The following is a 41,069-nucleotide window of genomic DNA, read 5'->3' on the forward strand; positions in this document are numbered from 1 at the left end:
GCTGCGGCAATTGCAAAGTTCTTAGCAACAGGTAAAAAATAATTTTCAGAACGCCTCCGAAAGGGGCGTTTTGGTTTGATAAGAGAGTTTAAAGCAGTGTGCATCTTTTTTATTGCACCATGCTGTAAACTGTGGTATAATTATAAAAATATCCGGCAAATGAGAGGTGCATCAAAACGGGAATTCTGCTTAATCCGGATAATATAGATTTTCAGGAAGCATTGAACTCTGAAATTTACGTTGACAAAACAGAACTTTTTCAATTTAAGGAGGACAAATGAAGAAATTCGTATTGATATTTATGACAGTATCCCTTTTGTTTACGGGATGTTCTGATGACGGAGAAAAGAAAACAGAAAGTATAAAAGAGACTGTGTCTTCGGCTGCGGAATTATCCACGAATGAAAGTATAACGTCCGAAACAGTGCAGACAACTTCCAAAATAACGACGCCTGACTTTGTTTCTGATTCTTCACAAAAGAATGATACAGATGCAGAGGAAAATCAGGTAAATACGCCCGTATCGGATGGGGGACTGCCAGTTATAGGCGGGGATGAAAATTCAGGTGATAAACCATCAGTAACAGATAATCCTTCGTTCTCTGAAAATTACCAGACAACTACAACTGTTATCACAAATGCTCCTTCATCCGGAGAGAAACAGCAGACAACTACGACGACTCAAAATACCGAAGGCGTTATCGAACTGCCGATAATTCCGGTGAAGTGATTTAAGGCAAAAAGTTGTGATATTATCATGTCCACTATAATATTCGGTATAAAGTATTTCTTTCAATTAATATATTTCCTCTATTCACTCAGCTTTTTTGCTGGATGCTTTTGTCAGTGTGGAAATGGCAAGAGAACGATCCATTTTTCTTCCATAATTGTAACCGATGATTTTTCTCGTACAAACATCCAGAACGCTCCCAAGATAAGTCCATCCATGCTTCACGGTGTGAATATATGTAATATCTGAAAGCAATATCTGATTTGGTTTGAGCATAAAAATAGAATAGAATATATAGTATGCACTGATAGAATAATTATACCAGTATATATAAATGTTTATTAAAAAGAAAGAAGGATAAATATGATTATCAAATATATAGCCGGTCCGGTAATCGGTTCAGTAATAGGGTACTTTACCAATTTTATTGCAGTTAAAATGTTGTTTCACCCCAGAAGGGAAGTAAGAGTATTTGGTTATAAACTACCGTTTACTCCCGGAGCAATACCCAAAGGAAAATCAAGACTGGCAAAATCTGTCGGGGATGCAGTGGGAAACAATCTTATAACACAGTCGGATATTGAAAACAAATTGCTGAGTGATGAACTTGCCGATAAAATTGCTGACATGATACTGGATAAGCTGTCAATATCCGTAAATGACCTTTTCGGCGGACTGCCGGATATTACGGAGGAAGATGCCGACAGCAGGAAAAAAGTATTTTCACACAGTATTGCAAAATACATAGCGGAGGCAGTTTCACAGGCAGATATATCCGGCGTTCTCGTTGAAAAAGCTCCGGGAATTATAAAATCAAAACTTAATAACCCAATGATAGCAATGTTCCTGACTGATGAACTGCTTCAGTCTGTACTTGCTCCGGTGGGTGCTGAGATACAGTCATATATTGCGGAACACGGGGAAGAGTTTATTGCGCCATACGTTGAACAAAAGCTGACGGATTCCGGTGAAAAACCTCTTGCCGATATCATAGAGGAATTTGGAATTGACAGGGAACAGCTTAAGAAGACTATTGCTGCATTGTACAAAAAGGCTGTATCGGGCTGTGCAGAAAACCTTATGAACTGGCTTGATCTGAGCAGTATTGTTGAAGATAAAATAAATGAAATGGATGCAGATGAGCTTGAGACCCTTGTTATGAGCGTTATGAAAAAAGAGTTTAAAACAATAGTAAATCTCGGTGCATTAATTGGCTTTGTACTTGGACTTTTGAATATATTTTTCTGAGATGAGGTGTTTTTATAAGGGGAATGTGTCAGAAAAATTCATCCGGATGATAATGACAGGTGCAGATATTACAGTATACGCAATTCAGTCAAAGTAACGGTAAATAGTTACTTTGACTGGATTATTTTTGTATACCTACTTATATAGTTTTCCTTAAACTATAAATTTATTTGTATTGAAGTGAAATAAACACATTGCATTTTTTTTGAAAAATTATGTTAAACTTATCTAAAAATAAGAAACCTTTAAGGTTAATATGATATAATTAAAATATAAAAAGAAAGAGCAGACGATTATAACATTTTTATCCGGATATGTATTTGATGAAAATTATTTTAAGGATTTATTTGCTTTTACTTTAATACGTTTGTCTTTCGGAAGGGAGGAGAAATTTCTTTACAAAAATTATTAAACACATGTATTTTTGCAGTAAACTTGCTCTTGCTGCAAAAATACATACATTAAAAAGAATAAGAAACTATATAAAAAAATCTGATCAAAGGAGGAAGCTTCCCAGAAATGCATTTTTAATAATGCATTGGGGCAGCAAAAATATTATGATAAAGAAAAAAATTACAAGTTTTATTTCAGCTGCCGCTATTGTTATCGCATCTGTTCCGGCTATCACATCAGATGTTGATACCACTGTTTCAACAACTGTTTACGCGTCAGAAGAATACTCCGTACCAAACCTGAATATTGCAGGCAAAAAGATTCCCGATACTGAAAGTTTTCATTTTGTAAATGATATGGGTGCAGGTTTTAACCTTGGAAACACATTTGAGGCTATCGACAATGCCGGTGCGGTTGAGGGAGATGCAAATATGTACCTTGAAACAAGCTGGCTCAGTGATGGCGAAGCTGGTGTGACTACTACCGAAACTATTGATGCAATTAAAAATGCTGGTTTCAAGACTGTACGTATTCCTGTTTCATGGCACAATCACCTTGACTCCGATTTTAATATTAACGAGGATTGGCTTGGAAAAGTAAGCAGTATTGTAAACTACGCTCTTTCACAGGATATGTATGTTATTCTTAATATACATCATGACTGTGAAAAATCTTCTGGATTTACAAGTCCTGACTATGACCCGGAATGGGCAACTGGAAACAAGGATTGCTATATTTATCCGGATAATGAACATCTTGAATCTTCCGTAAAATATGTTACCAGAATATGGGAACAACTTAGCGAAAAATTTAAAGATTGTGATAATCATCTTATTTTTGAAACCATGAATGAACCACGTCAGGTGGGAAACATTCATGAATGGTGGTATGCTGATGATGACTGCTGCCATGAAGCATTAGAATGCATAACACAAATTAATCAGGCTGCTGTTGATGCTATCAGAAAATCCGGCGGAAACAACAGCGATCGTTATATAATGGTTCCGGCAACATCAGCCAAAGCTGAGGCAGCGATGCAGAGTAAGTATTTCCAGATGCCGGAAGATTCTGCCAAAGACAGACTTATTCTTTCAGTCCATGCCTATGAACCTTTTGATTTTTCTATGGACAAAACAAGTGAAGGTGCACCAACTGAATTTACTGATGCAATGAAAAAATCTCTTGATGATATGTTCGATACACTATATGTGGCGTTTATCCAGCAGAATATACCTGTTGTAATCGGTGAATTCGGTGCAACAAACAGAGATAATACACAGGCGAGAACAAATCATGCAGCATACTATTATGCTGCTGCGAGAGCAAGAGGAATAACCTGCTGCATGTGGGATAATTCTAATGCTGAGGGTGATAATGAGGCTTATCGCTTTCTTGACAGAACCAATAAAGAATTTATTTATGATTCAATTGCAGAGGCAGCTGAAAAATATGGTGCACCAAGAAAAACTTTCTCAGGCGGCGGTGTAGATGGTGTTGTAGTTAACAGTAATTGCACACTTTATCCTGACGGAAAAGTTATGTTTCCATCAGCAGTCGGCGAAAAGGCAGAGATATATTTTGACATTGATACAACAAAATCGCTATGTGGCGGCGGTGCACTTTGTTTCAATCTGAATGTGGATGGAAAGGGATACTGGATAGGTTATCCTTTCAGAGCTGGTGTCGAGTGGGATTCTAGCCAGAATAAAAATATGCCTGTTCCTTATACAGTTGATCTGACTGCACTTTCAGAAATGAATGCTGTATGCTGGTCTGAAAACAGACAGGTTACCGATTATACCGAGCTTGAAAAGCTTTCAAAAATTTGTCAGGAAAGTACAAGTGCAGAAATCCAGATTTGGTGGTCTCTTGATTTAAACTGGGGTGACAGACCTGATTCATCGGTTACAGCTGGCAAATCAGAGTCTGAAGTGTCAGAGCTTAAAGCGGCAGCAGCTAAAGAATGTATTGCAGTAATAAATGTCAGACCAATGAATCTACCACTTGATACAAACATGGGATGCGGTTCATGGAACAGCGCATCATCAGAAGAATATACTGTTGATGATATTTCCAATTTCCAGTCCTTCCTTGTAAAGAAAAATACATTAGATTTAAACGAAAAAAATTATGATCTTAATAATGATGGAGCATTGAATGTAATTGATTTATGTATTATGAAACGTCAGTATGAAAACAAACAGAATGAAGGAAGACCTGTTATTGAAGGTGAAAAAGGCGTGGTTTCGATTAAAGATAATAAAATCACATTTCAACATGGAATAGGCAGCGAAATGATTCTTGAAGTAGAGCATAATGATTGTGTAGGCGGCGGAGGATGTATTTCATTCATTGAAACGGTTGATGATAATGAATACTGGGTTGCTTATGAATGGCAGACAAATGAAACGGGAGTAGTCAAGATTGATATGACAACTCCGGATCAGGTTACTTTAAATGATGTAAAGGTTGAAGAAAGCCAAAATTCGGAAATTTATAAAAAGCTGGGTGAATTGTGCATGCAGGAAAAGGAAGCTAATTTGTTTTACTGGTGGGCAGCTCAGAGCTGGGGTAACAATTATCCTGATGGTACAGATCTTACAAAATATCTGACTGTAAGGTCAGCACATATCACATCTCCTTTAACCTGATAAAAATTACTTTCTTCTTGATTTCATTTTAAAATCGGGATCCTCTCTATATATATATTTGTAAAATGCACACCTTATTTAAGGTGTGCGTTTTATTAGAACAAGTTACTATATCATGTATATAGTTGAATAACAATAAAAAATATGATATAATTATTTTTATAGGAGCTGATGTGTATGCGTATACTTATCGTGGAAGATGAAAAAGATCTGGCTATGATTTTATGTGAAGCAGTTAAAATGGAAGGATATTATGCAGATGTTGCATATAATGGTACAGATGGTCTGTATAATGCTCTGTCAGGGATATATGACCTGATAATTCTTGATATTATGCTGCCTGAAATGGATGGTATAAAGGTGTTGTCGGAAATACGTAAAAATAACATAGATACGCCTGTAATAATGCTTACAGCTAAATCTACAATACAAGACAGAGTTAAAGGTCTTGATACAGGTGCTGATGATTATCTTACCAAGCCGTTTGATATAACCGAGCTTATGGCAAGAATACGTGCTCTTTCAAGACGCAGAGAAAAAGTAATCGTTGATGAACGAATGAAATATGGAAACATTTTTCTTGACAGGGAAACGTATGAGCTTTGCAGAGAAGAACAGCGCATAAAGCTTACCAAAAAGGAATATGACATCATGGAGATTCTAATGCTTAATAAAGGAAAAGCTGTTCCAAAAGAAAATTTAATTACTAAAATATGGGGTTATGATGCAGATGTAGAATTTAATTCTGTGGAAGTGTATGTTTCATTTCTGAGAAAAAAACTGAATCTTCTGGAATCATCTGTATATATTGATACTATTCGTAATAAGGGATATACAATAAAGGAGAAACAGAATGCATAATGAGATAAAGCATCTGCGAAGAAAATTTTGTATTTTGTCGGCATCTATTTCCTTTGTAGTTATATTTTTAATGCTTTTCATTTTAAATCTTCTGATGAATATTGCATTTGGAAGCGAGCTTAAAGCTGCATCTGACATTCTGAGTCAGACTGCCATAGCAAGTATTCCGGATGTTGAGTCGGAAACTATTGTGTTAAGTGAAATGATTACTGATGAAAACGGGAATTATATTATAGACCGTAATCCTAAAACTATTCAAAGTATTACTGTAAATGGCGAAATAAAATGCAGTAATGATAAAGCAGAGTGGTACTGTGCAGGCGGTGGTATATATTTTGAATATATTCCTGATGAAGGAGCTGACCGAAAACTAATACATAAAGAGTACAAATTCAATCAGGGCAATACAAAGATAGAAGTGGATTTTACTGATAATACATCATTTATATATGAGGAAAAACCATTTAGTGCGAACATAATGAATGTATCTGAGGAACGATTTTATATTTCTCCGGTATGGTGGTCAATGGCAAGTACTTCCTATGATAATCACAATGATGATGTTATTCTTGATATCAGCAGCATAGATATACAGTATCGTGAAAATGCTTCTGCAGTACAGAATAAAAATTATAAGCCAAAAAAAAGCACTATAGAAACTATTTATCCTTCAGGTATTCCATATACTCTCAATAGTTTTATATTTTTCTACATTATAGAAGACAAGCAGGGGAATATTGTTGAATTAAACAGCGGTAATACAGAATTTACTGATAAAAGACATGATATAGAGGATATAGTGGAAGACAAATCTTATCATGATATAAAAATAGATAATATTAAATATAAATATTTTTCTGCTACAACAGATGAATTTAACATACACATCTTTATACACAGTACACTTGCTAATCAAAGTGGAAGTATTCTGGTTATAATTTCTGTATTGTCCGGAGGCTTTGTTCTGCTTGTGGTTTTTATTTTGATTTATTTTGTGTCAGGAAGAGCAGTAAAACCTATAAAGGATGGCTATGAAAAGCAGAATCAATTTATTTCAAATGCAAGTCATGAGCTTAAAACACCAATAACAGTAATTTCAGCTACTACACAGCTGATGAAAAAGAAATTTGGTGCAGATACTCTTTTGGGATGCATACAGGCACAGTCTGAAAAGATGGGAAGACTTGTTAATGAGATGTTGACACTTACAAGAATTACGGACTCCGGAAGACAATTAAATGAATTTAAACAGTTTGATCTAAGTAAAACTGTTAAAAAAAATGCACTTTATTTTGAAGGCAGGGCTTTTGAGGAAGGTAAAAAAATTAAGACTGACATTCAAGAAGATGTCAGTTTTAATGGAATTGAGAATAAAATAGATGAACTTGTGGGAATACTACTTGACAATGCATTAAAATATTCTGATGACGGATCAGTGATAGAATTGGAGCTTCACTCGGAGAAGGAAAAAATTATGTTATGCTGTAAAAATAAGTGTCAGGGATTTGATGAAAAAAATATACCTTATATGTTTGAACGATTTCATAGATGTGACAAAGCTCACTCTGAAAAACGAGAGGGCTTTGGACTTGGTCTCGCTATAGCAGAAGAAATAGTAAATATACATAAAGGAACAATAAATGCAAAATATCTGGATAATTGCGTGATTTTTATAATTAAATTGTAGGATATTGTTTTGGAGATTTTTCTGCGTACTGATTAAAACAAAACATCTCTTTTTTTATGTACTTTATCTGAAAAGTCATGTGTTATTTTCTGAAGAAAAATGATAATATAAATATAGAAATATAGATTAAAAGTACAAGGGTGTACCAGTAAAAAGGTACACCCTATATTTATTGTACCCATAAACAGGGAGGTTGAACTTATGCATCTTACACCACGGGAACAGGAGCGGCTTATGACGCATTATGCCGGTGAGCTTGCAAAACAGAGAAAAAACAGAGGTCTGAAACTAAATTATCCGGAAGCAGTTGCACTTATAACATCTGAAATTCTTGAAATGGCGAGAGATGGTCTTTCGGTTACCGAGCTTATGTGTGCAGGAAGAAAAATTCTTTCTTCTGACGACGTAATGGACGGTGTAGCTGAAATGATCCGTGAAATTCAGATGGAGGCAACTTTTCCGGATGGTACAAAGCTTGTTACCATTCATGAACCAATAATACCGAGTGGTAAAGCAATACCGGGAGAATATCTGATTGACAACGGCGAAATAGTGATAAATGAAGGAAAAGAAACAATTGAGCTTGTTGTTGCCAATACAGCTGACAGACCTGTTCAGGTGGGTTCACACTTTCACTTTTTTGAGGTCAACAAAATGCTTTCCTTTGACAGAAAAGCAGCGTATGGCTATCGTCTGGATATTCCCTCAGGAACTGCGGTCAGATTTGAGCCGGGGGAAAGTAAAAATGTAACGCTTGTGAAAATCGGCGGCAGCAGAACAGGCTTTGGACTGAATGATCTGGTGTGCGGAAAAATGGATGATGAAACAGTAAAAGCAAAGGCTTTTGAAAAGGCAAAGTCTCTTGGATTCAAGGGGGTTGAATGAGATGTTTAAAATGGATAAAAAACAGTATGCTGCAATGTTTGGTCCGACAACAGGTGACAGAGTGCGGCTTGCAGATACCTCTCTTATTGTTGAAGTGGAAAAGGACTATACAGTCTATGGTGACGAGGCAAAGTTCGGTGGGGGAAAATCTCTCCGTGATGGTATGGGACAGTCCTGCAGTGTACCGGACAGCGAATGCCCTGATACAGTTATTACCAATGCACTTATCATTGATTATACCGGCATATATAAAGCGGATATTGGTATAAAGGACGGAAAGATATGCGGTATCGGCAAATCCGGAAATCCTGATATCATGGACGGTGTTACCCCTTCGCTTGTTTTTGGTGCGTCAACTGAGGCAATTGCCGGAGAAGGACTGATTGTTACTGCCGGTGGAATTGATACGCATATTCACTTTATAAGTCCGACACAGATAGAAACGGCTCTTTATTCCGGTATTACCACTATGATTGGCGGAGGAACCGGTCCGGCTGACGGAACAAATGCAACAACATGTACGCCGGGAAGATTCAATATAGAGAAAATGCTGGAGGCAGCCGAGGACTATCCTGTGAATCTCGGTTTTCTTGGAAAAGGAAACAGTGCAGACTATAATACACTTGCAGAGCAAATTGAAGCAGGTGCCTGCGGTCTGAAAATTCATGAGGACTGGGGCGCAACTCCCGGCGTTATAACTCAGGCACTCAATGCGGCTGATAAATATGATGTTCAGGTATCCATCCATACTGATACGCTTAATGAGGGGGGATTTGTAGAAGATACTTTGAATGCAATCGGCGGACGGACAATTCACACTTATCATACAGAGGGTGCAGGAGGCGGTCATGCCCCTGATATTATCAAAGCCGCAGCATTCCCGAATATTCTCCCTTCTTCAACAAATCCCACTATGCCATTTACGGAAAATACCATTGATGAACATCTTGATATGCTGATGGTTTGTCATCATCTTGACAGTAACATTCCGGAAGATGTTGCATTCGCCGATTCCCGTATTCGTCCGGAAACAATTGCGGCAGAAGATGTGCTGCATGATATGGGGATTTTCAGCATGATGAGTTCGGATTCACAGGCTATGGGACGAGTAGGTGAAGTTATTACAAGAACATGGCAGACCGCCTCAAAAATGAAAGATCAGAGAGGCAGTCTTCCGGAGGACAGTGACAGAAACGATAATTTCAGAGTGAAACGATATGTTTCAAAGTACACTATAAATCCTGCAGTCACTCATGGCATTTCTGAATATGTAGGGTCAGTTGAAACCGGAAAAATGGCAGATCTGGTTTTGTGGAAACCTGAAATGTTCGGTGTGAAACCGGAAATGATCATCAAGGGCGGATTTATATGTGCGTCAAAAATGGGTGACGCTAATGCCTCTATTCCGACACCGCAGCCTGTTGTTTATACTAAAATGTTCGGTGCACATGGTCTTGCCGTAAAACGCTGCTGCGCTGATTTCATTTCAAAAACTGCAGCAGAAAACAAAATTGCGGAATTACTGGGACTTCAGAGAATGATACTTCCGGTGGAGAACTGCAGAAATATCGGCAAGAAAGACATGAAATACAATGATACAACAGGAAATATCACAGTAGACCCTGAAACATATATCGTTAAGGTTGACGGCGAAAAAATCACCTGTGAACCAGCGTCACATCTGCCTCTTACGCAGAAGTATTATATGTTCTGACATTAATTTCGGGAGGAATCAGAATGATTGCAGAAAAAATATACGGTAAGCTTGGAGAAACTGAAAAAGCAGTCGATTATGTTACAATTGACTGGTTTGAGCGTGAAAAAAAAATCCTCAGAAAAACCACATCTTCCGGTGAAGATATAGGGATAAAAACTGAATCGGCTTTAAACGAGGGCGATGTAATTTATGAAGATGAAAACAGGGTCATTGCAGTTGAAATAGCACCATGCAGTCTGATTTGTGTTCATGTTAATTCCATGCAGGAAATGGGCAGGCTTTGCTTTGAACTTGGCAATCGCCATTTGTCACTTTCAATCGGTGAAAATACGGTGAAATGTCCTTTTGATGAACCTACATTCTCATATCTCAATAAGCTTGGATTTACAGCAGAAAAAGTATTTGAAAAGTTTAACGGATATATCGAATGTAAGGCTCATGCACATACGCACAGCCATGGGCATCACCATGAGTAGCGGTTATTTAAGTCTTTTACAGGCGCTGGATCCGCTTTTTCCTGTCGGTACATTTACACTGTCAAACGGACTTGAAACCTATGTACAGAAAAATCTTGTCTGCAATGCTCAGACGCTGACAGAATATTTGAATGCGTATATTTATACACTGCCAACAAATGATCTTGGTTTTGCGGCAAAGGCGGCAATGGGTGAACCGTGCGAAATGCTTGATGAGATTTGCACTGCCTCAAAGTCTCCTGCGGAACTGAGAAACGGGAGTCTGAAACAGTGTATCCGGTTTATAAAGGCTGAAACAGTACTGGGAGAATACACCGGACTGAATAATTATTCACAAATGATAGATTCCGGAATATGCAGAGGCTGTTATCCTGTTGCTCTGGGACTTTTTATGAGAGATACCGGCACTGACATTGTGCAGGGACTGGAAATGTACTGTTACACTCTTTTGTCATCGGCGGTCAATCATGCGGTAAAGCTTGTACCTCTTCGTCAGCTTGACGGACAGAAATGTCTTTCAGAGACAATGAAAGGAATACCTGAAGCTGTGCACAAAGCAATTGATACTGAAACAGATGACCTCGGAATAAGCGGTGCAGGATTTGACCTGCGCTCCATGCAGCATGAAAAGCTTTATTCCAGATTATATATATCATAGCGGAGGAATGAGATATGTCATATGTAAAAATCGGCGTGGGCGGACCAGTCGGCTCAGGCAAAACTGCGCTTATTGAAAGGCTTACAAGAATTATGTCGGAGGAATACAGCATCTGTGTTGTGACTAATGATATTTATACAAGGGAAGATGCAGAGTTTCTCATTAAAAACTCAAAATTGCCGCCGGAGCGTATTGTCGGCGTGGAAACAGGAGGCTGCCCCCATACAGCAATTCGGGAGGATTGTTCTATGAATCTTGAGGCAGTGGAAGAAATGGCAGAGAAGTTTCCAGATGTGCAGATAATCTTTATCGAAAGCGGAGGGGATAATCTTTCTGCAACCTTTTCGCCGGATCTGGCAGATGCATCTGTATATGTTATTGATGTGGCACAGGGAGAGAAGATACCGAGAAAGGGTGGGCCTGGTGTTACCCGTTCAGACCTGCTGGTAATCAACAAAACCGACCTTGCGCCAATGGTAGGGGCAAGCCTTGAAGTCATGGCAAAGGATTCGGAGAGAATGAGGGGAGGCAGACCGTTTTTGTTTACCAATCTGATGACATTGGAAGGTGTTGACAGCGTGATAGAGTGGATAAAAAAATCTGTCTTGCTTGAGGATCTGAAATGAGCAGACTTTTTCTGAAAGCGGAAAGCAGAAACGGAAAAACCGTCATTTCTGACAGCTTTTTTACTGCACCTATCAAGATTGCCAAGCCATTTTACTGTGGTAATTATACAGAGATTATGATGATGACCGCAAGTGCCGGTATATTAGACGGCGATTTTTATGATATTGAAATTCAGGTTATGGAAGGAGCGTCGTTCAGACTGACCGGACAGTCTTATACAAAAATTTTTAAAGCTGCTGAAAAAGGTGCAGTACAGAAAGTAAAAATCAATGTGGAAAAGGACGCTTTTTTTATTTATTTTCCGATGCCTGTTATCCCATACGGCGGAAGTATTTTCAGCAATATTACAGAAGTTCATCTTTGTAAAAATTGCCGGTTTGTAATGTGTGATATACTTTCCTGTGGCAGAAAGGCTATGAATGAGGAATTTCTGTTTCAGTCATATCGTTCAAGAACAGCAGTATATGTGGACGGCAAAATGCAGTTTCTTGATAATCAGAGGTTCAATCCAAATGAAATAAATCTGAAAGGCATGGGCTTTTTTGAAGGGTATTCCCATGCCGGAATGATGTACATTTACGGCTGTGAAAATGTGGTGATACCTGAAAGCCAGACAAGTGAGTCAGCTGTTACCAAAGCAGCAGACGGAACTTGTATCAGAATATTCAGTAATAGTGCAGATGAAATTGTAAATCAATTCAGAAGGGTTATTTCGCAGCTTTCTTGACAACTGACACTACATATGATAAAATACTGATATAGCAAAGATGCTCTGCGGTTTTTATACTGTGTAGGGTATTTTTGCTTTTTTATTTTATATCAGAAGGTGTGGGATATGGCAAAAGGAAATTTCTATCAGAAATTAAGAATTTTTGACAGTAAACTTATTTCTGCAGTATCTATTTTGCTGTTTATTGTTGTGACTGTGACTATTTTTGTCAGCAATCGCTATATGAATATCTGTCTGCAGAAAGAGGCTGCTGCACAGCAAAACAGAATAGAACTGCATAATTTAGGAGAAGAACTGGCAGATGCCTCCGACCACCTTACAGATGAGGCGAGAAAGTTTGCTGTGACCGGAGAAATCGTTCATTTTTACAATTACTGGCATGAAGTATATGAAACAAAAACCAGGGATAATGTGATTTCTGAGCTTTCGTCATATGACCCGCCGGAAAATGAACAGGCACTGCTTACAGAAGCCAAAGCATATTCCGATGCACTGATAGAAACTGAAACCATATCTATGAAACTTACGCTGCTTGCCCGAAATCATGAACTTGTTGATTTTGAAACAGACCCTAAACTGTATGCGTATTTACAGTATGTGTATGATTATGAGCTGCCTGAAAAGTATTCATCACTTTCAGATGAACAGATGGAGAAAAAGGCAGTTGAAATATTATATGATTCGTTTTATTATGAATCGAAAAATCTTATTATGTCACCAATTGAAGAATTCCAGTCCGTTATGGACGAACGTCTTAACCACTCCGTTGAAAACTCCATACAGGGACAGGATACAGCGTCTGTAGTACAGATATGCTGTTCAATTGTGGTACTGGCACTTATCGGGCTGCTGATACTTGGACTTAATGTTTTATATGTTCGTCCATTAAACAAGTATGCAGCTGCTTTATCCGCAGATAGTATACAGAATCAGCTGGAGCAGCAGGATTTTTCAAAAGTGCGTGTAACTCCTCAGGGAGCACGGGAGCTATACTGTTTCGGAGAAATATTTAATCATCTGTCGCTGATTTTGTATAAAGAACTGAAAAAGCGTGTGGCTGCGGAAAAAGAAATGCGGTCTGCAAGGGATGAGGCGGACAGGGCAAACCGTGCTAAAAGTGACTTCTTTGCTCAGATGAGTCATGAACTGAGGACACCGTTAAATGCGATTATCGGTTATATGTATTTGCTTAACGAAACGCCGTTAAATGAGGAACAGCGGGAGTATTGCAGGATAATTGATTTTTCATCAGAAAATCTGCTGGGACTTATCAACAATATTCTGGATTTTTCAAAAATGGAATCCGGTAATATGGTTTTTGAAACAACGGATTTTGATTTGCCGCAGCTGATACGTGATGTATATAATATGATGAAAAGCAATGCCATGCAAAAGAATCTGACACTGCAACTGCATTTGTCTGAACAGCTTCCGCAGTTTGTAAAGGGTGATCCCCTTAAACTGCGGCAGGTACTTGTTAATTTGCTGAGCAATGCTCTGAAATTTACTCCAGGGGGAACCATTTCCATGATGGCAGATGTGCAGTGTGAAGAAAACGGGAAATGGGTGATAGCGTTCGGTGTGAGAGATAGCGGCATAGGGATCGCAGAAGAAGATATTGACAAGATATTTCAGCCATTTGTACAAAGTGATGCCGGTGTTACAAGAAGATATGGCGGTACGGGACTTGGACTGCCTATTTCTCAGAGTATAGTGAGTAATGCCAGTAATGGAAAATATGAAATAAAGGTTGACTCTGTTTTAGATCAGGGTTCATATTTTCATTTTCAGATGGAATTTCTGCCGGGAAAACAGGCGGATATCAGTTCTGATAAATCTGAGAAATTTGCAGGCTTTGAAAAGAATATAACGGTTCTGCTGGTGGAAGACAACGATATCAATCTGGAAATGGAACGTCTGATTTTAGAAGAATATGGTCTGACCGTTTTCACGGCAAAGAGTGGAATGGAAGCACTTTCATTTGCGGAAGAAAATTCATTTGATATGATTTTCCTTGACCTGCATATGCCGGAAATGGACGGTTATGAAACAGCCAGACGGCTGCGTCTGCTGAAAAACTGCAGGTATACGCCTGTAATTGCACTGACTGCGGATGTTGTGTCCGGAGTAAAAGAAAAGGTAGAGCAATCAGATATGAATGCTTATTTGTCCAAACCGTTTCAGCCGGAGCAGCTGCGCAGGCTTATTGCTGAATACCTGCATATTTCAAAGAATGAGCCGGAACGTATTCTGACAAAAAGCAGTACTGCTTTTGATTGTGATGCTTGTCTGAGGAAATTGAACGGAAATGAAAATGCACTTCAGAAACTGGTACAGCGTTTCCTTGATACACATGGACACGACTGCGAATATATCGAAAATCATATATATAATGGCTACTGGACAAATGCCGGAAAAATTCTGCATGATATTATGGGGATTTCCGGAAATCTTTGCTGTCAGAAGTTATACCGCATTTCCTGTGTGCTGAACCAGGAAATAAAAGAGGAACGTGCAGATACACTTACAGAATTTCAGCAGATATGGAAAGAAACCATAGAGGCACTGAAAACTTATTCTGAAATGCATATACAGGATGACCATTCTGTAACAGGTGAAATATCGTTTCCAGAAGTGTGGAGAAAGTTTATCTCTCTGTGCAGTGCATATGATATTTCTGCGGCAGATTATTTTGATGAAAACCGCAGCACATTCAAAACAGAGTTTGGAAAAGTGGATTTTATACAGCTGGAACAGGCAGTGCGAAGATATGATTTTCCGTGGATAACAGAAAATATTACATATCAGGAAGAAGAGTGATTGAGCTATGTACAAGGTTTTATTGGTGGAAGACGATTCTGCAATGAGGTATATATATTCTAAAATGAAAGTGTGGACAGACTGCGGTTTTAAGATAGCGGCGGAGACCTCAAACGGAAAAAATGCACTTGAAATTCTGGGGCAGGAATCTTTTGACCTGATTTTTACTGATATACGTATGCCCTTTGTAGATGGAATTGAACTTCTTCGTAAAGTAAAAGAACTTGGTATTGATACCAGTGTTGTTTTCGCAAGCTCTTATGATGAATTTGAATATGCCAGACAGGGACTGATACTGGGTGCGTTTGATTATATTCTCAAACCCGTAAAGGAGGAACAGCTGCGGGACGTGCTGGACCGTGTCAAGGGACATTTGCAGGAAACAGTCAGACAGAATATGCTGGAGCCGGCAGTTTGTGATGTGTTCAGAGAAATCGGAGTAGAACCTGATAGTGGAAATTTTGTGAATAAAGCGGCTGTATATTTTTCTGAACATTACGGAACTCTCTTTACTATGGAGGATATGGCATCTTATTTTGAGCTGAATAAAGACTACTTCGGCAAGCAGTTCAAACAGAAAATGGGAGTGACGTTCAGTTACTTTTCTTCCGTCCTGAAAATCTCTTATGCAAAGGAATTATTGCATACCGGTAACTACAAGACCTATGAAATAAGCGATATGCTAGGGTATTCATCAACCGATTATTTTACCAAAATATTCAAGGAAATTACCGGAGAAACACCGTCAGGCTTCAGAGCAGGACACAAAAGATAAGATACTGTTTTTTAGTGGATTTTCTCTGCTTTTTCCGGTTTGAAGTTTCTTCACTGTCTGGTATACTGTAAGTACAGTAACGGAGGTGATGAAAATGGAAAATTACGTGATTACCATTGCACGAGGCTTTGGCAGCGGAGGAAAGCAGATTGGTCTGAATCTCTCGAAACAGTTAGGAATCCCTTGCTATGAAAGCCAGATTCTTGCAATGGCATCCAACTACAGCGGAATCAATAAGGATCTGTTTTTTCAGGTGGATGAAAAGCTGAGAGGCTATCATCTTATCAAACGCCTTATGCGTGCAAACAACATTGATGACATTGTAGAACCTACCGAACGCAGTTTCATTTCAGATGTGAATCTGTATAATATTCAGGCTAAAATTATCCGTGAGCTTGGAAAAAATCAGTCCTGCATTATCATCGGAAAGTGCGCAAATCATCTGCTGAAGGATTATGACAATGTTGTCAGCGTCTATATCGAGGCACCGAGAGCTTACTGTGTTAAAAATGTCACGGAAAGACTTGGCGTAACAGAAGATGAGGCACATAAGATGATATATCAGACGGACAAATATCGTGCAGACTACTACAAATACTACACAGGCGGTGAAGTATGGACAAATCCGGTTCTGTATGACATGACTCTTAATGCTGAGCGAATCGGCGAAAGCAAGTGTGCGGAACTGATTATCCAGTACCTGAAAATTAAACTGGGTGACGATATCCTTGCCAAAAAGGGTACAGAGGAAAATGCAAAAGCACTCAGACAGCTTGGCATTGAGTATTGATGAAAATTTATATCGACAATGGTGTCGGCAGTGTTCATAAAGAACATGCCGATTTTTTGTTTTTAACGGAGGAAATGTGATGAGAAAGAAAATGTTTTCAAAAGTTCTGGCAGTTTTGTCAGCAATGACTCTTGGTGCAGTACTTACAGGCTGCGGAAATGAATCGGGAACAAGCGGAGATACTGTTAAAGTCGGTCTGCTCCACTCCCTGACAGGTTCTATGGCAATCAGTGAAAAATCAGTCCGTGACGCAGAGGTGCTTGCAATTGAGGAAATCAATGCAGCCGGAGGAGTACTTGGCAAGAAAATTGAATATGTGGAAGAGGACGGTGCGTCCGAGCCGTCAACCTTTGCGACAAAGGCTGAAAAGCTGATTGACAGTGAAAAGGTCGCAACAATTTTTGGCTGCTGGACTTCTTCTTCCAGAAAGGCAGTAAAGCCGATTGTGGAGGATTATGATGCCCTGCTCTGGTATCCGGTACAGTATGAGGGAATGGAATCCTCAAAGAATATTGTCTATACCGGTGCTGCCCCTAACCAGCAGATCGTTCCGGCAATTGAATATCTTATAGAACAGGGATATACGAAATTCTTCCTGTTAGGTTCTGACTACGTATTCCCGAGAACTGCCAATATGATTATCAATGCACAGCTTGAAAATGCGGGACTTGAAGTAGTCGGTGAAGAATATGCCGATATGGATCAGACTGATTTTGCGGCTATCATTGCAAAAATTGAATCTGCAAAGCCGGATGTAATCATCAATACTCTCAATGGCACAGGCAACGTTTCATTCTTCAAGCAGATGTCCGAGAAAAACTATACAAGTGATGATTATATGACCATGTCATTCTCAATTGCAGAAGAAGAGGTTTCAACAATTGGTTCTGATATTTTACAGGGACATCTTGTTTCATGGAACTATTACCAGACAACAGAAACAGAAAAGAATACAGCCTTTGTAGAGGCATATAAGAAAAAATACGGTGAAGACCGTGTAACATCAGACCCTGCAGAAGCAGCCTATGATGCAGTTTATCTCTGGAAAGCAGCCTGTGAAAAGGCAGACAGCTTTGAGGTTGATGACGTTATAAAGGCAATCGAAGAGGGCGGAATTTCATTTGACGCACCGGAAGGTACAGTCGCTATCAATGGTGAAAATCACCATCTTGCAAAACCTGTACGTATCGGAGAGGTAGGAACAGATGGTCTTATCCATGAAGTATATGCAACAGAGGCAGTGGATCCAGATCCATATCTGACAACTTATGACTGGGCAGTTGCAGCCGGAATCCAGCCTCTTGAATAAGCATAATAGTTTCTTTTATAGTTCATCCATAATGTAAGTGATCGCCCGGATATTGCGTAGCAAAAAGCGGCAGTATCCGGCATCATTTTACACACGGCATATCAAAGGAGTGTTTGTATGGAACAATTCGTAAATACACTGTTTAACGGCATAAGCCTCAGTTCTATCATTCTGCTCACTTCTATCGGATTGGCGATTACATTTGGTCTGATGCGTGTCATTAACATGGCACATGGTGAATTTATCATGATAGGTGCCTATATGACCTATGTTGTGCAGGAAATTTTTAATAAATACCTGCCATCGGGACTGAGGGATATTTATTATTTTATTGCGATCCCTATAGCATTTTTGGCAACATTTCTCATAGGCAGTCTGCTGGAGAGGTTTGTTATTTCAAGGCTTTACGGCAGAGAAATTGACAGTTTGCTTGCAACGTGGGGTATCAGCCTTATCTTGCAGCAGGCGGCAAGAAGTATATTCGGTACACAGGGTGTAAACGTAAATGCACCGTCTTTCCTCAAAGGCGGAATTACAATCGGCGGCTGTACATTCTCTTATAACCGTCTGTTTATTATCCTTATGGTTGCACTTTGCCTGCTGGGTGTATGGTTTATCATGTATAAATCAAATTTCGGCAGACAGATGCGTGCTGTTATGCAGAACCGCACAATGGCTCAGTGTATGGGAATAAATTCTCGTAAGGTAGACAATATAACCTTTGCGATCGGCTCAGGTCTTGCCGGAATTGCCGGCTGTTCAGTTGCACTGCTGGGTTCTATCGACTCAACTGTCGGACAGAACTATATTGTAAACTCTTTTATGGCAGTTGTTCTGGGAGGCGTAGGCAAGCTTACGGGAACTGTAATAGGTTCGGCTATTATTGGTTCAGCCAGCATTTTTACAGAAAATTATACGTCCTCCACAATTGCGAAAGCAATCGTTCTGCTGATTGTTATAATCTTCCTGCAAAAGCGTCCGCAGGGATTGTTTGTCATCAGAAGCAGAAACCTTGATGAGTAAGAAAGGGAGGATATGATGAAACAATTTATAAAAAAACAAGGCAGCAACATCTGCTTTGCTGTTATAGTTATTTTGCTGGGGATTATGCCGGTTCTTATGAGTACCGGAGCAATGAGTACATCTATGGTTCTGTTTCTTGGAAAGTGTATTGCTTTTGCCGTTGTGGCAATTGGTCTGGATCTGATATGGGGTTATACGGGTATTCTTAGTCTGGGTCACGGACTGTATTTCGCACTGGGCGGCTACTGCATGGCTATGTACCTTAAATTACAGGAAACAGGCGGTAAAATCACCGATTTTATGCAGATAGGCGGACTGACTGAACTTCCGCTGATATGGCGTCCGTTTCAGTATCTTCCGGTTACATTGCTGCTGATAGTTGCAGTTCCGGGAGTTGTTGCCTTTGTGATAGGTTACTTTATCTTCAAGACCCGTGTTAAGGGCGTTTACTTCTCAATTATTTCACAGGCGCTTACATGGGCGGCGTATTCAATTTTCATTGCCCTCTCGCCCTATACGAATGGTAACGTCGGCATTACAGAGATAAAAACCATTTTCGGTAAGATAAAGGGACAGGCAAATCAGGGAAATCTGATGCTGCTTTTCTATGTGGCACTTGTGATTATGGTTTTTATCTACGCCCTGTCAAAATTCCTTGTGGGAAGAAAATTCGGAAAGATCCTTATCGCTATCCGTGACGGAGAAAACCGTACATATTTTTCCGGTTATAAGGTAAGCCGCTATAAGACATTTATCTATGTACTGTCTGCTGTATTTGCCGGAATTGCCGGTGCAGTATTTGTAAACTTCAACGGCAGCATCACCCCCTCTCAGATGACAATCTCCTATTCTATCACCATGATTATATGGGTTGCAGTCGGCGGCAGAGGAACTATTATCGGTGCAGTAATCGGTGCATTTCTGATAAACCTTTGCGAGTATAATTTAAGCTCCGGCAGTATGGTTGAGATATGGCAGTATATCATTGGTGCGGTATTCTGTATTACAATTCTGTTCTTTAAGGGCGGTATTATCGGACTGGTAAAAGAACAGATTCCGGCAGCGGTACGCCGACTGAAAGGCAAATCATCAGCCGAAACAAAAACGGAGGTGAAACAGTCATGAGCAAAGTCAATGAAGATACGGTACTGGCAATCAACAATATCTCTGTCTGCTTTGACGGATTTTACGCTCTGACAGAGGTAAAAACTTCTGTTAAGAGAAACACTGTACACTTTTTTATCGGACCAAATGGTGCCGGCAAAACGACACTTCTGGATATTATCTGTGCCAAAACTAAGCCAACTTCTGGAACAGTCATATTCTATCCAAAAAACAGAGAGCCTGTTCGTCTGACGGGAATGAAGGAATATAAGATAGTTACAGAGGGTATCGGCAGAAAGTTTCAGGTGCCGTCTGTGTTCGTGAACCTGACTGTTGAGGAAAATATGATACTCTCCCTGAAAGGTCACAAGGGAATACTGGATTCCATTTTCCATAAACCCTCCAAAGAGGATATGGCGGATATCCATTCCACATTAAAGCGTGTGGGACTGGACGACCGTGCAGATGTCCGTGCCGGAAGCCTTGCCCATGGTGAAAAGCAGTGGCTGGAAATTGCAATGCAGCTTGTGCAGAAACCGGAAATAATCATGCTTGACGAACCGGCAGCCGGTATGGGAAAACCGGAGACATTCAAAACCGGTGAAATTTTAAAAGAGATAAAAAAGGAATGTACTGTCATTGTCATTGAACACGATATGGATTTTGTAAAACAGGCGGCTGATATCGTGACTGTACTGCACGAGGGAAAAATGCTTATGGAGGGCGATATCACAGATGTGCTGGCAGATAAGACGGTACAGGCGGTATACCTGGGAAGAGGCGGTGAATAACCATGCTGAAAATCAAAGATATGGACTCCTGTTACGGTGAAAGCCGTGTCATTGAAAATCTTTCCTTTGATGTGCCGAAAGGAAGAATTGTTGGACTTATCGGCAGAAACGGAGTAGGAAAGAGTACAACACTTAAAAGTATTATGGGAATTGTGAAAACACCAAAGGGTGAAATTCAGTTTGACGGTGAAAATATTACAAAAAAGCCGGTATATGAACGGGTGAAAAAGGGTATAGGCTATGTACCTCAGGGACGTGATATTTTTCCGCAGATGACTGTTCAGGAAAATCTTGAACTGGGTCTGCAGCCGCTGGGCGGAAAGGGTAAAATTCCCGATTATCTGTATGACCTGTTTCCGATACTGCCTAAATTTGCAAAGCGAAAAGGCGGTGATCTTTCCGGCGGTCAGCAGCAGCAGCTTGCAATTGCCCGTGCACTTTGTGCAGAACCGAAGATACTGATTTTAGATGAACCGACCGAAGGTATTCAGCCTTCAATTATTCAGGATATCGGTGCGGCGATAAAGAAGATAAACGACTGGAAAGGTATTACTATCCTGCTGGTTGAGCAATATCTTGACTTTGTACTGAAAAATACAGATATGCTTTATGTCATGGAAAAGGGAAGTATTATCTACAGCAATGAAACGGCTGAATGTGACCCACAGGAAGTACAGAAACTTATGACGGAGTAAAGAGGGTGTTCCGAGTGCAGGAATATGCAGAGATACTGATAGTTGATGATATACCGGAGCACATTGCATTTGCAGGCAGTCTGCTCCGTGATGAAGGTTATCGTGTCTATGCGGTAACAAGCGGCAGTGCGGCACTGGGTTTTCTCGAAAAAAAGCATCCTGATCTTATCATGCTTGACATTAAAATGGAAGATATGGACGGACTGACTGTGTGCCGGCACATCAAGGAAAATCCTGATACCAGTGATATCCCTGTTATTTTTCTGACAGCAGAGACCGGAACCAAAGCGATAAAACAGGGATTTGAACTTGGCGGCTGTGATTATGTTGTAAAACCGTTTTTGCGTGAGGAGTTTCTTGCGAGAGTGAGAACACATCTTAATATTTCACGTCAGAGCCGTGCACTCGCAGCAGCAAATCAGGAACTGAAACAGTTTTGCTCTGCTGTTTCCCATGACCTGAAATCTCCTCTCAATGTTATAAATATGCTGATTTCAGCACTTGTAAATGAACTGGGAGAAAATCAGAGTGAAGAAATTTTAAAGATAATGGATATGATATGTAAAAAATCCAGCAAACTTACTGTTATGATAGACAGACTGCTGGAATTTTCCAAAATGTGTAATATCACACCGGAAATGGAAATCCTTGACCTTGCTGCCATGATCAAAGAAATTTACAGTGAGTTGATATCCCTTGAACCGCAGAGAAATATTACGCTAAACTGTGAAGTACTGCCGTCTGTGACAGGTGACGAGGTGCTTGTGAATATGCTGCTTAAAAATATACTTTCCAACGCAGTGAAATTTACCAGACACAGAAAAAAAGCCGAGATAACGGTCAGGGCTTTGCCGGATGAAGTGTATCATGTTATTTCAATAAAGGATAACGGTGCAGGATTCGACATGGCTTATGCAGACAAGCTTTTTCAGGTGTTTCAGCGTTTGCATGAAGATGAAGAGTTTGAAGGGAGCGGCGTAGGACTGGCTCTTGCTGCACGTATTATGAAACGGCATGGCGGAAAGATAGAAGCACTGGGAGAAGTTGATAAAGGCGCTGAGATAAAATTATATTTTCCTAAGCAAAAGTGAATGAATAAACAATTTTTAAAATATTTGGAGGTTGCTATGGCTTGTTTTATTGTTCCAGTGAGTGAAGCAATTGTTACTGTAATTGCTGAAAAAATTGTAAAAAAGCGTGAAGACAGAACAGAAATTAAAGAGTGTGACGGAAAAATCCCGTTTTCAAAAAAACTGAAAGTATTAAACAAAATGCTATGGGGCGGTTCGGGACTGCTTGCCTTTGAACATGTATGGCATGGTGAGGTAACACCATGGTTTCCGTTTCTGACAAATGCAGCTAATCCTGCGGACTTGGCAGAAATGCTTCATGAAATGGCAACTGTCGGGACAACGATGGCTTTGCTGGTTACAGCAGTATGGGGAGTGTTAATGTTTGCAATTGAAAAAATCAGGATCAGGGAAACAGACGGAAAAAGGGAGGAGGAAACTGTGGCATGACACTTTTGATTACAAGTTTTGCAGCAGTAATTTCAACTGTAATATGGTATGTGAGTGACAAGGCAAGAAAGCTGAATACAGGTGTACTTTGCTGTTCATACTGGGGTGCATCTCTTATGTGGTTTGTTGACTCTGTTTTTGAGTATGCAGAGCTTAAATCCGAATTTTTTGTTTTCAACGGTCAGGAAATGCTGAATGATTCATTTCTCGGACTTTCGGTTGTCGCACTTGCGCTTATAGTATGGGTGGTTATTATGCTGATAAAAGATCCGGATAGAGTATTGAAATCAGTATTTAAATGATATTGCCGCTATACTAATGGAAATAATTACATATTTGTAATGTCAGAGCCGGGATATTTAACAGGAAGAAATAGGGAGCTTGCTGTATTTCCAGAAATCTGTACAATGGGTATTTAATAAAGATATTTTCAATTAATCATTTTCCATATATTAGAAAGGAGCTGTTTATGTAGTAGCAGCTCCTTTGTATTTAAATGAAGTATGAATTTCAAACTGTTATTATTACATTTCAGACAGGAATTGTAATTCCTACAAAAAACAGATTACCTTTCGGCAGCAAATCCAGTGAACCATGATGTGCCTTTACAATGTGAGATACAGAAGAAAGTCCTATTCCATGATATTGAGTATCAGTTTTTCTGGTTTCAGGAAGAAAATCCCTCTGTATGTTTAAAATTCCGTCATAAGTATTTTCTACAGTGATGCACCACATACATTCTGTAACAGATGTTTTGAGTGTGATTTTTTTGACTGATTCATCTTCCAGACGTTCGCATGCTTCAATTGCATTTTCCAGTAAATTTCCAATGAGCGTACAAATTTCTACATCTGTCATCGGAAACTGATTTGGAAGAATCCATTGAAGCTGCAAGTCGATTTTTTTGATTTCGGCTATGCTTTGATAATAATAGAATAATGCATCAACAGTAGGTTTTCCGCTTTCTATCTGCACTGTAAAGTCTTTCGGAACAGTCATATATTCTGAAAGGGAGTTCAGATACGCTGGAATTTCCTGATTGCCGCATTGTTCAGCCATGGTCTGTATAACACGCATGTGATGACGGAAATCGTGAACAGTTCTCCGGCGCTCCTCTATCTGTATATTTAGCTGGTGATTGTAATTGGTCTGCATAATTAATTGCTTCTCCATAATATGATGCTGTTGTTTCATAAGAAGATTCTGCACATAGCTTTGAGTTAACAGTTTCCAGAGCATGCCAGCTACTACAAATACCAGAAATAAACATACCCATTCCAGAAACCATCCTCCGAAAATCGGGTCATAATCCGGAAAAATACGATCCCATACACAGGCACAGGCAAAAAATACTGAAACATACAGCAGCTGCTTTGCCTGATAATGTTTTTTTGCTGTAATACAGGAAGTTACGATCATATATCCTGCCAGTAAAAATTTATATCCTATTATCAGACAGGAAAGAAAATTTGCAGCACTGTCCGGTAAAAATCCGGCACATAAAGAATACACCGAAACTCCCAGGCAAAACAGCAAAGCAATACTGTTGCTTATCCATGACGCTTTCTGATGTACATTGCAAATATAATTATGCATCATAACCATCATGAACAGCGACAGATAACAAAATAGTATTTCCAGAAAATAAGCAGGAAAAACCGGAAGAATCAGCATAGTATGCAAAATAGGATAAGACATCCAGCCAGTCATAAGAATACAAAGCAGAAAAAAGTAAAGTGCATTTTGGTTATGTATCTTTTTCCACAGGTACAGAGAAACAGTAATTGAAATGGAAAGCAGCAAAAGCATGCAAAGACACAATGCCAGTCTTATTCCTCTGATATAATTTAGTCCCTTCATTGTACCAAATGCCGGCGGATAAGTCATACCGCCATAAATATGAGAATAATTACTGACAGCAATAATAATTGTTGCCATACCGTTTTCATCCGGAGAAAAAACCACCATACGGTTTCCAGTTGCGTCCTGATACTGATCCGGCTGTGGATTTCCTATTGACATCACAAGTTTTTCATTTACATACATATTATATGATGAAAATACTTCTGGCATATCCATGGCATAGCTTGAAACGCTGTCCGGCAGTTTACAGTGCATAACATATGTACCGCAGCCATAATTGCCATTGGAACTGTTCCGGCTGATTTTAAGACGGTTGGATGCAGAAATATCCACATATGCCATATAGCGATCAGGATATCCCTGTAAAAAATCGTCAGGAGTCAGCAGCACACCAGGATAATACATCCAGTCATTCCATAGAAAACGACATGGATGTTCTTCCAATTCCTCATCAGACAGTATAAGAAGACCGTTGATTGCCTGTGTTGAATTTTGTGTATACTTATTATTGTATCGGTATAGAAAGCAAAAAAACAGTGATGCTAATACAGCCGTCATAAGCATTCCGAAATATAGTCGGTATTGTACTTTTTTCATTACTTTGCCTTTCTGCGGAAAAACCAGATACCGAAAACAATTCCGCCAGTTAACACAATACCTGTGCCGATTTGTTGTTTTTTCAGCAGGGGTTATAGGTGCAGGCTGTGTAACGATGGGCGTATTGCATATGCTGGCATCTCCGCCGTCTCTGTCACCTCCAATACCTATGACAGATGAATATTTGCCGTTTTCATATACTTCAATGATCTGCGAACGCATATCGCCGTATTGCAGATAAAAATAGGCATAATTTGATACTTCTAAAGCACTTCGGGATATTGAAAAACCCCCTGATTTCATATAGGCTGTGTCTGTACTGCAAAGTGTCCAGTCACAGTTTTCCAGTTCTTCAAATGTACATTCCCAGTCACTGAAAAAAATATATATTTCTGTTTCTTCAGACGGTATGTCCGGAAGAAAATAAATGACATGACTTGTTTGGGTAGTCCTTGCCGGAAACAGCTCAAAATCCTCCGGATTGCTGACGCAGACGGGGATTATAACATTCTGAATGGAAGGGTCGAGTACACAGTAAGGAGCGTCTTCTTCACAGATTGTCAAAGAAAAATCCAGATTATAAATTCCTTCCGTGTAAATATCAACACAGTCCCAGTCCGGATCAGATACAGTCAGGATTGCCTCTGCATTGTCATTATAAGCAACAAGATATGACATGCTGTCACATATGCAGGACTGCGTTTCTTCCCAGCCTTCTTCGTTACCGATTGCAAGCATATATCCGCTGAAATACACATCAGAAGAGGCAATATGGTCAAGAACCTCCTTTTCTTCTTCAGCTGACACTGAAACTGATTCAGAGAAAACCAGTCCCGATAAAACACCGAATATCAGGAATAATTTTATTATATTGTAAAATCTGTTTTTCATAAACTGTTATCCCCATATGTGCATAGTAATAGCTGCGCCAGATTTCTCCTATCTGCTTTTTCTTACGAATGTTGACAGGAATACTTATTCCATGATCAAGTCGGAAAAGATTGTCCTCCATGCCAAGGATATGCTGCATATTCACAATCACACCCCTAAGACAGCAAAGAAAGCGTTCGTCCTGTTCAAGAGGTTCCGTCAGCTGTCGGAATGGAACAGAAAGTGAAATGGTTTCTTCGGTTGTGTGTATCTGAGTAGTGTGATCCTGCACATCTATGTATAATATTTTTTCTGTCGGGACAGAACGTTCCACATTATTCTGTCTGAATTTCAGAAGTGGAACATCATATGAATTATGTATTTCAAGGAACTGCATTGCAAGTTCAAATTCTTCAGGTACAATTGGTTTTACTAAATAATATACCGCATGAACGGCATAGCTCTGTCGGAAAAATTCTGTACTGCTGGAAAGAAAAATGATTTTCGGACTCTTCCCCGATGAAAAAAGCTCCTGTGCGGCTTCCATTCCAGACTTTTCTTTCATGTATATGTTAAGAAAAACAACTTGAAACGACTCTCTTTTACAGGCAAAAAGAAATGATTCAGCACTTTCAAATTCTGAAAGCTCTGCCATAATATTATGCTCTGACAAATATGAAAGGATATATGATTTTAATTCAGAACGATCCTCAGAAGAATCATCTACGATTGCAAATCTCATAAATAGCCTCCATTTTTTATGTTTAAGGCTGAAAAGCCATGATGATATAATTATACATTTTAATTTTAGCAAATTTATTAAAAAAAGCTAGTCTTATTTTTGCTTTTCACGAAAAAAAACTGCGGTTTACGTAAAAAGTATTGATTAATGTCAGGCAAACAGATATAATGTAAAAAGTTTCAGGGTAAATCATTCCTGAAAAAAATCATTCAACTTGTAGAGAAGGAGAAAGATACATATGAAAATGAAGAAAATACTTGCACTTATCGCAGCACTTTCGATGATGGCTGCTGTGGCAACCGGATGCGGTTCAGAAAAAGAGGATAGCAAAGCGTCAGAATCATCTGTTTCATCTGCTGCGGAAGAGGTTTCCGATGAAGAATCAGAAGAACTTGCTGAAGAAGATGACGCTGCTGAAGAAGACGTTGAAGACGATGCTGCAGACGAGGAAACAGCTGCTTACGCAGAGGCTCTTGCAGGAACACTCTGGCTTGGCATGGACGAAGAGTACAACTGCTATGCAATGGGATTCAACGATGAAGAAATCGTATTTGAGGCAAATGACGGTTCATCTATTTCCGGTTACTGGGGTGTCACTGCTGGTGATCCGACGATCTATATTTTTGAGGATGCAGAGCTGACATCAGAAATCGCATCTATCCCGTGGACATTTGACACAGAAAACAATGTTATGATCCTCAATGAAAAGGTTATCATGGCAGAGTCTGACGCATACAGCTTTGAAGATGCAGCAGCAGCTCTGGAACAGATGGCAACTGCTGCACAGGTACAGGAATATCTTCAGGGTACATACTGGGTAGGCATCAGTGACGAAGAAGCTATGGCTATTGCATTGAACGGAAATGAGATTTCTTTCCTGAATCTTAGTGCTGACGGTTCACTCCAGGAGATCGACGCTTACTGGAGCATGGATTACGATTTGCTTAACCTTTATGATGAATCATACAATCTTCTGACCAGCTTCCAGTGGAACATGGCTTCCGATGGTTCTGCACTTGAACTTGTGAATGAAAACGGTGAATCACTCACAGCATCACAGGTTTCCGAAGAAGATGCTGTAGATATAATCGCATATCTCTATGCATGCATGAACCTGGATTATGAAGAATAAATAACAAGAAAGGGATTATGAATTATGAAAAGCAAAACAACTGCATTGATTCTTTCCATATTTCTGGGTGAGCTTGGAATAGATCGTTTCTATCTTGGGTATACGGGACTTGGAATCCTTAAGCTGATTACCGGCGGCGGATTTGGTATATGGTGGCTGGTAGACCTGATTTTGATTGCAATGGGAAAACTGACTGCTAAAGACGGTTCTGAACTGGCATAATCGTCTTCTTTTGCGGAAACGCTTTCCTGCGGCTTGTTTTCCTCCTTTCCGCAGAGAGCTGCCCAGTCATTAAATTATAATAAAAAGCAGAGAATTCGTGTGGTAGGAATATCTCTGCTTTTTTTACTATAAGAAAGGAATATATTATGCAGCAAAATCTATTGAGAAAAATTTCAGTGCTTATTTTATCAGCAGCTATGCTTATTGTATCAGGAGGGTGTGTACAGGAAGTACCGGCAGAGAAAAGCGTGGAAAAATCTGTATCCCGTTCAGTAGATAACAGTTTTACATTAATGATTTATATGTGTGCAGCGGCTCTTGAATCAGAGTACGGCTGTGCGACTGTTGATATAAACGAGATACTCTATGGCTATTCAGACAGCAATTTTAATATCATTATTCAGACAGGCGGTACACTTGAATGGCAGAATACTGTTATTGCCGGAGACAGGTGTCAGCGCTATCAGGTAACAGAAGACGGTCTTGAACTTGTAGATGATACAATAGGACAGCAGAATATGGCTGAACCTGATACACTTTCAGATTTTGTAAACTATTGTACTGACAACTACACTGCCTCACGCTACGGACTTATTCTCTGGGATCACGGCGGCGGAGTTATTGGCGGATATGGCTATGACGAAAATTTCGGAGGTTCAGCTATGAGTCTGACGCAGATGCATCAGGCACTGGAAACTGCCGAAACGCATTTTGAATTTATCGGATTTGACGCCTGTCTTATGGCAACGCTGGAAACCTGCCTCATGGCATCTCATCACGCAGACTATATGATTGCGTCAGAGGAAACAGAACCCGGCTGCGGATGGTATTACACCAACTGGATAGAAAGTTTTTCTGCTGAGTTCCATATCTGTAAAAGAATACGGAAAACAGATAATCGACGATTATGTTGAAAAATGCTTTGAGGATTCTCCCAGCATGTATTCTACCCTTGCAATGTTTGATCTTAACGCAGTGACAAATCAGGTTCTGCCGGCGCTTGATTCCTTTTCATCGGACAGCTATGAGCAAATTGCACAGGGTGAATACCGTGTAATTTCACAAAACCGAAGCAATACCCGTGCGGTTTATCAGTCTGATTTTGATCATATTGACCTTTATGATTTTGCAGACCGTTCTGACACAGAGTCTTCAGACAGACTATCAGAAGCAATTTCGAATAGTATTATCTATTATCGTTCTACGCCAAACGGCAGTTTAGATTATGGTCTTTCTATTTTGTTTCCGTATTATGATCTTTCAACAGTAGACGAAATGGCACAGATTTATGAGGATCTGGAATATGATACGGCATACACAAATTTGGTGGAAAGCTTTGCTAATGTCATGGCAGGCGGTCAGATTTCTATTTCTTCCTTTTCAAATACACACAACACCATTGATGAAAATGAATATAATATATTCGGCTGGTTTGATTCAGATGATTGTTATGACGATTCCTACTATGAAACCAACTGTGCAGATCTAAGTGAACTAGAAGTTACGGATTCAGATGGTCAATGGGTTCTGGAATTATCTGATGAGGATTGGGAACTTATGAATGATGCTGCTATGCAGATGTTTGCAGTAGGTGAAGATTATTATGTAGATATGGGGCTTGATGATTACTGTGAATTTGATGATGATGGAAACCTGATTGTAGAATATGATCAGACATGGGTTGCACTGGATGGTGTTGTAGTTCCGTTTTTCTATGAGGATTATATTGAAGAGGAAGATTACTTTCTGACTTACGGTTATGTACCCTGCATCTACAATGGTGAGGACGCTGAAATAATCGTGGCATGGGATTCAGAAAATGACGGCGGCTATGTTGCAGGCGTACGTCCTGTATATGAAGAATCAGTTGCTGCCAAGGGACTTTATGAGGTTCAGGATGGAGACACCTTTAAGGTTTATTATGATATATATGACGAAAATCTGGAATATATAGATACTATAACAATTGATGATGAAATTTTTACAGTAAATGGTGAAATCAGTGTAAGCTATGAGGACGTTGTTTCTCAGCTTGGAAATACTTTTATTTATTATGTACTGGAAGATATTTATAGTAATATTTATTTTACAGAATCAATATGGTATGAAGATTGATTAATGAGAATATTTTTTAATCCGCTGAAATTTTTAATTCAGCGGATTTTTCATAAATTTCGGAATATTGTCATTTATTAATTATTCCAGTTCAAATGCACCGGTGTAAAGCTGATAATAAGTACCTTTTTCTGAAATCAGTTTTTCATGGCTGCCACGCTCAATGATTCGTCCATGATCAAGCACCATAATTACATCAGAGTTCTGAACGGTTGAAAGACGGTGAGCTATGACAAATACTGTTCTGCCTTTCATAAGTTTATCCATACCGTCCTGTACCAATGCTTCAGTACGGGTATCAATAGACGAGGTTGCTTCATCCAGAATCATAACAGGCGGATCTGATACAGCAGCACGGGCAATTGAAATAAGCTGTCTTTGTCCCTGAGACAGTCCGCTGCCGTCTCCCTTCAGAACAGTATTATATCCCTGTGGAAGCATACGGATAAATCCATCAGCATTGGCAAGCTTTGCGGCAGCAATGCAGTCGTCATCTGTGGCATTGGGATTGCCATAACGCAGGTTTTCCATAACAGTACCGGTAAACAAATTGACGTCCTGCAAAACCACACCGAGAGAACGGCGGAGGTCTGCTTTCTTTATTTTGTTGATATTGATACCATCATAACGTATTTTACCGTCGGCAATATCATAGAAACGGTTAATAAGATTGGTGATAGTAGTCTTGCCGGCACCAGTAGCACCGACAAAAGCAACTTTTTGTCCGGGTTCTGCATACAGGGTAATATTGTGAAGAACCTGTTTTTTAGGAATATACCCGAAATCTACTCCATCAAAAACAACACGTCCTTCGAGTCTGGTGTAGGTAATAGTACCGTCGTGATGAGGGTGTTTCCATGCCCATATTCCGGTACGATTTCCGGTTTCCGTAATAACTCCGTTTTCCTCTTTCGCATTGACGAGAGTAACATATCCGTCATCGGTTTCAGGTTCTTCATCCATAAAATCAAATATACGGGAAGCACCGGCAAGGGCAGTAACGATGGAATTGAACTGATTTGAAATCTGCGACACAGGATTAGTAAAGTTTCGGGAAAGGGTGAGGAATGAAGCAATCATACCAAGCGTTAAAGTTCCCGCTCCTGTAAGTCCAAGGTTGGTTATGCCGGCAATTGCCATGTATGCACCAAGAATTGCAATAATAACATATTGTACATAACCGAGAGCATTCATCATAGGCATCATTGAATTTGCATAGCCGTTGGCACTTGAAGCACTCATTGCCCATGCCTTATTTTTCTTTCGTAATTCCTCTTTGGCTTTTTCTTCGTGGCAGAATACTTTAATTACTTTCTGCCCGTTTACCATTTCTTCAACATAACCGTTGACATCAGCAAGAGTTTTCTGCTGCATCATAAAGAAAATACCTATTTTTCCGGTAATAACTTTTACGATCTGCAGAATAAGGAACATTACAATTACGGCTACTAGTGTCAGCCATACGCTGATGTAAAGCATGCAAACGAATACTGCAGCAATGGTAAAGACAGAGGAAATAAGCTGCGCCATTGACTGTGCAATCATTTGTCTGAGCGTATCAGTATCATTGGTGTAAAGACTCATAATATCACCATGAGTACGTGTATCGAATGCACGAATAGGAAGTCTCTGCATTTTTTCAAACATTTCATCACGTATCTTTTTAAGTGTTCCCTGTGCTATTGTAACCATTACACGATTATAAAACAAAGTGGAAAGTACACCAACGATATAAACTGCACCTATTACAGCAAGGGCTTTTAGAAGCTTTGTAAAAACCGGGTCTGACGTTCCAAGCAAAGGTACGATATAGTCGTCGATCAGTGTCTGTAAAAACAGAGAAGAAACGGCAGAAGCTATTGCACTGAGCAATATGCAGACTACTACAAAAACAAGCTGTCCTTTATAGTCTTTCATATAAGAAAGCAGTCTTTTCAGAGTTTTCATATCCAACTGTGCTTTGGGTGGAGTACCAGCAGGCATTTCACCCATAGGCGGCATTTTCTTTTGGTTATTCATTTTGGCTGTCTCCTTTCTTTTGTGATTCATATACTTCACGGTAAATATTACATTTTTTCAGAAGCTCATGGTGTTTACCGACTGCTGCGACCCTGCCGTCATCTAAAACAATGATCTGATCTGCATGCTGAACTGAACTTACACGCTGAGCAATAATAATTTTTGTTGTATCGGGAATATACTCTGCAAAGGATTTCTGGATTTCAGCATCGGTTCTGGTATCTACCGCACTTGTAGAGTCATCCAGAATTAAAACTTTGGGTTTTTTCAGCAATGCACGGGCAATGCAGAGACGCTGCTTCTGACCACCCGATACATTTGTACCGCCCTGCTCAATATGAGTGTCATACTTGTCCGGGAAAAGTTTTATAAACTCGTCAGCACAAGCCAGTCGGCAGGCATGTTCTATTTCCTCATCAGTGGCATTTTCATTGCCCCAGCGAAGATTTTCTTTAATCGTACCGGAAAACAGTTCGTTTTTCTGAAGGACCATTGCAACAGAATTGCGAAGTGTATCAAGGTCATATTGTCGTACATCTTTTCCGCCTAGTGTAAGACTTCCGCCGGTTACATCATAAAGACGGGGAATCAGCTGAACAAGACTTGATTTTGAAGAGCCTGTTCCGCCGATAATACCAACGGTTTCTCCTGAATTGATGGAAAGATTTATGTTATCCAGAACTTTTTTATCTGCTTTGGAAGCATAAACAAAATCCACACCTTTAAAGCATATGGAACCGTCTTTTATAACAGTTTCAGGATTCTCAGGATTGGCAATATCTGTCTTTTCATTTAATATTTCTGCTATACGGCGAGCCGAAGCAATAGAAATGGTTATCATGGCAAAAACCATTGAAAGCATCATAAGGCTCATTAATATTTGTGTTGCATAGGAAAACAATGCGGTCAGATCGCCGGTTGTCATTCCAAAAGCAGCATTATTTCCGCTTGAAACAATTGATTTTGCTCCGATCCAGGAAGTGAGTATCATACAGGCATACATAAAGAACTGCATAATAGGAGAGTTAAACGCGAGTAACCGTTCTCCCTTGGCGAAATCATTGTATATGCTTTTTGAAATTTCTTTGAATTTTCCGATTTCATAATCTTCCCGATTGAATGATTTTACAACACGAATTCCATGAATGTTTTCCTGAACCACATTATTCAGTTTATCATAAGTATGAAAAACACGGTTAAAAATAGGATTTACATTTTTTATTATCAAAAGCAGCAATATTGCCATAATAGGAATTACAGCCAGAAAAATGCAGGCAATCGTACTGTTGATCCGGAAAGATACTATCATCGAGAAAATAAGCATAACCGGACCACGTACTGCCATACGTATAAGCATCTGATATGCATTCTGAATATTGGTTACATCTGTGGTAAGGCGTGTAACAATGGATGCAGTTGAGAATTTATCAATATTAGAAAATGCAAATGTCTGAACATTGTCATACATATCCTGTCGGAGATTAGCAGAAAATCCTACTGATGTACGTGCAGCAATGTGGGCAGAAAGAACACCGGTAACAAGCTGAAAAAATGCAAAAATAAGCAAGGCAATTCCATATTTCCATACTGCATTCATATTTCCTGGTTCAATACCATCGTCGATAACTTTCGCCATACAAAGCGGTATCAGAATTTCAAATGCTGCTTCCAGTATGGACAGCAAGATTGTAATTACTGAGCCTTTTTTATGTTCACGCAGACTCCGGGCGAGTGTTTTAATCATATCATTACTCCTTTTATATGTGTAGCATACTACACTTTATATTTAAATTTAAGCCGGAATTTACCGGCTTTGCTTATTTTAAAACAACAGATTACTGATATACATTTGAATTTTTTGATTTAGAAGGGGATAAGGTTCTTATTCAAGATTTTTGTAGATAACATTAAGCATTCTTCTGAGGTCTTCGATTTCTTTGGGTGATAGAGAACTTAACATTTTTCTTTCATTGTTGTGAATATTTTGCTCCAGATCTTTTCCCATAACCTCGGCTTGTTCACTCAATTTAACAATTTTATTACGCCTGTCCGATTCATCGATCCAGGTAATAACATGACCTTTCTGTTTCATTCTGGAAACGATTCCTACCACTGTGGGATGAGACACCTCCAAAAAGGTTTCGATTTCTTTTTGTGTTGCACTGCCTCCTTTTTTATTCAGAAATACAAGTACACGGCTTTGTGTAAAAGTGAGATTAAAGTTTTTTAAATCTGCATCAGCTTTAATACTCAGTTTGTCATTGATATTTTTAATTAAATATCCTACATCTTTTTTTCTCAAAAGCTATCCTCCTTCCAATGTGTAGCATACTACACATTATAGCAGATTACTTTATACTTGTCAATAAAAATCAAATTTTGTTTATAAGTCAATAAATCCTTATTTAAAAATTCAGCCTGACTTTCATCTGGAAAATTAAGCTGATGCAAAAAATATTACATTACTAAACAGAATATTATGTTATATTAATATTTACACCATTTACCTCGACATTTTCATCGGCACGTATCATTATGTATTTAACGCCATCAATAATGCGTGTCTGGACAAGATGACTTTGCTCCGGATTTACCTTAATTGTAATATCCGGCATTTTGACTTCAAATTGTTTGCTGTCAACAATATTTTTTGGACTAAGCTGTGTGTCTTCGCCAAAAGAACTGTTGTATTTTTCTTCAAAAGATTTAACATGTTCCTGGGACACACCGCAATATTCCAGAACATCCTTGACAGTTTCCCTGGAAATAGAAAGCGGTTGTTCATCTTTATTTGCCTTATGTTCGGCTATCATAGAGGATATTTGTTCATGAACTGTCTGCATAACCTTAAAGCTGCAATCTTCAGAAACAGTTTCTTCAAGTATTGAATTGAAAACTTCTTTCTGTTCAGAAGCAGGCATCGGAATCTCGCTTTTGAATATTGCATCAACAAAGTCTGTATGACTGTCAGTAATACTGCGTGTATAGTAAAGTGCATTATAAATATTTGCCTGTCTGTCATCAAATGCAGGAAACATAAAGCCAAGCTCCGGCGGAGCTATAATCCAGTCAGAAGCAATATTGCGAAACTGATTTTCATTTACATAGTAGCTTAAAGCAGGTTTAGTCATTTTAACCGGACATACACTGCATAAAATATATGAAAAAACATCTGCAGCATCTTCCAGCTTTTCATCATCTTTTGTAAAAGAGGGAACATCATATTTTTCATATGTCAGAAGAATAAGAAATTTTTCATCAGTATTCATTGATTGAATTATATGTTTATAAAGTTCATCAGCAGCTTCATCATCATCAAGCTCTGAATTCCGCAGTGTCATTAAAAGTTTGTGTTCTTCACCTTCAATAACCTGCTGATTTGAAAATTCAATATCTATGAGATTTCTGCCTATAGTACCCGAAAGGGTTTTTTTAATAATAGCAAGAATTTTTTCAGCTTCATCTCTGGGCATTGTTCCGAAGAACTGATTAAAATCTGAGATTATTTCTTTATTTTCGTTTACATAACATCCACGGATGTTTCTGATATTTGTTTTGTCAATATTAAATCTTCGGCGGATTTCCGCAATTTCCTTTTCAGTCATATTTTTGTCCTTTTCATAAAAATGTTATATTTATTTTATTATATCACGGTTTGATTAAAAAAGCAAATTTGATTTAAAAAAAGTTACTGTTGACTAACTGCAGCTTATATGATATAATATCACTGGAAATAGAGTTAGCTCTCACTAACCTAAAAAGGAGGAAAATCAATGAGCGTAGTTGTAGTAGGCGGAAATGACCGTATGGCAACAAGGTATAAAGAAATATGCAAATCGTTTAACTGTAAGGCAAAAGTGTTCACTCAAATGCCGGCTGATTTTGAAAATAAGTTAGGTACGCCTGACCTGATGGTGGTTTTCACAAATACATGTTCTCATAAAATGGCAATACGTGTTAATCAGAAATCTGAAAAATATAATATTCCGGTAGCAAGAATTCATAGTGCAAGTGTCAGTGCACTGAAAACAGTTTTGTCAGAACATTGCAGATAATTTTTTAACGGCAGTTAGTACGTGATAACTGCAACAGGAAAGTAATCACTTATGCTGGCATATGAAAACTCTTTGTTTGTGCATAATTAACATAAATTATAGTTAGCCTAATCTAATTAACAGAAAAAATATCCAAATATTTATTTTGGTATAAAAAAGTGCCGGAAAATACTTGACTTTTTGATTCCGACAGGTTAATATAATATATGTGGTTAGAAAACGCTAACCACATATATTATGGAACAAAGTTAGCTTAATCTAACTTTTTAAGCGAATAAAAGGGGAGGAAAAATTGTGATGCCTTTGACTTTTGCTGATGTTGGTGAGGAAAATATGATAAAAAAAGTTGGTGGAAATGCTGAAACAAGGAAATTTCTTGAAAACTTAGGGTTCGTTGCCGGAGGAACAGTTACGGTAATAAGTGAAATAAGCGGAAACGTAATCGTGAATGTAAAAGATTCAAGAGTGGCTGTTTCAAAAGAAATGGCAAGTAAAATTATGGTATGATACGGAGGGGTAGTAATGTCAACATTAAGAGATGCTAAAGTCGGTCAGACTGTTACTGTTAAAAAGATAAACGGTGAAGGAGCAATAAAGCGCAGAATTATGGATATGGGTATAACCAAAGGAGTTAAAGTCTATATCAGAAAAGTAGCGCCATTAGGAGATCCGGTTGAGGTAACTGTCAGAGATTATGAATTGTCTTTGCGCAAGGCAGATGCTGAGATGATTATTACGGAATAAAATTTTCGTTTATTTTATGTATGAGTTAGTGGCAACTTACTTGTGACAGAAAGGATATGATGTAATTATGGAGATTAAAATTGCCCTTGCCGGCAATCCGAACTGCGGTAAAACAACGCTTTTTAATGCGCTGACCGGTTCTAATCAGTTTGTGGGAAACTGGCCTGGTGTTACGGTTGAAAAGAAGGAAGGCAAGCTTAAAAATCATAAAGATGTTGTGATTATGGATCTTCCGGGTATTTATTCACTTTCACCTTATACACTTGAGGAAGTTGTAGCAAGGAATTATCTTATAAATGAAAGACCGGATGCAATTTTAAATATTATTGATGGTACAAATCTTGAAAGAAATCTTTATCTGACAACACAGCTTACAGAGCTTGGAATACCTGTTGTTGCAGCAATCAACATGATGGATGTTGTAAGAAAAAACGGTGATAAGATTAATACAGTTCAGCTTTCAAAAGAGCTGGGATGTACAGTCTGTGAGATTTCTGCTCTTAAGGGGACTGGAATTAAAGAAGCGGCAGAGCTTGCTGTCAAAGCTGCCGAGGAAAAAGAGCCTATGATTCCTCAGCATTCTTTCAGCGGAGTTACTGAGCATGCAATTGCACATATTGAAGAAGCATTTTTGCATAATGTTCCTGAGGAGCAGCAGAGATGGTATGCAATCAAAATATTTGAGCGTGATGAAAAGGTTCTGGAACAGTTACAGATGTCAGAGAATGTCAGAAGCCATATTGAAAATGACATTGTTTCTGCTGAAAAAGAAATGGATGACGATTCAGAAAGTATTATAACAAACGAGCGTTATGTTTACATAGCTTCAATTATTAAGGACTGCTATAAAAAGAAAAATAAAGGCGGACTTACAATATCAGATAAGATTGATAAAATAGTTACTAATCGTTGGCTTGCTCTTCCGATATTTGCAGCTGTAATGTTTATAGTATATTATGTTTCAGTTTCGACAGTGGGCGACTGGGTAACAGGCTGGACTAATGATGTACTGTTCGGTGAATGGATTACAAATGGTGCAAATACGCTCCTTGAAAAATTAAACTGTGCGGCATGGCTTCAGGGACTTATTGTTGACGGTATTATCGGCGGTGTCGGAGCAGTTCTTGGATTTGTTCCCCAGATGCTTGTACTGTTTATTTTCCTGGCATTTCTTGAATCCTGCGGATACATGGCAAGAGTAGCATTCGTTATGGACAGAATTTTCAGAAAGTTCGGACTTTCAGGAAAGAGCTTTATACCTATGCTTATAGGTACAGGCTGCGGAGTACCTGGAATTATGGCAAGCCGTACCATTGAAAATGAACGTGACCGCCGTATGACGATCATGACAACCACATTTATTCCGTGCGGTGCAAAGATGCCTATTATCGGACTTATTGCTGGTGCGTTGTTTGATAATTCAGGCTGGGTTTCTGTTTCAGCTTATTTTATTGGATTCGCTGCTATTATAGTATCCGGTATCATGTTAAAGAAAACTAAAATGTTCGCAGGCGATCCTGCACCGTTTGTAATGGAGCTTCCGGCATATCATATGCCTACAGTAGGAAATGTACTCCGTTCAATGTGGGAAAGAGCATGGAGCTTTATCAAAAAAGCCGGAACAGTTATTCTTATTTCTGCAATTATACTCTGGTTTCTTCAGGGATTCGGATTCGTTGACGGAAGCTTTAAAATGCTTGAAGAAGACGAACTTGATTATTCTATTCTTGCTAAGATCGGCAGTGCCATTGCATGGATATTCAAACCTCTCGGCTGGGGCAACTGGAAAGCTGCTGTTGCAACTATTACCGGACTTATTGCAAAGGAAAACGTTGTTGGTACTTTTGGTATTCTGTTTCATTATTCAGGTGCAGAAGAGCTTGCTGAAAACGGTGACCAGATCTGGACAAATGTTGCGGCTGCATTTTCTCAGCTTTCAGCTTTCTCATTCCTTGTATTCAATCTTCTCTGTGCACCGTGTTTTGCGGCAATGGGTGCTATAAAAAGAGAGATGAACAGTGCTAAGTGGACTTTGTTTGCTATCGGATATCAATGTGTATTTGCTTATGCAGTTTCTCTCTGTATCTATCAGATAGGCAGTATTTTTACAGGAAATGTTAATATTATCGGGCTTATTGCAGCAGTTCTCATAATTGCTTTTGTAGTTTATATGCTTGTCAGACCTTATAAAGAAAGCTCAAAGCTTATCTCTAAAGCTGGTTTAAGAGCATAAAAAGTTTGTTTTGCAAAGGGAACGTCCTGTATGGCAGGACGTTCTCTTATTAACCTTTTTCATAAGGAGGCTTTTATATGGATTTTTTAAAAAATAATATCGGTACTATCATCGTTGCTTTGATTATTTTCGGGATTGTTGCAATGATAATAATTAAAATGATAAAAGATAAAAAAAGAGGAAAATCATCATGCGGCTGCAGCTGTGGCTGCTGTCCGAATTCCTGCTTATGTCATGATCAAACCAAAAGCGGTAAAGGGGCAGTATAAAAATGCTTACGCATTCTCAGAAAAAATATCTTTTTGCAATATATAAGCTGAGCCAAAACGGAAAACCTGTAAAATCTGCGGAGGTTGCAAAAATTGTGGGAGTCAGTAAGGCAAGTACTGTTAAAATGACTCAGCGGCTTATTGAGGACGGGTATATTATAAAAGAGCCATATATGGAAATATCCTTAACCGAAAAGGGGATAAGAGAAGCTAATGAACTTTACACTCCCAGCTTGATTTTATGTGACTTTTTATCCCGGACAGCAGGAGTTAGTAAAAGTAATTCAGACAGTGATTCAGTGGCTATGGTATCACATATGTCAGAAGAATCCGTGGAAAAGCTTGTGAAATTTGTGCTGGAATATAATATGAAAAATAAAACAGACTAAGTCTGATATAGATAATATTTAATATACAACAATACAATAGTGCTGATTCCTGAATGGTTTTGGCACTTTGTTTTTTTATTAAATTTATAGATTTAATACAAATTTAAGATTAATTTAAGAATTTTTTTATATTATATTATTAAAGAAAACGAAGGGAGGTACCTGAATTATTCAGGAATATTATGGCTATTAATACATTTCAAAGAAAAGAAGTAAAGTTTTTGCTTAATATTAATCAGTTCAGACAGCTTCTTGATGTTCTTGATGAGTACATGGAACCGGATGCATATTGTGTCGGCGGAAAAGAATATGGCATTTATAATGTTTAT

General features: G+C 38.9%; 39 protein-coding genes. 32 read left to right on the forward strand and 7 right to left on the reverse strand.

Translation table 11 applies throughout. The features are described 5' to 3' along the window. Positions 1–277: 277 nt before the first annotated feature. Entirely contained in the window at positions 278–730 is a 453-nt protein-coding gene (locus tag ACI4WO_RS05190) for a hypothetical protein (protein WP_439806500.1), read from the forward strand. An 84-nt stretch (positions 731–814) separates the two neighbouring features. Here the strand turns inward: ACI4WO_RS05190 and ACI4WO_RS05195 are convergent, their stop codons facing one another. Beyond that, positions 815–1,006, reverse strand: coding sequence for a DDE-type integrase/transposase/recombinase (locus ACI4WO_RS05195; RefSeq protein ID WP_439806501.1), 192 nt, complete (start codon positions 1,004–1,006; stop codon positions 815–817). Positions 1,007–1,093: 87 nt separating this feature from the next. Here ACI4WO_RS05195 and ACI4WO_RS05200 point away from each other — a divergent pair, with 87 nt between their 5' ends. The 21 genes from ACI4WO_RS05200 to ACI4WO_RS05300 all read left to right on the forward strand — a co-directional run bounded on the left by ACI4WO_RS05200 (position 1,094) and on the right by ACI4WO_RS05300 (position 23,792). Continuing rightward, positions 1,094–1,978, forward strand: coding sequence for a DUF445 domain-containing protein (locus ACI4WO_RS05200; RefSeq protein ID WP_439806502.1), 885 nt, complete (start codon positions 1,094–1,096; stop codon positions 1,976–1,978). A gap of 557 nt (positions 1,979–2,535) precedes the next feature. After that, positions 2,536–5,022: a cellulase family glycosylhydrolase gene (locus ACI4WO_RS05205; RefSeq protein ID WP_439806503.1), complete on the forward strand. Its 2,487-nt coding sequence runs from the start codon at positions 2,536–2,538 to the stop codon at positions 5,020–5,022. A 177-nt stretch (positions 5,023–5,199) separates the two neighbouring features. Beyond that, the gene (locus ACI4WO_RS05210) at positions 5,200–5,883 is read left to right on the forward strand and encodes a response regulator transcription factor (protein ID WP_439806504.1); all 684 of its coding nucleotides are present in this window, start codon (positions 5,200–5,202) and stop codon (positions 5,881–5,883) included. Then, entirely contained in the window at positions 5,876–7,570 is a 1,695-nt protein-coding gene (locus ACI4WO_RS05215; RefSeq protein WP_439806505.1) for a sensor histidine kinase, read from the forward strand. The genes ACI4WO_RS05210 and ACI4WO_RS05215 overlap by 8 nt, the downstream gene beginning before the upstream one ends. A 201-nt stretch (positions 7,571–7,771) precedes the next feature. Further along, on the forward strand, positions 7,772–8,455 hold the full coding sequence (gene ureA, locus ACI4WO_RS05220) for an urease subunit gamma (RefSeq protein WP_439806506.1): 684 nt from the start codon (positions 7,772–7,774) through the stop codon (positions 8,453–8,455). A 1-nt stretch (position 8,456) separates the two neighbouring features. Beyond that, positions 8,457–10,169: an urease subunit alpha gene (gene ureC, locus ACI4WO_RS05225; RefSeq protein ID WP_439806507.1), complete on the forward strand. Its 1,713-nt coding sequence runs from the start codon at positions 8,457–8,459 to the stop codon at positions 10,167–10,169. 23 nt (positions 10,170–10,192) lie between these two features. Next, positions 10,193–10,648, forward strand: coding sequence for an urease accessory protein UreE (locus ACI4WO_RS05230; RefSeq protein ID WP_439806508.1), 456 nt, complete (start codon positions 10,193–10,195; stop codon positions 10,646–10,648). After that, positions 10,641–11,306, forward strand: coding sequence for an urease accessory protein UreF (locus ACI4WO_RS05235; protein WP_439806509.1), 666 nt, complete (start codon positions 10,641–10,643; stop codon positions 11,304–11,306). The genes ACI4WO_RS05230 and ACI4WO_RS05235 overlap by 8 nt, the downstream gene beginning before the upstream one ends. Positions 11,307–11,320: 14 nt before the next feature. Then, on the forward strand, positions 11,321–11,932 hold the full coding sequence (gene ureG, locus ACI4WO_RS05240) for an urease accessory protein UreG (RefSeq protein WP_439806510.1): 612 nt from the start codon (positions 11,321–11,323) through the stop codon (positions 11,930–11,932). Continuing rightward, positions 11,929–12,660, forward strand: a complete 732-nt coding sequence (locus ACI4WO_RS05245; protein WP_439806511.1) for an urease accessory protein UreD — start codon at positions 11,929–11,931, stop codon at positions 12,658–12,660. Before ureG ends, ACI4WO_RS05245 begins: the two co-directional genes overlap by 4 nt. A gap of 108 nt (positions 12,661–12,768) precedes the next feature. Beyond that, positions 12,769–15,483, forward strand: a complete 2,715-nt coding sequence (locus ACI4WO_RS05250; protein ID WP_439806512.1) for a response regulator — start codon at positions 12,769–12,771, stop codon at positions 15,481–15,483. Positions 15,484–15,490: 7 nt separating this feature from the next. Next, positions 15,491–16,258, forward strand: coding sequence for a response regulator transcription factor (locus tag ACI4WO_RS05255; RefSeq protein ID WP_439806513.1), 768 nt, complete (start codon positions 15,491–15,493; stop codon positions 16,256–16,258). A 94-nt stretch (positions 16,259–16,352) separates the two neighbouring features. Further along, entirely contained in the window at positions 16,353–17,048 is a 696-nt protein-coding gene (locus ACI4WO_RS05260; RefSeq protein ID WP_439806514.1) for an AAA family ATPase, read from the forward strand. A 79-nt stretch (positions 17,049–17,127) separates the two neighbouring features. Next, the gene (urtA, locus tag ACI4WO_RS05265; RefSeq protein ID WP_439806515.1) at positions 17,128–18,357 is read left to right on the forward strand and encodes an urea ABC transporter substrate-binding protein; all 1,230 of its coding nucleotides are present in this window, start codon (positions 17,128–17,130) and stop codon (positions 18,355–18,357) included. Positions 18,358–18,474: 117 nt separating this feature from the next. Next, positions 18,475–19,380, forward strand: coding sequence for an urea ABC transporter permease subunit UrtB (urtB, locus tag ACI4WO_RS05270; RefSeq protein ID WP_439806516.1), 906 nt, complete (start codon positions 18,475–18,477; stop codon positions 19,378–19,380). 15 nt (positions 19,381–19,395) lie between these two features. Further along, a complete protein-coding gene (gene urtC, locus ACI4WO_RS05275) occupies positions 19,396–20,505 on the forward strand; it encodes an urea ABC transporter permease subunit UrtC (protein WP_439806517.1) in 1,110 nt (369 codons plus the stop codon). Further along, positions 20,502–21,275 carry an urea ABC transporter ATP-binding protein UrtD gene (gene urtD / locus ACI4WO_RS05280; protein ID WP_439806518.1) on the forward strand — a complete coding sequence of 258 codons (774 nt, stop codon included), beginning with the start codon at positions 20,502–20,504 and terminating at the stop codon, positions 21,273–21,275. The genes urtC and urtD overlap by 4 nt, the downstream gene beginning before the upstream one ends. Positions 21,276–21,277: 2 nt before the next feature. Next, positions 21,278–21,970, forward strand: coding sequence for an urea ABC transporter ATP-binding subunit UrtE (urtE, locus tag ACI4WO_RS05285; RefSeq protein WP_439806519.1), 693 nt, complete (start codon positions 21,278–21,280; stop codon positions 21,968–21,970). Positions 21,971–21,984: 14 nt separating this feature from the next. Next, positions 21,985–23,061, forward strand: a complete 1,077-nt coding sequence (locus tag ACI4WO_RS05290) for a response regulator (RefSeq protein ID WP_439806520.1) — start codon at positions 21,985–21,987, stop codon at positions 23,059–23,061. 36 nt (positions 23,062–23,097) lie between these two features. Then, positions 23,098–23,490 carry a hypothetical protein gene (locus ACI4WO_RS05295; protein WP_439806521.1) on the forward strand — a complete coding sequence of 131 codons (393 nt, stop codon included), beginning with the start codon at positions 23,098–23,100 and terminating at the stop codon, positions 23,488–23,490. Then, entirely contained in the window at positions 23,487–23,792 is a 306-nt protein-coding gene (locus ACI4WO_RS05300) for a hypothetical protein (protein WP_439806522.1), read from the forward strand. Before ACI4WO_RS05295 ends, ACI4WO_RS05300 begins: the two co-directional genes overlap by 4 nt. A 229-nt stretch (positions 23,793–24,021) precedes the next feature. On the opposite strand, the gene ACI4WO_RS05305 is transcribed toward ACI4WO_RS05300, so the two are convergent. Both ACI4WO_RS05305 and ACI4WO_RS05310 read right to left on the reverse strand, forming a co-directional pair. Further along, the gene (locus ACI4WO_RS05305) at positions 24,022–26,841 is read right to left on the reverse strand and encodes a sensor histidine kinase (protein WP_439806523.1); all 2,820 of its coding nucleotides are present in this window, start codon (positions 26,839–26,841) and stop codon (positions 24,022–24,024) included. Further along, positions 26,768–27,562 (reverse strand): LytR/AlgR family response regulator transcription factor, encoded by a 795-nt coding sequence (locus ACI4WO_RS05310; protein ID WP_439806524.1) that lies wholly within the window; start codon positions 27,560–27,562, stop codon positions 26,768–26,770. The genes ACI4WO_RS05305 and ACI4WO_RS05310 overlap by 74 nt, the downstream gene beginning before the upstream one ends. Positions 27,563–27,800: 238 nt before the next feature. Here ACI4WO_RS05310 and ACI4WO_RS05315 point away from each other — a divergent pair, with 238 nt between their 5' ends. The 4 genes from ACI4WO_RS05315 to ACI4WO_RS05330 all read left to right on the forward strand — a co-directional run bounded on the left by ACI4WO_RS05315 (position 27,801) and on the right by ACI4WO_RS05330 (position 31,031). Continuing rightward, positions 27,801–28,694 (forward strand): hypothetical protein, encoded by an 894-nt coding sequence (locus ACI4WO_RS05315; protein ID WP_439806525.1) that lies wholly within the window; start codon positions 27,801–27,803, stop codon positions 28,692–28,694. Between the two features lie 24 nt (positions 28,695–28,718). Then, positions 28,719–28,916 (forward strand): TM2 domain-containing protein, encoded by a 198-nt coding sequence (locus ACI4WO_RS05320; protein ID WP_439806526.1) that lies wholly within the window; start codon positions 28,719–28,721, stop codon positions 28,914–28,916. Positions 28,917–29,062: 146 nt separating this feature from the next. After that, positions 29,063–29,830: a clostripain-related cysteine peptidase gene (locus ACI4WO_RS05325; RefSeq protein ID WP_439806527.1), complete on the forward strand. Its 768-nt coding sequence runs from the start codon at positions 29,063–29,065 to the stop codon at positions 29,828–29,830. Positions 29,831–29,855: 25 nt separating this feature from the next. Further along, positions 29,856–31,031, forward strand: a complete 1,176-nt coding sequence (locus ACI4WO_RS05330) for a hypothetical protein (protein WP_439806528.1) — start codon at positions 29,856–29,858, stop codon at positions 31,029–31,031. 81 nt (positions 31,032–31,112) lie between these two features. Here the strand turns inward: ACI4WO_RS05330 and ACI4WO_RS05335 are convergent, their stop codons facing one another. The 4 genes from ACI4WO_RS05335 to ACI4WO_RS05350 all read right to left on the reverse strand — a co-directional run bounded on the left by ACI4WO_RS05335 (position 31,113) and on the right by ACI4WO_RS05350 (position 36,655). Beyond that, complete coding sequence (locus ACI4WO_RS05335) at positions 31,113–33,050, reverse strand: ABC transporter ATP-binding protein (RefSeq protein ID WP_439806529.1); 1,938 nt, start codon at positions 33,048–33,050, stop codon at positions 31,113–31,115. After that, positions 33,043–34,794, reverse strand: a complete 1,752-nt coding sequence (locus ACI4WO_RS05340; RefSeq protein ID WP_439806530.1) for an ABC transporter ATP-binding protein — start codon at positions 34,792–34,794, stop codon at positions 33,043–33,045. The genes ACI4WO_RS05335 and ACI4WO_RS05340 overlap by 8 nt, the downstream gene beginning before the upstream one ends. Positions 34,795–34,932: 138 nt before the next feature. Continuing rightward, positions 34,933–35,352, reverse strand: a complete 420-nt coding sequence (locus ACI4WO_RS05345) for a MarR family winged helix-turn-helix transcriptional regulator (protein WP_439806531.1) — start codon at positions 35,350–35,352, stop codon at positions 34,933–34,935. Between the two features lie 175 nt (positions 35,353–35,527). Further along, on the reverse strand, positions 35,528–36,655 hold the full coding sequence (locus tag ACI4WO_RS05350) for a DUF4317 domain-containing protein (RefSeq protein ID WP_439806532.1): 1,128 nt from the start codon (positions 36,653–36,655) through the stop codon (positions 35,528–35,530). A 168-nt stretch (positions 36,656–36,823) separates the two neighbouring features. Between ACI4WO_RS05350 and ACI4WO_RS05355 the strand changes: the two genes are divergently transcribed. The 6 genes from ACI4WO_RS05355 (at position 36,824) to ACI4WO_RS05380 (ending at position 40,740) form a co-directional block, all read left to right on the forward strand. Continuing rightward, positions 36,824–37,105 (forward strand): DUF2325 domain-containing protein, encoded by a 282-nt coding sequence (locus ACI4WO_RS05355; protein WP_439806533.1) that lies wholly within the window; start codon positions 36,824–36,826, stop codon positions 37,103–37,105. A gap of 294 nt (positions 37,106–37,399) precedes the next feature. Beyond that, positions 37,400–37,612 carry a FeoA family protein gene (locus ACI4WO_RS05360; protein ID WP_439806534.1) on the forward strand — a complete coding sequence of 71 codons (213 nt, stop codon included), beginning with the start codon at positions 37,400–37,402 and terminating at the stop codon, positions 37,610–37,612. Positions 37,613–37,627: 15 nt separating this feature from the next. Continuing rightward, entirely contained in the window at positions 37,628–37,849 is a 222-nt protein-coding gene (locus ACI4WO_RS05365) for a FeoA family protein (RefSeq protein WP_439806535.1), read from the forward strand. Positions 37,850–37,916: 67 nt separating this feature from the next. Next, on the forward strand, positions 37,917–40,082 hold the full coding sequence (gene feoB, locus ACI4WO_RS05370) for a ferrous iron transport protein B (RefSeq protein WP_439806536.1): 2,166 nt from the start codon (positions 37,917–37,919) through the stop codon (positions 40,080–40,082). A gap of 77 nt (positions 40,083–40,159) precedes the next feature. Continuing rightward, positions 40,160–40,351 carry a FeoB-associated Cys-rich membrane protein gene (locus ACI4WO_RS05375; protein WP_439806537.1) on the forward strand — a complete coding sequence of 64 codons (192 nt, stop codon included), beginning with the start codon at positions 40,160–40,162 and terminating at the stop codon, positions 40,349–40,351. A gap of 2 nt (positions 40,352–40,353) precedes the next feature. Continuing rightward, on the forward strand, positions 40,354–40,740 hold the full coding sequence (locus ACI4WO_RS05380; RefSeq protein WP_439806538.1) for a metal-dependent transcriptional regulator: 387 nt from the start codon (positions 40,354–40,356) through the stop codon (positions 40,738–40,740). Positions 40,741–41,069: the final 329 nt, after the last annotated feature.

It is taken from the genome of Porcipelethomonas sp., from assembly GCF_051893655.1.
Taxonomy (GTDB): Bacteria; Bacillota; Clostridia; order Oscillospirales; family Ruminococcaceae; genus Porcipelethomonas.

Excerpts from the sequence above, each read along its gene's own strand:
- ACI4WO_RS05190 (WP_439806500.1), top strand. The coding sequence starts at position 278 with ATGAAGAAATTCGTATTGATATTTATGACAGTATCCCTTTTGTTTACG.
- ACI4WO_RS05195 (WP_439806501.1), bottom strand. The coding sequence starts at position 1,006 with ATGCTCAAACCAAATCAGATATTGCTTTCAGATATTACATATATTCAC.
- ACI4WO_RS05200 (WP_439806502.1), top strand. The coding sequence starts at position 1,094 with ATGATTATCAAATATATAGCCGGTCCGGTAATCGGTTCAGTAATAGGG.
- ACI4WO_RS05205 (WP_439806503.1), top strand. The coding sequence starts at position 2,536 with ATGATAAAGAAAAAAATTACAAGTTTTATTTCAGCTGCCGCTATTGTT.
- ACI4WO_RS05210 (WP_439806504.1), top strand. The coding sequence starts at position 5,200 with ATGCGTATACTTATCGTGGAAGATGAAAAAGATCTGGCTATGATTTTA.
- ACI4WO_RS05215 (WP_439806505.1), top strand. The coding sequence starts at position 5,876 with ATGCATAATGAGATAAAGCATCTGCGAAGAAAATTTTGTATTTTGTCG.
- ureA (WP_439806506.1), top strand. The coding sequence starts at position 7,772 with ATGCATCTTACACCACGGGAACAGGAGCGGCTTATGACGCATTATGCC.
- ureC (WP_439806507.1), top strand. The coding sequence starts at position 8,457 with ATGTTTAAAATGGATAAAAAACAGTATGCTGCAATGTTTGGTCCGACA.
- ACI4WO_RS05230 (WP_439806508.1), top strand. The coding sequence starts at position 10,193 with ATGATTGCAGAAAAAATATACGGTAAGCTTGGAGAAACTGAAAAAGCA.
- ACI4WO_RS05235 (WP_439806509.1), top strand. The coding sequence starts at position 10,641 with ATGAGTAGCGGTTATTTAAGTCTTTTACAGGCGCTGGATCCGCTTTTT.
- ureG (WP_439806510.1), top strand. The coding sequence starts at position 11,321 with ATGTCATATGTAAAAATCGGCGTGGGCGGACCAGTCGGCTCAGGCAAA.
- ACI4WO_RS05245 (WP_439806511.1), top strand. The coding sequence starts at position 11,929 with ATGAGCAGACTTTTTCTGAAAGCGGAAAGCAGAAACGGAAAAACCGTC.
- ACI4WO_RS05250 (WP_439806512.1), top strand. The coding sequence starts at position 12,769 with ATGGCAAAAGGAAATTTCTATCAGAAATTAAGAATTTTTGACAGTAAA.
- ACI4WO_RS05255 (WP_439806513.1), top strand. The coding sequence starts at position 15,491 with ATGTACAAGGTTTTATTGGTGGAAGACGATTCTGCAATGAGGTATATA.
- ACI4WO_RS05260 (WP_439806514.1), top strand. The coding sequence starts at position 16,353 with ATGGAAAATTACGTGATTACCATTGCACGAGGCTTTGGCAGCGGAGGA.
- urtA (WP_439806515.1), top strand. The coding sequence starts at position 17,128 with ATGAGAAAGAAAATGTTTTCAAAAGTTCTGGCAGTTTTGTCAGCAATG.
- urtB (WP_439806516.1), top strand. The coding sequence starts at position 18,475 with ATGGAACAATTCGTAAATACACTGTTTAACGGCATAAGCCTCAGTTCT.
- urtC (WP_439806517.1), top strand. The coding sequence starts at position 19,396 with ATGAAACAATTTATAAAAAAACAAGGCAGCAACATCTGCTTTGCTGTT.
- urtD (WP_439806518.1), top strand. The coding sequence starts at position 20,502 with ATGAGCAAAGTCAATGAAGATACGGTACTGGCAATCAACAATATCTCT.
- urtE (WP_439806519.1), top strand. The coding sequence starts at position 21,278 with ATGCTGAAAATCAAAGATATGGACTCCTGTTACGGTGAAAGCCGTGTC.
- ACI4WO_RS05295 (WP_439806521.1), top strand. The coding sequence starts at position 23,098 with ATGGCTTGTTTTATTGTTCCAGTGAGTGAAGCAATTGTTACTGTAATT.
- ACI4WO_RS05300 (WP_439806522.1), top strand. The coding sequence starts at position 23,487 with ATGACACTTTTGATTACAAGTTTTGCAGCAGTAATTTCAACTGTAATA.
- ACI4WO_RS05305 (WP_439806523.1), bottom strand. The coding sequence starts at position 26,841 with ATGAAAAACAGATTTTACAATATAATAAAATTATTCCTGATATTCGGT.
- ACI4WO_RS05310 (WP_439806524.1), bottom strand. The coding sequence starts at position 27,562 with ATGAGATTTGCAATCGTAGATGATTCTTCTGAGGATCGTTCTGAATTA.
- ACI4WO_RS05315 (WP_439806525.1), top strand. The coding sequence starts at position 27,801 with ATGAAAATGAAGAAAATACTTGCACTTATCGCAGCACTTTCGATGATG.
- ACI4WO_RS05320 (WP_439806526.1), top strand. The coding sequence starts at position 28,719 with ATGAAAAGCAAAACAACTGCATTGATTCTTTCCATATTTCTGGGTGAG.
- ACI4WO_RS05325 (WP_439806527.1), top strand. The coding sequence starts at position 29,063 with ATGCAGCAAAATCTATTGAGAAAAATTTCAGTGCTTATTTTATCAGCA.
- ACI4WO_RS05330 (WP_439806528.1), top strand. The coding sequence starts at position 29,856 with ATGTATTCTACCCTTGCAATGTTTGATCTTAACGCAGTGACAAATCAG.
- ACI4WO_RS05335 (WP_439806529.1), bottom strand. The coding sequence starts at position 33,050 with ATGAATAACCAAAAGAAAATGCCGCCTATGGGTGAAATGCCTGCTGGT.
- ACI4WO_RS05340 (WP_439806530.1), bottom strand. The coding sequence starts at position 34,794 with ATGATTAAAACACTCGCCCGGAGTCTGCGTGAACATAAAAAAGGCTCA.
- ACI4WO_RS05350 (WP_439806532.1), bottom strand. The coding sequence starts at position 36,655 with ATGACTGAAAAGGAAATTGCGGAAATCCGCCGAAGATTTAATATTGAC.
- ACI4WO_RS05355 (WP_439806533.1), top strand. The coding sequence starts at position 36,824 with ATGAGCGTAGTTGTAGTAGGCGGAAATGACCGTATGGCAACAAGGTAT.
- ACI4WO_RS05365 (WP_439806535.1), top strand. The coding sequence starts at position 37,628 with ATGTCAACATTAAGAGATGCTAAAGTCGGTCAGACTGTTACTGTTAAA.
- feoB (WP_439806536.1), top strand. The coding sequence starts at position 37,917 with ATGGAGATTAAAATTGCCCTTGCCGGCAATCCGAACTGCGGTAAAACA.
- ACI4WO_RS05375 (WP_439806537.1), top strand. The coding sequence starts at position 40,160 with ATGGATTTTTTAAAAAATAATATCGGTACTATCATCGTTGCTTTGATT.
- ACI4WO_RS05380 (WP_439806538.1), top strand. The coding sequence starts at position 40,354 with ATGCTTACGCATTCTCAGAAAAAATATCTTTTTGCAATATATAAGCTG.